Raw genomic sequence first — 56,858 nt, 5'->3', positions numbered from 1 at the left:
GTTATGTCGGGGCGACGCTGATTTCGCTGATCATCCTGCGCACGCTATGGGGCCATATATCGGCCCTGATATTCAGGGCATGGCAAGCCGAGTCGGTGATTCTTGCCGGCGTGATGGTGCTTTTGTTCATTCGGTCCTTCGTTGAGATCGACACCTTCAATCCCTACATCACGGGTTCCTTCCTTCTGTATTACAGCTACTTCAAGCTGGTCAGGGTGCATGTCGCCCGTCCCCGATGGACCGCAGCGGACCTCGCGGAACCAGAAACCGCAGGGCGCTAAGCAAGGGCTAAAATATTACCTTGATTTTGGTGGCGCGCACAAAAACGCCGCCTGACAGCGCAAGGCCAAGCAATCATCTCATCTCACAGGCAGCAGGCGAGCCTCGCCCGAGTTGGGTTTGCTGCCTGTTGATCAGGCCCTGAGGGTCAGGAGCGCGTACCATGCGAACCGCTTCACAAAGGGAAGCGTCAAAACCACTGAATCGACAGCTTTGCCAACCGTGTAGACGGTCTCCGAGATGGTTCGCGGCATCAGCGCGCTTCCTACGGAGCACAGGCCGAAATAGTCCACCTGGACATCGCTGAAATAGCGGCGGGCCAAAGCGAAGTCCGAAATCAGCAAGGGATGTTCATCAGCGGTGCGGATGAGGGGTGTCCGCTTTCTGTAGGCATTCAGGAGCGGATTGTGTCCCATCGGCTCGTAGAAGGACGCCACGCCGTTCGGCTTCAGGACACGGACCACATCGGAAAAACACCGGTCCAGGTCCAGGTGATGGATGATCCCGCGTCCATACACCAGGTCGAACTTGTTGTCCTCGAACGACATGGCTTCCGCATTCATCGCCAGGAATGTAGCGTTCGTGCTTCCAAGCGCGCTCGCCCGTTCGTTCGCCTTGTTTACCGCTACATCCGAAATATCGATCCCCGTCAGAGATCGGCAATGATCGGGCAGGTGCAGGGAATGCAGGGACCACCCGCCATTGGAGCAACCGTACTCGAGCACGTCTGCATTTTTCGAAAGCCGTTTTATCTGCTCGTCTTGACGTTCAGCGCCATGTCGAATCGTTCGATACCACTTGTCCAGGCTTCCTCTTGGATCCTCCTCCTGACTAAACCTTAGATTGTGAAATTCTCTTTCTCGACTGACGATCTCGTCCCTTGCACTGTGCATGACGAAGTCCTCCTCGGATTTGAGTTGCAACTAAAGCACAACATCTCCTTGCGCTGTAATTACTCACGTCCCGAATTGGCGGCAGGCTGGCTTGTCGGGCAGCGAGCACAGTGTCGACGAGTTCAAGGTCGAACTCGTCGGGGTCGAACTCTTTGCCGATCGAATCTGTTCGGCTTGATCGGATCGGCCGATCGCTTGAAGGCTTACTGGCTTGCCATTGGCACCAGCTTCACCTTGATCACGTCCCCAGGCAGCACGGGTGTATCTTCGCTGGCGGCGATTTCGCTGGTCTTGCCGTCGACCATCCGGACCAGGCCAAACGACATCGTTGGCTCTTCGCCGTCGCGATAGCCTTGTAGCGCCGGGTTCCCCGACATGGCTTCGGCCATCAGGCCGGTGTGCATGTTCATCTTGAGCATTGTTTCGGCGAGATCGGCTTCTGCCTGTTGCCGGCCAGTGGCGAGGTCGGCATTCTGGGTGTTCTCCAGGTCGATGGCGTCCTGGTTGGCCTTGCTGATCGACTGCCTGGCGGTGAGGATAGCCGTTTCGTAATCCAGGATCTGTCCTTCCAGGTCGGCGATCGTTTGCTGCGAACCCAGAACCCGAGTGTTGACCACAAGGCCCTTTTGCGCCAGCGAACCGATGCCGCTGAGCTGTTCCTTTGCCAGGTCGACCTGCCGCTGCTGGTTGACGATCTTTTTCTGCAGCGAATCGATCTCGCTCTGCAGCAGCTTCTTCAAATCGTCGAGCGCCTGAAGGCGCAGTTTGAGATTCTTTTGATCGGCCGTCAGGATCGCCATCTCGTCGGCAACGATGCTTGCCAGCTTCGGATCCTCGGCCAGCTCTTTCGGCACGTCGAATGTCGGCTTGTCGGCGATCTGTGCTTCGATGCGCGCGCGCCGAACGATCAGTCGGACCCGTTGGTCCTGGAGAACGTCAAACTCGCCCTTGGCGTTGATCATGTCGCGGTCGTACCGCTGTCCTTCGGGGGCCCGCCGGACACCGCCGGCGATGCTCATCGCCCTCAGGACGGTCAGGTCGGGCACGTAGGGATACTGGCCCGGCGTCTGCACCTCCCCGGAAATGTAGAACGGCCTGTACTGCGCCATTTCGACGGAGGCTTCCGGCCGGTCCGCCAGAGCGAGCTTGCGCTGGAGCGCCTGGCTGATCGCCGCCGCGATCTCGGATGTGGTCTTGCCGGATGCCGGCATTTCGCCGACGAACGGCACCGACAATGTTCCAGACGGGCCGATCGTGTATTCTCCGTTGACGGCTGTCCAGTCGCGGAACGTGCCTTCAACGGTCTGCCATTCGGCCACGCGGATGGTCAGCTTGTCCTGGGATCCAAGCCGGTACTCGTCGGCCGCGGCGAGTTGCGGAACGGCGAGCGCCAGCGCGAGGCAGGTGGTCATAAGCCGCATCGGTCGCATGCGATTGCTAACCGTGCCGGCCCAGGAGATTTCGAAGATGTCTGTTTTCAACTGTATGTTTTCCGATTCGCTTTGGGCCGGTCCGATGAAGCTTGCTGCAGAATGCCTGGCGTCTGGACAGTCACTCCGCGCACCGGCTGCCGGCCGGTCAATAGCAGCCCCGCGACATCCAGACGGCAGGCACGGTCTTGATGATGATGCGAATGTCCTCGAACAGCGACCAGTTTTCGACATAGTGGCGATCGAACGCGACACGGCTGTCATAGGAAACGTCATTGCGGCCGCTGACCTGCCAGAGCCCGGTCAGGCCAGGGCGCGATTTCAGGTAATAGACGGCCGAACTGCCGTAGATTTCGAGCTCGTCACGCACCACCGGGCGAGGACCGACAAGGCTCATGTCACCCTGAAGGATGTTGATGATCTGCGGCAGTTCATCGAGGCTGAGCTTCCTCAGCACGGCCCCGACACGCGTGACGCGCGGATCGTTCTTGAGCTTGCGGGTAGCTATCCATTCGGCCTTGGCGTCCGGGTTGGCGGCAAGGTATGCCGCCAGCACCTGTTCGCCATTCTGCACCATAGTGCGAAACTTGAGGCACGGGAAAATCCGTCCGCCCCGCCCGATCCGCCTGTGACCGTAGAAAATCGGCCCGCCGTCGGAAAACTTGACAAGCAGCGCGACCATCACAAACAGCGGACTGAGAGCAACCAGCCCAATCAGTGAACCGGCGATATCGAAGCTGCGTTTGAGCAGGCCGCCGATTGGTGGAAAGTCGATACCGGCCTGTGGAAAATCCGCGTCGGCCGGCTTGGCTACGTCCCTCATGCATAAACTCCATACGTTGAACGGATGGTTTGCCGCACGATATCAAAAAAATGCTGCATCGCAACACACAATTCCTTGAGCGCCTGAAATAATCGCGTCATGCATTGATTAAATAATAAACCGATCCTGCGCAAATTTTGGCCTTTTATGGCGCGTTCGTGACAAATTATGGGCAACCTTGAAAAAGTTAGTGCCTTTTTGAGGCTGATTTTGGGCGTATCGCTCTTTGTGCCGCGTGGTTGAGAATTATCGTGCTGTAGCTTTTTAAAATATAAAGCGCTCCTAAAGTAAAATACTGATTAATATTGCGGCTCTTACTGACGTGAGTCGATACCGGGTGATTGGTTGTGATGCCGGGGTGTGCGTCGCAACATGGCAGAGTCGATCCCCCGAACTTATGCAAAATAATTTGCGGCTGGCCTTGCCCGCTATTGCACACCTTAATAGAGTTGCAAATTGTTTCTGTCAGAGTATGGACAGCGTGGGAAGGCCGGAAGCAACCGGCCAAAAAGCGGGTGGCCTCAACAAGCTCGCATGGCGAAGGGAGGCTCGGGGTGGTCAATCATCGATTTTTGCCCGAGCAGGTTGACGGGCTGTCGGGTATGTCGCTACCAAAATTCATTATCGGCATGATTTTCGCGCTGGCGATCGTGGTCGCCTGGTCTTATCTCAACGGCGCTTCGCTAGGCACAACGCTTCTTCGCGCCATAGCCTGCGCCATTGTCATTCAACTGGGCTACTTTCTGCTCGTTTTCGCCATGGTTGCCAGAAATACCCCGACGTCGGCTGACAAGATTCGCGACGTCGAACGAAAGCTGAGTTCGACCGAAGCGGCCGATGGCGAGAAGTTCAGTGCCAGGAGAAGCCTCCACTGACCTAACGGCAGGTAGCGTCGGCCAGGTCCCTGGCGCACTGCTCGCCCGACAGCATCCTGGGCAACCGACTTGTGATTTCCCTTCAGCCTCGGATTCCCTGGCCACCACTGCCTAAATCCTGTCGATCGACCTGGTGATCAGCGATTCGAGTGCGCTGATCACCCATCCAGAATGGGCAGGGACGGTGTGCGAAGCGGCCCGTCTATCCGCTGGCATTTCACCGCCCGTCGATTTGCGCCATGACGACCCCGAAAGGAAAGACTGGACGGAGCGAGTGATTTTAACGATGCTTCGCACTCGCAGCATAAGCGCCGGCTGACGTTTCGTACAGCCGGGCAGTCAGTGAGAACGAGAGCTGCATTGGGGAGAAAATTCGGAGCTACCTGTGCAGTCGAGAGGCGAATTGATGACAGAACCGGAAGTCTGCGTGATCATTGCCGCTCGCAACGCGGCGCGGACAATTGCGGTTGCCATCGCATCGGCCTTGCGCGAGCCGGAGGTGGCCGAAGTCGTCGTCGTCGATGACGCCTCCACTGACGATACCGCGAAAATCGTTCGAGCGGCCGACGATGGCAGCGGCAGGCTTTCCGTCATCCGGCTCGACGTCAACGGCGGTCCTTCCTTGGCCCGCAACGCCGCGATCGCCAGTTCCAAATCGCCGTTCATCAGCATTCTGGACGCCGACGATTTTTTTCTCGAGGGCAGATTTCGCGAGTTGTTCGCCAGCGCCGATTGGGATTTCGCTGCCGACAACATCATGATGATCAGGGACGATGCGGCGACCGACGTTTCGAAAATCACCGCTCCGCGGTTTTCGGCCGATCCGGAATTTCTCGATTTCGAGCGCTTCATCGAAGGCAACATCTCCAGTCGTCGTGTGCAGAGAGGTGAGTTGGGTTTTCTCAAACCGGTGATCAGCCGCGCTTTTCTGGACCGGCATGGGCTGCGCTATGACGAAAACCTGCGGCTGGGCGAAGACTATGAACTCTACGCGCGCGCAGTTGCTTGCGGGGCGCGCTTCAAGGTCATCAGGTCCTGCGGCTACGGCGCGATCGTTCGCGCGGATTCGCTGAGCGGCCAGCACAAGACGCAGGATCTCAAGCGTCTGGCCGACGCGGATCTGGCGCTGCTGGCGATCGACAGTTTGCCGGAAGGCTCCAAGGCCGTGCTCAGAAAGCACGAACGGCAGGTGCGCGACAAATATCGGTTGCGAAACTTCCTCGACGTGAAGAACGAGAGAGGGCTGACAGCGGCTGCGGCCTACGCCCTGGCCAGCCAATCCAATCTCATCCCCATCGTTCGCGGCGTGGCCGCCGACAAGCTGGATGCGCTGTTTCGCCGCGCCGGCTTTGGCTCGAAACAGCCTGTGCCGTCGCGGCGCTTTCTCATGGCCGCAACCAGCCCGGTCGGCGAGGCTTGATCTGGTCCGCCGGCGCCCCACACCGATCATGTCAACAGGTCCTTACCCTGCCTCAAAGCGATGCGAATTTCCGATTCGCCGCACTAGGTGGTTGCCTACTCGCTTTGGGAATGGCATGTATGTTGCGGTGCAGCAATTCTGATTGGCTGTTTGAATCGGCCGAAAATGTCCGCCTGTCAGAGGAGCTGGACGATGCGACAAGAACTTTTTTGGCCCGGCCGGGCACAAGGGACAGCTTAGGCCGGCTATGACAGGAAACTGAGCGCATGGCCTCGATATTTGGCTTCAGATCAAGGGATCCGGCTCGAGACAGGCAGACCGATATCTCGCGCCTTGACCGCCTGGCAAAGCTGCTTGACCAGATCGCAGCCGAGATCGAGGCGGAGAAAAACGGGCTTGAGAATCGCTACCGGACCAAGGCCACCAACGCCGCCTTCCTGGTCGAGGCGATGGAAAATGGCGCGGCCTCCTCCAGCAGATCCTCCGAGGTCAGCGAACTGACGAAGTCGATCCTGAATTACGAGCGGCGCATCGCGGCGCTCGCCCGCCAGAACGAATTGATGAAGGGTCTCCGGCATTCGCTGGATGCTATCTTCGATGAAAGCGCCCAACCTGGCTCGGCCACCAAGGCCGATTTCGCCAACCCTGCCGCCGGCGCGGGGTGAAATTTCAAAGAGCCTGGCTGGCACTGGGCAAGAAGCAGGCAACCGGGGACGCTACCGGCAGAAGGTCAAGATCAGCTCGTTTCGTCATGGTTTTGAACATCGACTTGGGTTGGGGGGGCGCACAGCACAAGGTGAGTTTGGTATGAACGCGGATTCGAAAAGCACGTCCACCCCAGCAACCGGCGACCGGCCGCTCACGCGCATGATGAGGCAAGGGAAACTGAGGCAGCTATGTTCGGGCGGAGCGTTTCTGCTGGTCGCACTCGGCAGCCTGGTTGCGGGCCCGACCCCTTCCCGTTCGCAGGACATCCCGACTGCGCCATCGTTCGTCGATGATTTCACCAGCTTCGACCGGGCGCGTTGGTACATTGCCGACGGCTGGGCGAACGGCAAGTATCAGAACTGCATCTGGTCCAAAAGACAGGTCAAGCTTTCCAATGGCATGCTGACGCTCGGTTTCGAAAAGCAGAAGGTGAAGGATCGCGACTTTGCCTGCGGCGAGGTCCAATCCAAGCAGCGCTTCGGCTATGGCACCTATGAGGCGCGGATGAAAACCGATTCGGGCTCTGGCATCAACGCCTCCTTCTTCACCTACATCGGCCCAACCGACAAGCAGCCGTGGGATGAAATCGACTTCGAGGTGCTGACCAAGGACACCTCCAAAGTGCAGGTCAACGCCTACATCGCTGGCAAGGGCAATAACGAGAAAGTGGTCGATGTAGCTGGCGGCACCGACAAGGCTTTTAACGATTACGCCTTCGTCTGGGAGAAGGACCGGCTGCGCTGGTACGTCAATGGCGAGCTGGTGAACACGATCACCGATCCGGCAAAGCTGCCCAGCCATGCGCAAAAGATATTTTTTAGCCTCTGGGGCAGCAACACGATGAAGGAATGGCTCGGGCCGTTTTCGGATCCGGGTCGCAAGCTTACCTTGCAAGTGGATCGCATCGCATTCACGGCGCTCGGCCAGCCATGCCAGTTTCCGGAATCGCTGGCATGCAGCATTAAGTAGAGACCAATCTGAACCGGCCGGGCCGAAAGCGCTCCGAAGTCTTGAACAGGAATGAAATCAAATGAATTTGACGGTCTTTGGAATCGGCTATGTCGGTCTGGTGCAGGCGGCGGTGCTTGCCGAAGTCGGCCATCAGGTATTATGCGTCGACATCGACGTGAAAAAGGTGGAGCGGCTCAATCAGGGCCTCATTCCGATTTTCGAGCCCGGGCTCGAAAACCTCGTCAAGGAGAACCATGCGGCCGGCCGCATCAAGTTCACCACCGACGCCGCGGCCGCCGTCAAGCATGGCCAGATCCAGATGATCGCTGTCGGCACGCCTCCGGGCGAGGATGGTTCGGCCGACCTCAAATATGTGCTGGCCGTTGCCGAGGCCATCGGCCGGGAGATGGATGCGCCCAAGATCGTCGTCGGCAAGTCGACCGTGCCGGTCGGCACCTGCGAAAAGATTAAGGCCAGGATCGCCGTGACGCTGAAGGCGCGGGGCCGCGAGGATCTTACTTTCGACGTCGCCTCCAATCCGGAATTCCTCAAGGAAGGCTCCGCGGTGGCCGACTGCATGAAGCCCGACCGCATTATCGTCGGCACCGGCAGCGAGGACACCGAGGCGGTGATGCGTGAGCTTTACGCCCCATTCAACCGCAACCACGAGAAGATGATCGTGATGGATGTGCGCAGCGCCGAGTTCACCAAATACGCGGCCAATTGCATGCTGGCGACCAAGATCAGCTTCATGAACGAAATGGCCAATCTGGCCGAGGAACTCGGCGCCGACATCGAGGAGGTCCGCAAGGGCATCGGCAGCGATCCGCGCATTGGCTACCACTTCATCTATCCGGGCCTCGGTTATGGCGGCTCGTGCTTCCCCAAGGATGTGCGCGCCCTGATCAAGACCGCCGAAGGCGTCAAATTCGATGCCAAGCTGCTGCGCGCCGTCGAGGAACGCAACAACGAACAGAAATCGGTCCTGTTCGATAAGGTGAACCGCTGTTTCAACGGCAATCTGAAGGGCAAGACTTTTGCGCTGTGGGGCCTGGCGTTCAAGCCCAATACCGACGACATGCGTGAGGCGCCGGCTCGGGTCTTGATGGAAGCGCTCTGGAAGGCCGGTGCCAAAGTGCAGGCTTACGATCCCGAGGCGATGCAGGAATGCCAGGCCGTCTACGGACTGCGCGAGGATCTGCTCTTGTGCGGGACCAAGGAGGCAGCGCTGCGTGGCGCCGATGCGCTCATGATCGCCACCGAGTGGAAGAATTTTAAGGCACCGTCGTTCGACGCGATCAAGGATGCGCTGTCCACGCCGATCATCTTCGACGGTCGAAACCTCTACGACCCCAAGGTCATCGCTCGCTACGGCATCGAATATCACTCGATCGGCAGGATGGCGGCGTGAGATCAGGCGGGACAGGCCGGTGGCTAGGACATCAAGGACGATCGCGAAGGCTTCGATGAACGCGCTCGTGTCAACAAGGGGTCTTCTCTGATGGTGCTGGGCATCAGGCCGGAACAGATCGCCAACGAGCATTTCGATCTTGTCGCAGTCGGTTCCGGTTTCGGTTCGGCCTTCTTCCTGCATGCGTTCGCCAAGCAGCGAAAGGCACGCATTCTGGTTCTGGAATGGGGCGGGCACAACACGCATGAATGGCAGCTCGAGCAGAACGTCAACACCGACATCGAGGACAAGACCACCTACAAGACCAACTCTGACAAGCCGTGGAATTACACCATCGGATTGGGTGGCGGAACGAATTGCTGGTTCGCCCAGACGCCGCGCTTTCACCCGAACGACTTCAGGCTGAAAAGCCTCTACGGCGTCGGTAACGACTGGCCGATCAGCTATGACGAGCTCGAGCCGTTTTACTGCGATGCAGAGGACGTCATGTCGATTTCAGGCGACCCCGACATGGCGGCGATGATGCCGCGTTCCAGGCCATTTCCCCAGCCACCGCATCACATGTCGACGCCGGACCGGATGATGAAAGCGGCGCAGCCGGACCAGCATTTTGTCATGCCGACAGCCCGCGCGCGCGTGCCGACCGCGCAACGGTCTTCTTGCTGCGCCAACTTGCGGTGCGGATTATGCCCGGTCGATGCCAAATTCACCGCCAACAATGGCCTGATGCACGTCTTCGAGCATCCCGACGTTTCGGTCTGCCTTGGCGCTGAAGTGCGCCGGCTCGACCATATCGGCGGTTCAGTCCGTTCGGTCGCATTCGTGCATGAGGGCAAGGAATATTCGGTCAGCGGCGATCTTTTCATACTGGGCGCCAATGCCATCCAGAGCCCGGCGATCATGTTGCGGTCCGGCCTGTCGGGCGAATTCGTCGGGCGCGGCCTGCACGAATCCTACGGATGGAATTTCGAAGCCTATCTCGACGGTGTCGATAATTTCGACGGAAGCACCATCACCACCGGCTTGAATTTCGGCCTTTATGACGGCGCTCACAGATCGGACCATGCTGCGGCGCTGGTCTATTTCGAAAACCGCTGGCAGCACGGGATGCGCCCTGAAAAGGGACGTGTCCGTCAGACGCTTCCCATCATCATTGTTACCGAAGACCTGCTCGACCCGGAAAATCTCGTGATTCTCGACGAGGATGAAAACGCCTTCGTCAGTTTCGCGGGAGCATCCGACTATGCGGTCAAGGGCATGGCGCGGGCAAAGCAGAAATTGGCGGCGCTTCTGGCCCCGCTGCCGGTCGAAGAGATCTTCGATCGCGGCATCCGGCGCACCGAGTCGCATGTCCAGGGCACGTTGCGGATGGGCTCGAGCCCGGCGGATTCGGTGGTCGATCGGGACATGATCCACCATCAGCTCAGGAACCTGGTTGTCGTCGGCTCGAGCACATATCCAAGCTGTTCCTGCGCCAACCCGAGCCTGACGGCGGCAGCCCTCTCCCTGCGGGCGGCGAGCCGGATAGCAGGAAAGGAAATGGCCGGATGACCAAGGTTTCGCGACGCGCGGCACTGGCCATCATGGCTGGCGGAGTTGCTTCGACCGGCATCGCCTACGCCACCGTTTCCTCGCTTTCGGACGAAGACCTGGTGCGCGTCACGCTCGAAAGATATTTCGGCAGGCTGAACATGCGCATCGAACATTTGCAGCAGTTCGTCCTGGAATTCCAGAAGCGGAACCCCTGGATATTTCCAAACACAAAGCTGGGCGATGCTGTCACTGTGCTTGAGGCGCTGAAATTGGGCGCCGCACGCCGGTTTCTGCCCGAACAGAAAAAACAGGACCTGAGGCATTTCGACCGCTGGGTCATTGCCGAGTTCCATATGCTGACCGACTACGCCCGGCGCAGTTCGCCAGCCGACCCGGTCCGGTTCACCGGATGGCAGCCGTGTACCAATCCGTTCGCCAATTTGGAGACGCAGCAGGATGCTTGAAGCGGTTCGCAAGCCAGCATCCGAAAATAAGCCGTGCGTCATTGCCCGTAAACTTGAGAATGCGACAAGGAGCCGAAACCATGAAAGTGCTTTTTGCAGGCGGTAACGGTTACACGCCCCAGTTCAGCGGCGGTGTCCAGTCCAGCACCCATCACCTTGCCGAACAGTTGCGCGAGCACGGGCATGAGGCTTCGGTGCTCGCCGCCCTGTTCGGCCAGGGCGTCTTCGGCTACAAGGCGCGCGCCAAGATGAAACTTTTGAGGCAGCGCGCTGTCATCGACAGCTTTCCGGGCTATCCGGTCGTGCGCGCCTGGTTTCCCTGGGAGGCGGCGGGTTTCGCCGTCGAAAAGCTGAGGCCGGATGTCGCCGTGGTCCAGTGCCACAAGTCGGTTCCGATCGGCAAGGCGCTGCAGGCCGAAGGCGTGCCGCTGGTCGTCTATCTCAGGAATGTCGAGTTCCACGAATTGGGCGGCGATCTGCGCGAGCTGCATTCGGCGCTCTACATAGCCAATTCCGAGTTCACGGCGCGCACCTACAAGGCAAAATTCGATATCGATTCGACGGTTATACCGCCGACCATCAATCCCGCGCTCTACCGCACGCCGACGACGGGCGAGTTTGTCACGCTGATCAACCCCTATGAGGAAAAAGGTTTCGAGCTTGCGGTGCGCATCGCCGCCGCCTGCTCTGAAATCCCGTTCCTGTTCGTCGAAAGCTGGAAGCTTGACGATGATCATCGGGCCCGGATCGAGCAGACGATCGCGCCGCTCGGCAACGTCACCCTGGAGAGCCGGACCAACGACATGAAGACGGTCTACGGCCGCACGAAAATCCTGCTGGCTCCCAGCAAATGGGAAGAGGCCTGGGGTCGGGTGGCGTCGGAAGCCCATTGCAGCGGCATTCCAGTCGTCGGCTCGCGTCGTGGCGGCCTGCCCGAAGCGATCGGCTCCGGTGGCGTGGTGCTGGATTACGATGCCCCACTCGCCGACTGGGTGGCAGCGGTCAGGCGTCTGTGGACCGACAGCCTGGAATATGGGCGGCTTTCAGCGGCGGCGCGTGCATTCTCCGAGCGCCCGGAACTCGATCCGGCGGGTCAATTCGCGACCTTCTTCTCGATGCTGGAGAGGGCGACACAACAGCCTTCGCGGCAAGCCGCCTAACCCATGTCGCGCAAAAGCATTCCCTCGGGCCTGACCCTGGGCGGCCTGACCCGAGGGTGCGTAGCGGTTTTGCGATAACGACTGCATAAAACAAAACAAAAGCGCGCGTCGCGTGACGCGCTTTAAGTCCCGAAACCAGGTTCAAGCCGGTCGTTTGACCCGGCTTTTGAGCGTCTCGTAACCGCGTTCGCCAAGCAGCGTGCGCGCGACGGTCTTGATTGCCGTCTTGCGCCCGTCAGGCGAACTGATCTGCCTTAACCTGCCCGGAAGGTTGCGCGCCGCCTGTCCAAGTGCCGGAAGTGACAGCGTGTCAGGATAAATTACCAGATGCGTTTCAACGCACAGCACCGGCTTGCCGGAAAGCTCGGCGATCTTGAGGGCCTGCTGGTGCTCGCTTTCGATGAACAGGATGGCATCGGATTTGCGGTAGAAATCGGCTTTGAAACTGCCATGCACGCCAAGCCGTTGCCGTTCAGCCTTGCTCGGCAGGTCAAGCATGATCAGCTTGTCGTATTCTATGCCGTGCTTTGCCAGCCATGCTTCGGTAAGCGTGCGGTATTTCTCGAGCCGGCTGGTGACGAGCCAGCCGATCTTGCGGGTCGGGCCAAACAGAGGCAGCGCTTCGCCCAGGAATTTCTCATAGGCGGGGCCGTCGTCATTCTCTGCTTCGGTCGGGTCCAGGCAAAGCACGCCGTCAATGTCGACGCAGCTTTGCGCGAGGAATTTGTGGTGCATGAAGTTCCATTGGAACATCCTTGGATGCGGCACGACCTCGAGGACGATGTCGGTTTCCTCGTGTTGGGGCAGCAGGCCGAACACCGCGGCAAAGGTGAAGTCCGCCTTGATGCCGGCGGCCTCTACCCGGCTGCGCGCCTCTCTCATGGCAGCGCCGCCGCTGACGCTGTCGTCGATCACCAGGACCTTGCGCATATCGGTCGCCTGGCGGTCGAGCGCGGCGCGCCGTTTGGTGACGCCCGAAGTATAGATCTTACCGGCCAGGAAACTATCCAGGTCGGTCATCGGAATGTTTGCCGTCAGGCTGAGCAGGGTGGCGGCGAGAATGCCGCTTCGCGGGACCCCGACCACCAGGTCGATATCGCGCGGCAACCGGTGAAGGTTCCTGACAATCGCGTCATTCATGTCGGAGATCGATCGGTAGTGCATGGGATCAGACCTGGTCCTCGTATGGGTGTCCGTGCAAGTTACTTCGCCTCGCTTGGCGCTGCCTTAGGCGCCCGTGCCGGCAGCAGTTTTAGGGCCTCCCGCAACGCCTCGCGGCCGGAAGCAAACGCCAGCGCGGTCATGACCGTGATCATGTAGGACAGCGCCACCGCGCTCGCCATCGCGACGATGTGCTGTTGCGGCAGCAACGGCTTGGCGAACCAGATCGCGGCAAGCGCCAGATGCGCGCCAAGCACGAAGGGCGTTGCCGCGCGAAGCATATGGCTTGCCCGCAGCGGCCCGGTCTTTCCGATATACAGCCACAGAAAAGGCGTTCTGAGATACTCGCTGACCGCATAGGCGATCGCCACGCCCAGCGCGCCATAGGGCAGGCCGATCAGGAAGGCCAGCACCGACGTCAAGGCTGTTATGATGCCCCAGCGCATGAAATCGCCCGAGCGGCCCTGGCTGATGAAAAGCCATCCCGCCGGGTTGTTGAGCGGCTGCAGCAGACCGGCAAAACCGAGCGCCAGGAAGATGCTGGAACTCTGCCGCCACTGCTCGCCGAGCACGAACGGTATCAGCACGTCGGCCATGGCGATGGCGAAGGCGACACCCGGAAGTGCGACCAGCAATATCAGCGGCATGACGCGAAGATAAGCGCTGCGGTAGCGATCCGGCTCGTCCTTCAGCCTGGAAAGAGCCGGCACCATGACCTTCGACAGCGGATTGGTGATCTGGCTCAACGGAAACAGGAGCAGCTTGTAGGCGCGGTCATAGAGTCCAAGCTGCGCTTCGCCCCAGTATTTTCCGATCAGCACATTGTCGAGATTTCGGGCAAAGAAGTTGGCGAAGTTGAACCCGGTGATGCCGGCGCCGAAATTGATCAGCTCGCTGATGCCGTTGACCTTGCGCGGCAGGCTGGGGCGCCATCGCGAGTTTGCCCAGTAGCAAAGCGTGGGCAGTACGGCTGCTGTCAGGGTGCCGGCAAAAAGCGCCCAGTAGGAACGGTCGATGAAAGTCCAGGCGATCGATACGGCAAGGCCGGCAATGGCGCTTGCGACGTCGATGATGGCCAAGCGGGCGAACTGCATTCGGCGTGTCAACAGCGCCAGATGCTGGGCGCCCAGCCCATAGGCTATGATCTGCAGCCCGAGTGCTGCCACCAGACCAGACACCCGCGGTTCGCCATAGAAGGCGGCGACCAGAGGCGCCGCGCCGGCAAGCACGCAGGCGAGCAATGCGCTAACCGCGACATTGACCCAGAAGAGGTAATTGACCTCTTCATGCTTGATTCCGCTTTTCTGAACCGTCGCCTGGGTCAGGCCGAAATCCTGGAACAGCGCGATGAACGCCAGCACAGGCGCGCACATCGCCACGACGCCGAAGTCCTGCGGCGAGAGCAGGCGCGACAGCACGATGACGGAGACGATCTGCGTCGCAACCCGCACCGATTGCGCCAAAGCCGTGATGATAGCGCCGCGTCCGACCGATCTGCGGAGAGAGCCCTCTGGCGGGTCGAATGCATTGGCTTGCAAATTCAGGGTCCCTGATTTTCGTGCCGGTCCCGGAGTCCCGACCCATGCCCGATGCCACCATCAAACTACGGCAATAATATTGCAGCGCAACAAAAAACATTGATTTTTGCTACGCTGCACCAAAAATGTTGCGATGCAGCACGAGCTGTACTAGGATTCTTTCGGGCGGGCCAACAGCGGTCGAGTTTTTCATGCTGCATGTCTTGTACTTGGTGCACGACGTCTCCGATCCGGCAGTGCGCCGGCGGATCATAATGCTCAAGGCAGGCGGTGCCCAGGTCACACTGGCAGGCTTTCGCCGGTCAGCAAGCCCGATCGCCGAGGTCGAGGGCTTGCATCCGATCGATCTTGGCGCAACGCGCGATGGGCGATTCGCCCAGCGGCTGGCAGCGGTCACCCAGGCGGCGGTTTCGATCAGGTCGAAACTCGGTTCGATGCCAAGACCCGACCTCATCATCGCGCGCAATCTGGAAATGCTGGCGCTTGCCCGGCGTGCCAAATCGGCATTCCAGGCAACCGTGCCGATCGTCTATGAGTGTCTCGACATCCATCGCCTGATGCTTCGCGACGATTTTCTGGGCAAGGCGATGCGCGGCGCGGAGCGCTATCTGGCCAGGGATGTAAAGCTGCTGGTCACCAGTTCGCCGGCCTTCATCGCAAACTATTTCAAGCCGTTCGGGCAGATTGCCGCGCCGGTCGAACTGCTCGAAAACAAATATTTCGAGCCTGCCGCGGTTTCGCTGAATGATCGCACGGCGGCGGAGCCCGTCGCTCCGCCTTGGCGGATCGGCTGGTTCGGCGCGCTCCGATGCCGCCGCTCCCTGGAACTGCTGGCCGAATTTTCCCGGCGACTTGAGGGCCGCTTCGAAATCATCCTCAGGGGCCGTCCGGCGCTTTCCGAATTTCCGGATTTCCACGGTTTCGTCGAATCTGAGCCCTGGCTCTCGTTTGGCGGACCCTATCGGAATCCCGAAGATATGGCGACGATCTACCGTGAGGTTCATTTTTCCTGGGCCATCGATTTTTTCGAGCAGGGGCTGAATTCTGAATGGCTGCTGCCCAACCGCCTCTACGAGGGCTGCCGCTTCGGCGCCGTGCCGATCTCGATGGGCCACACCGAAACCGGCCGGTTCCTCGACCAGCAGGGAATCGGTGTTCTCTTGCCTCAAGCAACTCCCGAGGCACTCGAGACTGCCTTGGGCGAGTTGGAGGACCATCGTTTCGGGAAATTGCGGGCGCGTGTTCTTGCCCGAAATCCGCGAACCTGGAGCCACGATCGCAGCGATTGCCGGGCGCTCGTCGAGAAGCTTCGCGGGTTGACGGTCGCGCCCGGTTCATATGCTGCCGAGGCACTGGCTTAGGATGGCTAGGGAAGGACATGGGCCGATGATGCAGACCGAAATGCCGTCCAACCTGATCGTGATTCCGTGCCTGAACGAAGCGGCTCACATCGGTGCGCTTGTTCATGAACTTCGACCGGCCGCCGAAAGGCTCGGCGCCCGGATCATCGTTGCCGATGGCGGTAGCACGGACGGCACCAGGGCGATCGTCGAGGAGATCGCCAGGAAGGATCCGAGGGTCATCCTTCTTGACAATGAAAAGCGCCTCCAGAGCGCGGCGATCAATCTCGCCATCGCCAGGTACGGCGATGGGGCTGAATATTTCATTCGCATCGACGCGCATGGCGGCTACCCTCCGGATTATTGCGATCGGCTGATCGAAGAGGCGCTGGCCACCGGCGCCGATTCGGTCGTCGTCTCGATGCTGACCAGCGGCAGCGGCACAGTGCAGAACGCGGTTGCGGCTGCACAGAATTCCAAGCTCGGCACGGGCGGCTCCAAGCACCGGCATCTCTCGGCGGGAGAGTGGGTCGACCACGGTCACCATGCGCTGATGCGGATTTCGGCGTTCAAGGCGGTGGGCGGCTATGACGAGACGTTCAGCCACAACGAGGATGCGGAGTTCGACTACCGGCTGCGCAAGGCCGGCTACCGGATCTGGATGAGCGGCAAGACGCAAATGATCTATTACCCGCGCTCGTCGCTCGCCGGCCTCTATTTCCAGTATCTCGGCTATGGCCGCGGCCGGGCAAAGAACGTTCTCAAGCACCGCATGATACCGAAGGTCCGGCAGATGGTGCCGCTCCTGGTGTTCCCTGTCGTCCTTCTCTCTGCCTTTTTCTTCGTGCATTGGCTGGCAGTCATGCCGATTCTGGTGTGGGCGTCGGTTTGTCTCGGCTATGGCGTGTGGATTGCGATCAGCCAGCGCAATCCGGACAGCGCCCTTGCCGGGATTTCGGCGATGGTCATGCATTTCGGCTGGTCCGTCGGTTTCTGGCTGCAACTGCTTGGACCGCGATTGCAACGTAGAAGGGTGGCGTGATGGGTGTGGCCGAAAAAAACCGCAGCGTCGACGTCTGCGTCTGCACGTTTAGGCGGCCGGAGCTTGCCGACACGCTTCGCTCGGTCGCCGCCCTGGACTTGCCTTCGGGATTCGACATCCGCGTCATCGTCGCCGACAATGATGACGGGCCAACGGCCGAACTGCTGGTGGCGACGCTGGCGCAGACGCTGAAGCTGCCGATCAGCTATCGTCATTGCCCGGCACGCAACATCTCAATCGCCCGCAATGCTTGCCTCGACGCCAGCACGGCGGATTTCGTCGCCTTCCTCGACGACGACGAAACGGCATCCTCGAGATGGCTTGTCGAACTGGTTGCGACGGCGGACTTGAGTGGCGCTGCCGCCGTGCTCGGGCCAGTGCGGGCGCGCTATCGGCCGGATGCGCCCAACTGGATGCGCCGCGGCGATTTTCACTCCACCTTGCCCGTCTGGGTGGGCGGCGAGATCCGCACCGGCTACACCTGCAACGTCCTGCTCAGGATGGGCGCCGACAGCCTCCGCGGCCGGCGATTCAGCCTGGCGCGTGGTCAGACCGGTGGCGAGGACACCGAATTCTTCGACCATATGGTCAAGGCCGGCGGTCGCATCGCCTTTTCGCCGCAGGCCTGGGTCGATGAAGTGGTGCCGCGCGCCAGGGCGGCTTTCGACTGGCTCCGTCGCCGCCGGTTCCGCGTCGGGCAGACGCATGGACACCTGCTGGGGCGCGACGCGCATGGCCTCGCGTTGGTCAGGCAAGTCGGCCTCGCCTCGGCAAAGGCGGTCTTTTGTTTCGCGTCGGCAATCCCGGTCGCCATCAGTCCCGTGCGCAGGAACCGCAGCGTGCTTCGCGGCATCATGCATGTCGGCGTCGTGAGCGGTCTTGTCGGCGTGCGTGAAATCCGCCAATACGGCCTGCCCTCGCCGCAGGAAGGGGGCAAGCGTGCAGCCTGACGTCACCTTTGTCATTGCCGCCTACAATTCGGAGCTGACCATCGAGCGGGCGATAGCCAGCGCCATCGCCCAGCGCGATGTGAGCGTGGAGGTGATCGTCGTCGATGACCAGTCGCGCGACCGGACGCTCGATCTGGCGCGATCCTACCCCGAAGACATCGTCCGCGTCGTCGCACTTGAGCAAAACCGCGGTCCAGGCGGCGCCAGGAATGTCGGCCTTGAGCTTGCCCGCGGCAGGTGGGTGGCGGTCCTCGATTCCGACGACGCGGTCTATCCCGGGCGGATCTGCACCATGATTGACCGCGCCGAGAAAGCGGGCGCCGCGATCGCAGTCGACAATCTCCAGGTGGTTCGCGAGGACGGTGTTGCCGAAGAGACGATGTTCCCGGCCGACTATCTCGAGGGTTTGAGTGAAATCTCGCTGGCGGACTATATTGCCGGCAATGTGGTCTTCGAATCCAGGTTCAATCTCGGTTATCTCAAACCGATCTTCCAGCGCCGGTTTCTGAACGAAAACGGGCTTCGCTATGACGAAAGCCTGATCATCGGCGAGGACTACATCCTGCTGGCCAGTGCTCTGGCCAAGGGCGGCAAGTGCGTGGTCGAGCCGACGACCGGCTATGTCTACCATATCCGGACCGGCTCCATTTCCCGCGTGCTCGAACTTCATCACGTCGAGTCGATGCGTAAGGCCGACCTCGTTTTCGCCAGAGCCCATTCGATGGACGCAAAGGCCGCAGCCGCTTTCGCAAGGCGCACGCGCAGCCTGCGCAAGGCGGCGTCGTTCCTTTCTCTGGTCCAGCACATCAAGGCGCGATCCCCACTCAAGGCGGTGTGGACGGCGCTCAGCGATCCGGCGGCGGTTTGGCATATGGGCATGCCGATCGCCGTTCGGCTGCGAAGGTTGGCGGCGCAATTTGCCGTGGGTGCGGGGGAGGTGAAGGGTGCAGGCAGCTGAAAAATAGTTTTCGCGGCCTGCGACAGGTTGAAGTCGATCTCCTCAGAAGGAATATGCAATGAAGAAAGTCAGGAAGGCAGTCATACCGGTAGCGGGGCTTGGAACGCGATTCCTGCCGGCGACCAAGTCGATGCCGAAGGAAATGCTGCCGGTCGTCGACAGGCCTGTCGTGCAATATGCGGTGGACGAGGCGTTCGAAGCCGGCATCGAGCACATTGTCTTCGTGACGGGCCGAAACAAGGCGGTCATCGAGGATTATTTCGACCTGCATCCAGAATTGATCGGAACTTTGGAGCAGACCGGCAAGACGGCGCAGCTTCAGGCGCTGGAAAGCCTGCTTCCCGTGGCTGGTGCGACGAGCTTCATCCGGCAGCAGTCACCACAAGGTCTCGGCCATGCGGTATGGTGCGCCCGGGAAGTCATCGGCGATGAACCCTTCGCATTGCTGTTACCGGACATGGTGTCCTTCGGCGGTCGCGGATGTCTCGCTGAAATTGCGGACCTCTATGCGCAGACCGGCGGAAACGTCATCGCCGTCGAGCGCTGCGACCCGACCGAGACCAGCAAATACGGCATCGTCGGCTGCGGCGCCGATGTCGGCTCGGGCTTCGAGGTCACCGCCATGGTCGAAAAGCCGGCTCCGGCGAATGCGCCGTCGAACTACTACATCAACGGCCGCTATATCCTGCAGCCTGAAATATTCGGGCTGCTCGGCAATCAGCAGCGCGGCGCCGGCAATGAGATCCAACTGACCGACGCCATGGTCCGCCTTGCGCAAAGCCAGGCTTTCTTCGCGCAGCCCTTCAACGGCCGGATGTTCGATTGTGGCTCGAAGGAAGGGTTCATCCAGGCCAATGTCGCCTTCGCGCTGGCGCGCGACGACATGAAGGGACCGATCTTCGAGATGCTTCAGGAGTTCGTCCGGTTGCATGAGCGCCGGGTAGAAGCCGCATAAAGCCCATTTTCTGGGAGCAAGCATATGAATGGTGACGCAAGACATGCCGATATGTTTGACTGCCCAGGTCTCGCGGTGGCTGGCATGAAGCTTGCGTAGGGCATATGCTGATGCTCCCGCTCTAGCGCCTGAAAACGAGAGCAGCGGACCCGAGTGGAGACAGGGTTTGGGATCCGAGGCTCAAACAAAAATAGAGCGGCGGCGCGTTCGACTTGAGAGACCGCCGCTCTAGATGCAAACTTGAATTGGACCGAAGATGAATTATGCCAATTTTCCTCTCGACAAGAGGAAACCATTGCCGAGTTCGGACCCAGTCAGCGCCGACGATTTCATCGATGTCGAGCGCCTGCTCGGCATGGCAGCAAGGCAGGCAAAGGTGGTTGCGGCATGCGCTGCCATCGGACTTTTTCTGGGCGTGCTCTATTTGCAGACCACGCCTCCCACCTACATGGCGACGAGCCGTGTGCTGATCGACGAAGGATTGAACAAGGTCGTTGACGAGGTCTCGGCGGCGTCGGTCAGCATGCAGACCGACTCCGCCATTCTGAGCCAGATCGAAATACTCCACTCGGCGAGACTGGCGGCGGTGGTCGTCGACAAGCAGAAGCTCGATCAGAACGACGCTTTCATGAACCCTCCGACGTCGGCCGTGTCGAAGGCTGCCGGTTTTGTGCGCGGCGTGGTCCGGTATTTCCGTCCCAATCCCGCCGTGGGTACGGCCGACGTTACTCAGCTTGACCCGGCGACGCGTGACGCGATGATTGCCTCGTCGCGGCGCGATTACGCAATCCTCAAACTGCAGGACGAGGTGCAAGCCGAGCGCATCGGTCGCGCCTATGTGATCTCCATCGCCTACCAGGCCACGGACCCCGCACTTGCGACCGCGGTTACCAAAGCCTATGCCGACGCCTATCTCGCCGATCAGCTCGATGCGAGCTTCGATGCGACCGAGCGGGCGGCGGTCTGGCTGCAAGGTCGGCTGACGGAGCTTCGCGAAAGCTCCCAGGCAGCGGCGCTCGCCGTCGAGAAGTTCAGGGCCGAACATGGGCTGGCCGTCGATGACGGCCAGTTGATCAGTGACAAGCAACTGTCGGACCTCAATGGCCAGCTCATTGAGGCGCAGGCCGACACCGCCCGCGCCAGCGCCCGCTACCAGCAATACAAGTCGATCGTCGAAAGCGGTTCGGACAACGCATTCAGGGACGCCGCGATATCCGCCGACCAGCCGAGCAACTCGATCATTTCAACGCTCAAGACCCGCTATCTCACTGTCGCCAAGCGGCAGCAGGATATCGAAGCCAATTTCGGGGCTGAGCATCCCCAGGCGGTCGCACTTGCCAAGGAAAGGGCCGACATATCGGCGCAGATATTCGGCGAGCTGAAGCAATTGACCGAAAGCTACCGCAACGAATACGAAGTCGCTCTCGCGCGCGAGACGGCGCTCCGTGCAAATGTCGCGTTAGCGGCTGGCAAGAGTTCCATCGACAACCAGTCGCAGGTCAAGCTGCGCGAACTGGAGCAGAAGGCAACGGCGCTCTCGACGCTCTATCAAACGTTCCTTGGCCGCTACGAGGAAGCCTCCCAGCAGCAATCCTTCCCGGTCGGCAAGATCCGCGTCATCTCGGACGCGACGCTGCCGAAGTCCGCGGCAACCCCGCGCACGTCCATAGTGCTGGGACTTTCGCTCGTGCTTGGCGTGATGTTGGGAGCCGGGGTTGGTGGCCTGAATGAGTTCAGGGAGCGGTTCTTCAGAACCGGCGAAGACGTTCGCGATCGCGTCGGCCTCAAATTCCTCGGCTACCTGCCGATCATTGGCAGCAAGGTCGCCAAGGACGACAAGCGCGATGACGGTCAGGCGGATATCAAAACCGCCCCATCACCATCGGCGGCTGAAAGACGCGCGCGCATGCGGGTGAGCATCGACGCCCCGGCATCGATGTTTTCCGAGACGCTGCGCAGCGCCAAGATTGCCTTCGACGTGGTGATGGAAGGGCAAGGCAGCCGGGTCATTGGCGTGATCTCGGTCCTTCCCGGCGAGGGCAAGTCAACCGTGGCGGCGAATCTGGCCGGATTGCTTGCCGCCAACGGGTCGAAAACGCTGCTGGTGGACGGCGACCTGCGTAACCCCGGCCTCAGCCGCAGCCTTGGCATGGAGGCCGAGCAAGGCCTGATGGAAGCGGTGGTGAGTGGGCAGACCTGGCAGTCCGTCGGCAAGATCGACCGGCAGACCAAGCTGGCGATCGTCCCCGCCGTGCCGCGCGGTCATTTCTCGCACACAAGCGAGCTTCTGTCGTCGGCCGGGATGCGGCGTTTCATCGACAATGCCAAGGAGACCTTCCAGTACATCGTCGTCGATCTGCCGCCGCTCGGCCCCGTGGTCGATGCCAAGGCCTTTGCGCCGCTTGCCGACGGCTTCGTGCTCGTGACCGAGTGGGGGCGCACGCCGCGTGCGATGGTGCAATCCATATTGAGTTCGGAATCCTATATCGCCAACAAGATCGTCGGCGTCGTCCTCAACAAGGTCGATTTGAAGAAGCTGGCGAAGTATGGATCGATCGGCGGCTCGGAAAAATTCTTCGACAGATATTCGTCATACTATCTGGAGAAGTCGGAAGCGCGGACGAAGGTGAACAGCTGAGGCCGGTCTGTAGGACCGGCAGATCGTCGTCTTCCGCCGTCGGGCCGATACCGGGCCGAGGCCGTCGTGAGCGAAGACGAATGCCCCTCGAACAGACCACGACCGGCAGCCTGTGCACGAGCCGGTAGGGTCGGTAGCGAATGACGTTCCTTAGGGTGCCGGTCGATTTCCTCGCTTGATCAGGTCGCCGAGCCGCGACGGGTCGCGCAAAAGCGTCCGCACCCTGCTTTGTGCCGGACATTCCACCGTAGGACGTTTGCAGCCAGGAACCGGCGTGACAACGCTGGCGCGTTACGCCGCCTTGAGACGGTAGCGGAAGATGGTGTGGTCGAGCAGAAGCCGGATGCGCGGTTCGGCCTCGATCGCAATCAGCCAGCTCGCGGCGATCATTGTCGCCCCGACGATGACCACCGAAAGCAGGTATGGCACTCCCGCACGCATCAAGGCGCCGAGAATGGCTGCGCCGACGACATTATGGATCAGATAGAGAGGGTAGGTCATCAGGCCGATCCGGCGCCAGCCGCGCCAGGACAGGTCGAGCCGTAACGACCACGCCATCAGCGCCATGGCAGCGAGGAACAGGACGATCGGTGGCCCGTAGGGCATCGCGGCTTCGACCTTGATGCTGCGGACGTCGACAGCACTTATGATCTGCAGCACGCCGCCGGCCAGGAACAAGGCGCAGAAGACAAGGCGGGCGGGCGTCACTGCCTTGAAACGCATCAGCCAGAACAGCACACCTGTCGCGAAAAAACATCCGTGATGCACCAGGAGCAGGTCGAGCCAGCGCGCCTCGGCAAGGTCCGTCCAGTCGAATGGATAGTACAGGCACCAGAAAAGCGTGCTGATCGCGCCGAGCGCAACTGCCACCGCTTCCATCAGGTCGAAGCGGCCGAGCCGCAGCAGGATCCAGACGATGGCATAAAAGGCGATCTCGATGCCGAGCGTCCAGTAGACGCTGTCGACCCAGGGGTTGAACGGAACGAACAGGGCGGTGCGTATGAGCGTGGTGACAGCGTCCGTCGGCCAACTGAGATCGACGAGAAGCAGCACCATCGCGGTGACTGGTGCGCAGATCCAGACGGCCGGCGCCAATCGTTTCACCCTTGCCTCGAAAAACCGCAGCGGTGTCGAATGCTCGGCGCTGAAGGCGATGACGAAGCCGCTGATGACGAAGAATATCTGGACGCCGACCCATCCGAATTGGACCAGTCCGCCTATTTCCGGATGCGGCGGGATGCCGCCCGTCGCACGCGCCGAAACGCCCTCGGGGAACGCCCACACCCAGAAGCCGTAGTGGTAGACCATCACGAGGACAGCGGCGACAAAACGCAGGATGTCGACGCCGCCGAATGTTGTTTTTTGCTGAGCCATGCCGTGCCTTCGGAATGGCCCCCCACGCAAAGGTTTAAGGGCTATTGCTGCATTGCACAACAGACGATTGCAGTGCAGGATGAATTCGTGAATTCGTCCGAAGCCGCGATCCGCCTGCCGCGCTCCGAAAGCAGCTAAAGCCCGATTCCGCGTCCCTTCAGCGCCGCGGTGATTTCGTCGAGAATGACCGGATCGTCGATGGTCGCCGGCATTGTCCAGTCTTCCTTGTCGGCAATCTTCTGCATGGTGCCGCGCAGGATTTTGCCGGAGCGTGTCTTGGGCAGGCGCTTGATCGTGACCACCGTCTTGAAGGCGGCGACCGGGCCGATCCGCTCGCGCACCAGCGTGACCACCTCGGTCTCAATGGTGGCGCTGTCACGCGTGACACCGGCATTCAGCACGACGAAGCCGAGCGGGACCTGGCCCTTCATTGCATCTGCCACGCCGACGACAGCGCACTCGGCAACGTCCGGATGCGCGGCCAGCACCTCCTCCATGGCGCCGGTCGACAGCCGGTGGCCGGCGACATTGATGATGTCGTCGGTGCGGGCCATCACGAACAAATAGCCGTCCTCGTCCATCATGCCGGCATCCGCCGTCTTGTAGAAGCCGGGGAATTCCTCGAGATAGGCTTGGCGAAACCGGTCATCGGCATTCCATAGCGTCGGCAGGCAGCCGGCCGGCAGCGGCAGCTTGACCACGACATTGCCCAACGTACCGCGCGGCACTTCGTGGCCGGCATCGTCGAGCACACGGATGTCGTAGCCGGGCATCGGCACCCCGGGCGAGCCGTATTTCACCGGCAGTAGCCCTAATCCGGCTGGGTTGATCGTCATCGGCGAGCCCGTCTCGGTCTGCCACCAATGGTCGATTACCGGCACGTTCAATTTCTGCTCCGCCCATTTGATGGTTTCCGGATCGGCGCGCTCGCCGGCGAGGAACAGCGTGCGGAATTTCGACAGGTCATATTTCGGGACGAATTCGCCCTTGGGGTCCTGTCCCTTGATGGCGCGGAATGCGGTCGGCGCGGTGAACAGCGCGACCACGCCATGCTCTGATATCACCCGCCAGTAGGTGCCGGCGTCGGGAGTACCGACCGGCTTGCCCTCGAACAGGACCGTCGTGCAGCCATGCAGCAGCGGGCCGTAGACGATGTAGGAATGGCCGACCACCCAGCCGACGTCGGAAGCCGCCCAGAACACCTCACCCGGCTTGACGCCGAACTCGTTCTCCATCGACCATTTCAGCGCAACCATGTGGCCGCCATTGTCGCGCACGATGCCCTTGGGCTGGCCGGTCGTTCCGGACGTGTAGATGATGTAGAGCGGATCGGTGGCGAGCACCGGAACGCAGTCGACATTGGCGCCCGCGGCCCGCTCGCGGGCGACGGCGTCGGCATAGTCGATGTCGTGGTTCTCCTTTAGCTCGCAGCGCAGCTGATCGCGCTGCAGGATGAGGCAGGCTTCGGGCTTGTGCCGCGACATCTCGATCGCCTTGTCGAGCAGCGGCTTGTAGGCGACGACGCGCCCGGGCTCCAGGCCGCAAGAGGCGGAAATGATCAGCTTCGGCCTGGCGTCGTCGATGCGCGTGGCGAGCTCGTGCGAAGCAAAGCCGCCGAAGACGACCGAATGCACGGCGCCGATACGGGCGCAGGCAAGCATGGCAAACGCAGCTTCCGCCACCATCGGCATGTAGATGATGACCCGATCGCCTTTTTGGACGCCGCGGTTCTTCAGCACCGACGTCAGCGCGACCACCTCGCGTTTCAATTCGGCATAGGTGAATTTCCTGACCGTGCCGGAAATCGCGCTGTCATGGATCAGCGCGATCTGATCGGCGCGGCCACCCGCCACGTGGCGGTCGACGGCGTTGAAGCAGGTGTTGCAGGAGGCGCCGCCAAACCAGCGCCCATAGACGCCGGCATTCGCATCGAAGACCGTTTCGAACGGCGAGAACCAGTCGATTGCTTTGGCCGCATCCGCCCAGAATTTTTCCGGATCGCGTTTCCAGCCGTCATAGACCTCGTGGTAGCGTGACGCCATCCAGCTTTCTCCCAGGAATGTTTCTGTCCTTGGAAATAGCGTATGCTGTTTTTGCAAGCACGTGCAAATTCGTCTTGGCGACCTCGCTTTGGTCGAAATGGACGTGACCGCCGCTTTATCGCCGCAACCGGCCAGGTCGTAGAAAGCGCCTACTTGCTTAATACTGTTGCTATAGCCGTGGCGCGGTGTTGGCCGTGCTACATCCCCCGGCGCAGCGCAGCCGTATGCACCGGTGCGTCCCACAATGCGGTCGTCTCATCGTCGAGCATGGTCAGCGTGATCGAGCAGCCGGCCATGTCGAGCGATGTCACATAGGACCCGACCAGTGAACGGGCGACCGTCACGCCGTTTTTCTCGAAGATTTTCCGGGCGCTGTTGTACATCAGGTAGAGCTCCATCAGCGGCGTGCCGCCGAAGCCGTTGACGAAAAGCAGCGCCGGGCCTTTTGCCCTGTCACCGAGATCGCCAGATATCGCCGCGCAGATCTCCTCGGCGATGGCGTCGGCGCTCTTCAACGCGTCGCGGCGGCGCCCGGGTTCGCCATGGATGCCGACGCCGAATTCCATCTCGCCGTCGCCGATATCGAAGGTCGGCCTGCCGGCGGCCGGTACGGTGCAACTGGTCAGCGCAACGCCCATCGAGCGCGTCGCGCCATTGATGCGTTCGCCAAGCGCCTTCAACGGCTTCAGCGCCATGCCTTGCTCGGCCGCGGCGCCGAGGATCTTCTCGACCACCAGCGTGCCGGCAACGCCGCGTCGGCCAGTGGTGTAGGAGGAGTTCTCGACCGCGACGTCGTCATTGGCCACCACTTGCATCACACCCTCCGACATTTCAGCAGCCATGTCGAAATTCATCACGTCGCCCTCGTAGTTCTTGACGATGAACAGGCAGCCGGCACCGGTGTTGACCGCCTCCGCGGCCGCCATCATCTGGTCCGGCGTCGGCGAGGTGAACACCTGGCCGGGGCAGGCGGCATCCAGCATGCCATGCCCGACCAGCCCGCCATGCAGTGGCTCGTGGCCAGAGCCGCCCCCGGAAATCAGCGCTACCTTGCCGGGCTTGAGTGTCCTGCGGCGCACGAATTTATGCTCGTCGCCAAGCACAAGGATGTCGGCATGGGCGGCAACGAAGCCGTCGAGGCTTTCGGTCAGCACCGTGTCCACAGAATTCAGAAACTTCTTCATGGCCGTCTCTCCCGAAATAGCTGAACGTGGCGCGACTATGTCCCGCCCTTGCCGGCGATGCTGGTGATCTTCTGGATGAAATCGTTGACCGCCCTGTCGAGCGCCGCGTTCTGTTTGTCGTCGCCGAAATCGGGAACGATGAGCGAAACATGCCGCGTCTTGCGCATGCCGGATGCCAGCGACATTTTTCCCGGATGCGCCTGATGGTAGGCGGCAAGAAAATGGTCGCGTTCGGCCGGGCTGAAATGGCAGACGGCGAAAATAGCCGGCAAATGTTTTGACGGGATCGGGATCGAGTAGGCCGGGCTGGAAATCTGGGTGACGAAGCTGCGATGCTTGCCCAACGCGTCGGCGAGGCGCTGGCGCATGCCGGATGGGCGCTGGTCGAGGACCTGCGACAGGATCGTCTTGTAGGCGCGGATCGCCTCTTCGGAGCCGGCTTCAGGCGTCTTCTTGGTTTCGGCCATGCCGGTGCCTAGATCGAGACGTCCGCAATGGCCGCCTTGGCCATTGCGAGCTGGGCGGGAACCACGGAAAGGTCGCGCAGGCCGGCCTCGATCAGCGCCGGGATCGCCGCCGGATCGCCGCCGGCGTCGCCGCACAGGCTGACCGGAATCTTTTGCGCGCGGCCGAACGCTGCGACCGAGGCGATCAGCCGAAGCACGGCCGGATGCCTGATCGAATTGAGATGCGCGACCGACGCGTTGTCGCGCGCCGCCGCCATCACATACTGGGTCAGGTCGTTCGAGCCGATCGAGAAGAAGGCGACCTCGGCAAACGCCTCAGGAGCGATCGCCACCGACGGCACCTCGACCATGATGCCGAGCGGCGGCATTTTTTGCGCGACGCCGCGCGCGGCAAGCTCGGCCTGCTCTTCGGCGAAGAGCGCAGCTGCTCGCTGATACTCGTCCCACACTGCGATCATCGGGAACATCACCTTGAGATTGCCATGCAAGGCGGCGCGCAGCAGCGCCCTGATCTGCACCCGAAAAACCTCCGGTCTCGCCAGCGATAGCCTGATGCCGCGCAGGCCGAGAAACGGATTGCCCTCTTCGACGGTGAAGCCCGGCACCGGCTTGTCGCCGCCGGCGTCGACGGTGCGAATAGTCACCGGTTTGTCTTCAGCCCATTCGAGCACCTTGCGGTAGGCGCGATACTGCGTTTCCTCGTCCGGCAGCGTCTTGCCGAACAGGAACTCGGTCCGCATCAGCCCGACGCCATCGCAGGTCGAGACATCGATACCGTCGACATCGGACGGATCGGCGATGTTGACCTGCACCCGTACCGCAGTGCCGGCTTTCGTCACCGCCGGCCGAGTCAAAAAAGTTTCCGCCCTGTCGCGACGTGCCGCGAAAGACGACGACGATTGCCGGAACGCCTCGACCTCTGCCCTTGTTGGCCTCAACACGATGCCGCCGTGCTCGGCATCGAGCAGGGCGACGCCGGCAAGATCAGCCGGCGAAGCACCGAGCCCCACGATCATAGGCACGCCGCGCGAGCGCGCCAGCATGGCGACGTGGCTGGCGGTACTGCCCGCCTTCAGCGCAATGCCGCCGCCGGCGCTCCAGTCGGTTTCGAGAAAGCGCGTCGGCGCGATGTCCTCGCCGTAGAAGATGGCGCCTGTCGGCGCGGCAGCCGCGCTGTCCGCGGTCAGCGCGCGAAGCACCTGGTCTCTGATGTCGCGCATGTCGGCGGCGCGTGCCCGGAAATAATCCTGATCCGACGTTTCGTAGCCGACAATTTCGGCGTCAAGCGCCTGCCGCCATGCCGCATCGGCCGGCTGGCCGGCGGCAATCGCGGCAAAGGCCGGGCCGGTCAGCGCATCGTCCTCCAGCATGGCGAGCTGGAATTCGAGAATGTCGGCGGCATCGCCCTCGGTTGCCTGGATCAGCTTGGCAAGCCGGCCTGTCGCTGTGCCGATTGCCGTTTCGAGCGCGAGCCTCTCGTCAGCTGCGGTCGCTTTACTTCTATAGCGCGCGACGACCGGGTCGAGGTTGAACAGCGGCCCTTCGGCATAGCCGGCCGAAGCCGGGATTCCCTTCAGCTTAAGCGGTTCGGGCATGGTCCACGCCCTCGTCGAAGTCGCGCCGCACCAGCTCGACGAGCGCGCCGACCGCCTCGCCGGCACCGTCGCCCTTGGCTCTGATATGCAGCACCGTGCCTTTCGGCGCCTTGGCCGCCATCACCTTGACGATGCTCTTGGCGTCGAACCAAGGACCGTTGGCGGCGAGCGCCACTTCGACTTCGGCCGAAAACGTCTTGGCGAGCTTGGTGAATTTCACCGAAGGGCGCGCATGCAGGCCGACCTCATGGGTGATCAGAACGGTGGCTTCAGCCGATGCGGACATTGAGTCAAAATTCCTGTTCATTCACGATGGCGACAATTCGTGTGCCGTCGCCACCACTTCCCTGAGCGAGGCGCCGCCGGACGCCTCCGTCGCCGCCATCACCGCGCCCTCGACGATCGGCGCGTTGCAGACGATGATCTTGTGCGCGCGCGGCTCGCCGATCATCTCGACCGCCATCTCGCTGTTGGTTTCGGCGCCGCCAAGATCGACAAGTATAGCGACACCTGCCTCCGACCAGGCCTTGTCGATCGCGCCCATGATCGCCTCGACATTGGTTCCCAGCCCGCCATGGCCGTTTCCGCCGCACCATGCAAGCGGCACTTCGTCGCCGACCATCTGGCGCACCATGTCGGCCGTGCCCTCGGCGACCAGCGGTGAATGCGATACGATGACGATGCCGACATTGCTCATGCTTGCCCCTCGATGGTCTCGGTGACAGCCCGCACCAGAAGCGCGGTCGAGCGTGCCCCGGCATCCATATGGCCGATGGAGCGGTCGCCGAGAAACGAGGCGCGCCCGCGCAAGGCCTTCATCGGCACGGTGGCATCGGCAGCACTGTCCGCGACATCGGCGATTTCCGATCCGGTCTTTCCCTGCAGCAGGGCGTCATGCACCGGTTGCAGCACGTCGAGCATGGTCTTCTGCCCGACCTGCGACTTGCCCCTGGCTGCCACCGCCTCGATCGCCTTGCCGAACGCCGACATCAGATTGGCGCGATCCGGCTCTACGGAAATTTCTTTGCCGAGCGCCATGAACAGCGTCCCGAACAAGGGGCCCGAAGCCCCGCCGACGGTCATTACCAGCTTGGTGCCGATCGCCTTCAGAGCGTCCGGCAGCGGCTTTGTCGCGAACGTGTCGGCCTCGGCGCGCACCGCCTCGAAGCCGCGCTTCATGTTCAGCCCATGGTCGCCGTCGCCAATTGCCTGGTCGAGCCTGGTCAGCTCTTCGGCGTGAGCGGCAATCGTGTCGGCGGTGACTGATATCAGCGTCTTCAGGTCAAGCTTGTCCATCGTCCCGGTCTTGTCCAGTGTCGCAGTCTTGTCCAGTGTCCCGTTCTTTTCCAATGTCCCGGGGCTCATCGGTTTGCAATCCTGTTTCCGGCCTGGTCGAAGAACAGCGGCGCCCGGTAGCGGATAATCACCCGGTCGCCCTTTTCCAATTGGATGTCGGGATCGGTCAGCGTCACCAGCTTTCTGCTTCCCACCGTCACATGCAGGTGGTTCTGGTCGCCCAGATGCTCGACCCAGTTAACAACGCCGTCGGCGGGGCCATTCGATGCCTTGCCGATCGACAGATGTTCTGTACGCGCGCCGATCGTTTTGGTTCCCGCCGGCATGTCGCCATCCGGCAGCAGGCCGGTCGGCAACAGATTGATTGCCGGCTGGCCGAGCCTTGCGGCGACATGAAGGTTTGCCGGCTCCGAGTAGATGGTGCGCGGCGTGCCGATCTGCGCCAGCACGCCGTCGGCAAGAATGCCGATGCGATCGGCCATCGTCATCGCTTCGATCTGGTCGTGCGTGACATAAAGCATGGTGGCGCCGACCTCGGCCTGGATGCGCTTCAGTTCGAGCCGGAGGTCGGCGCGCAGCTTGGCATCGAGCGACGACAGCGGCTCGTCCATCAGATAGATCGAGGGCTTGCGCACCAAAGCGCGCCCGATGGCGACGCGCTGCATCTCGCCGCCGGAAAGCTTGGTGGAGCGGCTGGAGAGCTTGTGATGGATGCGCACCATCCTGGCCACATCCTCGACGCGGCGGCGCACCGCGTCCTCGCTCAGCCGCCGCGCCGGCGAGCGCAGCGGAAAGGCCAGATTTTCGAAGACCGACAGATGCGGATAGAGCGAATATTGCTGGAAGACGAAGGCGGTGTCGCGCTCGGCCGGCGACAGCATTGTCGCATCGCGGCCGCCGATATGGATCGAGCCTGTTTCCGGCCGTTCCAATCCGGCGATAAGTCTGAGCGTCGTCGTCTTGCCGGCCCCAGTCGGGCCGAGCAGCACGACGAATTCGCCGTCGGCGACGTGCAGATCGAGAGTGTCCACGGCGACATGTTCGCCGAAGCTCTTGGTCACACCATTGATCTGCACGTCAGCCATGATGCGCTCTTCCCTGGGAAGCCCCGTCATGGATTGCGGTTCGCACCGCGCGGCCGGAGCCCTTCTCGAACAGCGACAGCCGTGCGCTGCTCAGCGCCAGGCCGACATGGTCGCCCGCATTGAGCCGGATTTCGGCCGGCACCCGCGCCTTGATGATGCCGCCGGATGTCTCCACCGCAACGATCTGCGTGCTGCCGAGATACTCGGTGCCATAGATGGCGCCGCGCAGCTTCGAAGCGTCGTCGAAGCGGATGTGTTCCGGTCGGATGCCGAGCGCCATTTCGGCCGGCGCGATGTCCTCCCGCACCTCCGGCACTGCCACTTTGGCGCCTTGCACCACAATCTCCCTGGCGCCCTTTGAAAGCCCGCCGCCAAAGCCGAGAAAATTCATCGGCGGCGAGCCGATGAAATCGGCGACGAACATGGTCGCCGGCCGGTCATAGATTTCGCGCGGCGTGCCGAACTGTTCGATGACGCCGTGGTTCATAACCGCGATCTTGTCGGCCATCGACATCGCTTCCATCTGGTCATGCGTGACATAGACCGTGGTGGCGTGGATGCGGTTGTGCAGTTCGCGCAGCTCATGCACCATGAGATCGCGGAATTCGGTGTCGAGCGTGCCGAGCGGCTCGTCCATCAGGAAGCATTTTGGCCGTCGCACGATGGCGCGGCCGAGCGCCACGCGCTGGCGGTCGCCGCCGGCAAGACCGGAAACCGACTTGTTGAGCAGATGGTCGATGCGCAACAGCTTCGCCGTCTCTTCGACGCGCCGGCGGATTTCGATGCCTGGCGTGCCTTGCGCCAGCAGCGGGAAGCCGATGTTCTTGCGCACATTCATATGCGGATAGAGCGCGAACAGCTGGAAGACAAAGGCGATGTCGCGCTCGCGGGCACGCCGCATGGTAACGTCCTCGCCACCGAGCAGGATCTTGCCGCCGGTCGGCAACTCCAGGCCGGCGATCATGCGCAGCGTCGTCGTCTTGCCGCAACCCGACGGCCCCAGCATGACGAAGAACTCTCCATCTCTAACGACGAAGTTGGAATCCTGCACGGCGACGAAATCGCCGAATGCCTTCCTCAGATGCTCGACCCTGATCTCCGCCATCGTCTACTCCGGAAACTTCGAGACGATGATGAACATCGCCGTGCCGGCCAGCATGGTGATGAAGGAATAGGTGTAGAGCGGCAGCGCGAACGGCTGGAACAGCATCAGGAAGCCAATGGCAATGATCGCTGTGGCGACGTTCTCCATCAGGCCGCGCCGGAACGCACGCGGCCAGCGCGACTTGCGTTTTGCGGGTTGGGTCAGGCTCATTTGCGCACCGCGCCGAAGGTGATGCCGCGCAGCAACTGCTTGCGGAGCAGGATGGTGAACACCAGGATCGGCACCAGGAAGATCGTCGTGCCTGCGGCGACCGCCGGCCAGTCCTGGCCGCCTTCGCCGATGATGGTCGGGATGAAGGGCGGTGCTGTCTGCGCCGTGCCCGAGGTCAGCAGTGCGGCGAAGGCATATTCGTTCCAGGCGAAGATCAGGCAGAAGATGGCGGTCGCGGCAATGCCGGTGGTCGCCTGCGGCAGCACGGTGCGCCAGAAGGCCTGCAGCCGCGTATATCCGTCGATCATCGCCGCTTCTTCGTACTCGCGCGGGATCTCGTCGATGAAGCCCTTCAGCAGCCACACGGCGAGCGACACATTGACCGCCGTATAGAGCAGGATCATGCCGAGCGCGGTGTCCGACAGGCCAATCTCGCGATACATCAGGTAGATGGGAATAGCGACCGCGATCGGCGGCATCATGCGCGTCGACAGGATGAAGAACAGCAGGTCGTCGGCCAGCGGCACCTTGAAGCGCGAGAAGCCATAGGCCGACAATGTGCCGAGGAACACCGCGCAAAAGGTCGAGCCGAAGGCGATGATCAGCGAATTGACGAAGCGCGGCATGAAATTGGACGGGCCGGCGATCACCATGTTGCGCTTGCGCACTGTCTCATCGCAGATGCCCGTCGCCGGTCCCAGCGCGTTGATGTATTCCGGTGTCTGCCGGGTGCGGGTCGAGAACAGATTGCAGTAGCCCTCGAGGCTCGGCTGGAACAGGATTTTTGGCGGATAGGCGATCGAGTCCGGCGGCGTCTTGAAGCTGGTGGCGAAGATCCACAACAGCGGCACGATCGAGATCAGCGCGTAAAGCACGATAATTGTGCCGGCGACGCGCTTCGAAATCGCGGAGGGTGCGACAACAGAATGGGCTGACGTCAGGCTCATCTCTGCTTCACCTTGTTGAGCGCCTTGACATAGATGTTGGCCAGCCCGAACACCGCAACGAACAGGATTATGGCGAAGGCCGAGGAATAGCCGGTCCGCCAGCTTTCGAAGGCCTGCCGCTTCAGCGTGATCGAGGCGACCTCGGTGGTCGATCCCGGTCCGCCGCCGGTCAGGAGGTTGACCATATCGAACATCTTGAAGTTCTCGATGCCGCGGAACAGTACCGCCAGCATGATGAAGGGCAGCGCCATCGGCAGCGTGATCGACCAGAACTGCCGCCAGTTGGAGGCGCGGTCGACCTCGGCAGCCTCATAGATGTATTCGGGGATCGAGCGCAGGCCGGCGAGACAGATCAGCATCACGTAAGGCGTCCACATCCAGCTGTCGACGATGACGATCGACCACGGCGCCAGCGACACGTTGGAGAGCATGCCGATCTGCGTTGCCGGAATGCCGGTGACGAACGAGATGGCATAGGCGAACAGGCCGATCTGCGGCTCGTAGAGGAAGCGCCAGAAATTGCCGACCACTGCCGGCGACAGCATCATCGGCACCAGAATGATGGTCGTCCAGAAGGCGTGGCCGCGAAACTTCCGATCGATCAGCCAGGCCAGGGTAAAACCGATCAGCGTTTGCAGCAGGATGGTCCAGAACACGAAATGCGCCGTCGTCTGCATGGCGATCCAGATGTCCTGGTCGCCGAGGATGCGCTTGTAGTTGGCAAGGCCGACGTTTCTGACCACCTCGTTGGGACGGTTGGCGCGGTAATTGGTGAAGGACAGATAGATCGCCCAGAACAGCGGGAAGATGTTGACGGCGAGCAGCAACAGGATCGTCGGCGAGATGAACAGCCAGGCGAGGCCCTTGTCGCTGATGCCTCGGACCTTGCGGGCCAACGGCTCAGGCGTAGCCCGGGCGACGCTGTCCGCAGTCCGATTGAGCATGGTCAGTCCCGCTTCGGTCACTTGGGTCGTCTCGACAGTGGAATTTATCTGAGCTGTGTCCCGTGCCAAGGGTGGCACGGGACACGCGGTCGTGGCTCGGGAGGAGCCGATTGGATACTGCCCCAACTACATCTTGCCGTCGTCCTGGAAGACCTCGGTCCAGTCCTTGACCAGGCCATCAAGTGCATCCTTGGCCGAACCCTGGCCTGCGACGACGTAATCATGGAAGCGCTTCTGCGACGCCTGCAGCAGTGGCGCATAGCTGGGCTCTGCCCAAAAATCCTTCACGATGGCCATGGAGTCGAGGAAGGTCTGCGCGTAAGGCTGGCTGGCTGGGAAGCCTGGATCCTTGACGACCGCGTTGAGGCAGGAAAAGCCGCCGAGCGACCACCATTTGGCCTGAACATCCTTGTTGGCGAACCACTTGATGTATTTGAGCGCAGCCTCCTGCTTGTCGGAGTAAGAGACCACCGAGATGCCCTGGCCGCCAAGCTGGGCGAATTGATCGCCGTCGGGCCCCTTGGGATTGGCGAAATAACCAATCTTGTCGCCGCCGACATTTTCGTCCTTCTGCAGGCCTGGCCAGGTAAAGGCGAAGTTCATGTGCATTGCCACCTGGCCGGATTTGAAGGCGTCGACGCCTTCGCCCATGTAGCTGTTGGAAGCCCCGGGAGGCGTGCAGCAGTCATAGAGCGCCTTGTAGAACTCAAGACCCTTCACCGATTTCTCGGAGTTGACGAAACCGTCCATCTCGTATGGCTTGTCGGGATTCTCATATTTGAAACCGAAGCTGTAGAGCCCGTCCATGGCGCCCATCGTGATGCCTTCGGAGCCGCGCTCGGTATAGATCGATGCGCCATAGACCGTCTTGCCGTCGATCTCGCGCTTCTGGAAAAACTCGGCGATCTGCTTCAGCTGGTCGAAGGTCGTCGGCGCTGCGAGATCCCAGCCGTACTTTTCCTTGAATTCCTTCTGCAGTTCCGGCTTGGAGAACCAGTCCTTGCGATAGGTCCAGCCGACGACGTCGCCCATGGCCGGCAGCGCCCAGTAATTCGGCGAGTTCTTGGGCCATTCGGAGTAGCCGACGACGGTCGCCGGCACGAAGTCGTCCATGCTGATCTTCTCCTTGTCGAAGAAGTCGTTCAGCTTGACGTAGTGGCCGTTCTCGGCCGAGCCGCCGATCCATTGGCTGTCGCCGATGATCAGGTCGCACAGCTTGCCCTTGGAATTCAGTTCGTTGAGGAAGCGATCGGCATAGTTGGTCCACGGCACGAATTCGAATTTCATGCCGATGCCGGTTTCCTTGGTGAAATCCTTGGACAATTCGACAAGCGCGTTGGCCGGGTCCCAGGCTGCCCAGCAAAGCGTCAGATCTTCAGCCTGCGCGACATTCGAAACGGCGGTCGACGCAAACATCGCCGATGTCAGTCCCAACGTCAGTTTCAAGGTCGATTTCATGCCTTCCTCCCATTTGCGAAACGCGCCCGGATGACGGTTTCAAAAACCTCAACCCCCTCCTCAGGGGTCTAAACATGACGACGCAGTTTAGCGGCGGATGTTTAGTAATTTGTTTAGTGATGCAATTTTTACTAAACAACGCAAGCGAATTCGTCGCTGCGCTGCAGCATAATTTGCTTGTATCTGGGCGGTGATCCTGGCCGCGCCGTTCTATTAGGAAATATCCGACTTCCTGTCGCTCCTCGGCCGCGTCATCGTCGGTGGCTTCCGCCTTTGACTATGGCGAGGGGTGGACCCGCTTTGAGTTGGTCCGTTGCCCGGTTGCGCGGCGACCGCCACCGCTGATATGCGGGGCGCGACCGACCTGCCGCGAGATTGGATGGATGCATCCCTGAAACAATGACCAGAAAACCCTTGCCAGAGCTTCCGGTCTCCGCCGTCCTGCCGGCGCTCGGTGAAGCGCTCGGCCATGGCAACAGTGCCGTGCTGGTGGCGCCGCCCGGCGCCGGCAAGACGACGCTGGTGCCGCTGGCGCTGCTCGATGCAGCTTGGCTCGGCACGGGGAAGATCATTCTGCTCGAGCCGCGCCGGCTCGCTGCCCGCGCAGCCGCCCGTCGCATGGCCGAACTGCTCGGCGAGGAGCCCGGCGAAACGGTCGGCTATGCCATGCGGATGGAGAACCGCACTTCTGCGAGGACCAGAATCCTTGTCGTCACCGAAGGCGTGCTGTCGCGGATGATCCTCGACGATCCGGAGTTGCCCGGTGTCTCGGCGGTATTCTTCGACGAGTTCCACGAGCGCTCGCTCGACGGCGATTTTGGTCTGGCGCTGGCGCTAGATGTGCAAGGTGCGCTGCGGACCGATTTGCGATTGCTGGTCATGTCGGCGACGCTCGACGGCGCGCGCGTCGCTCGGCTGCTTTCCGGCGCCCCGGTGATCGAGAGCGAAGGCCGCGCCTTTCCCGTCGACATCCGCTACGACGAGCGGCCGGCCGGCATCGCCATCGAGGACGCGATGGCCAAGGCAATCCGCGCGGCCCTTGCCGAGGAGAGCGGCAGCGTGCTCGCCTTTCTGCCCGGCCAGCGCGAGATCGAGCGCACCGCCGAGCGGCTGCAAGGCCGCGTCAGTGCCGACACCGACATCGTGCCGCTCTACGGCATGCTCGACAACAAGTCGCAGGACGCCGCGATCAAGCCGGCGCCGTCCGGCCGCCGCAAGGTGGTGCTGGCGACCTCGATAGCCGAGACCTCGATTACCATCGACGGCGTGCGCGTCGTCATCGATTCCGGCTTGTCGCGCCTGCCGCGCTACGAGCCGGCCAGCGGCCTGACGCGGCTGGAGACGGTGCGGGTCAGCAAAGCCTCCGCCGACCAGCGCACCGGCCGCGCCGGCCGCACGCAGCCCGGCGTCGCCGTCCGGTTGTGGCGGGCCGAGCAGACCGCGGCACTTCCCGCCTTCACGCCGCCGGAAATCCTCGAGGCGGACCTTTCCGGACTTCTGCTCGATTGCGCCGCCTTCGGTGTCGCCGACCCGTCGAGCCTCTGCTTCCTCGATCCGCCGCCGGCCCCGGCACTCAACGAGGCAAGGGCGCTGCTTCGCGCGCTCGACGCCATTGACGAGGCAGGGCGACTGACGCAATCGGGTGCTGCGATGCGCAGGCTGGCACTGCCTGTGCGGCTGGCTCACATGGTCGCCGAGGTGGCAAACACCGGCCGGGCGTTCGAAGCGGCCATGCTCGCCGTGCTGCTCACCGAGCGTGGCCTGGGCGGCGACGGCGCCGCCCTCGAACGGCGGCTGCTTCGGTTCCGATCCGAAAGATCGCCGCGCGCCACCGCCGCCCGGCAACTCGCCGAGCGGCTGGCGAAACAGGCTTCACCCTCCCCTTCGAGGGGGACCGAAGGACGGGCGAGACCCGTGGTTCGCCCCGGTATGTCGATCCGCGAAGCGGATCGGGGTGGGATTGGGTCGGGCACGCCATCGCCGACCCCACCCCGTCTCCCTCGCCTTGCTGGGCAAGGCTCACTCGCCGACCCTCCCCTCGGGGGGGAGGGCAGCGCCGGTGCTCTCCTCATTCATGCCTGGCCGGACCGCGTCGCCAGGGCGCGCGGAGAGCGCGGCCGTTTCGTGCTGGCCAACGGTTCAGGCGCCATGCTCGACGCCGCCGACCCGCTGGCGGGCGAAACCTGGCTTGTCGTCGCCGATCTGCAGGGCAAGGCGCAGAACGCCCGCATTACGGCAGCGGCGGCGATAGACGAAGCCGACATTCGCGCTTTGCTCGCCGATAAGATCGAGACAAACCGCGAAACCAGTTTCGACCGCGACAGGCGTGCGGTGCGTGTGCGTGAAACCGTTCGCCTCGGCGCCATCACCCTGTCCGAACGCATGCTGCCGGCGCCGGCCGGCATCGCCGCCGATCGCGCCATCCTTGACGCCCTGCGCCAACACGGGCTGTCGCTTTTGCCGTGGGGCAAGGAGGCCGAAACGCTGCGCCAACGGCTCGGCTGGCTGCATCGCGGGCTTGGCGCGCCCTGGCCAGATGTTTCCGATGCGGCGCTCATCGACCGCCTCGACGACTGGCTGCTGCCCTTCCTTTCCGGCGCGGCGTCCTTTGCCGCGATCGATCCGGGCGTGCTTTCGGCCGGCCTCATGGCATTGGTGCCGCACGATCTGCAGCGCCGGATCGAGGCGCTGGCGCCGACCCATTTCGACCCTCCATCCGGCAGCCGCGTGCCGATCCGCTATGACGGTGAATGGCCGGTGCTGGCGATCCGCGTCCAGGAGCTGTTCGGTCTCGACCTGCATCCCTCAATCGCCAACGGCGCGGTGCCGCTGACGCTCGAGCTATTGTCACCGGCGCACCGACCGATCCAGACGACGCGTGACTTACCCGGTTTCTGGCGTGGCTCCTGGGCCGATGTGCGAGCCGAGATGCGTGGCCGCTATCCCCGGCATGTCTGGCCGGAGAACCCGCTTCTCGCCACCGCCACCAGCCGCGCCAAACCGCGGGGGACCTAGCCTTTCTCCTTTTCCGGCTATAATCCTTGGCCATGATAAACATCCTGCGGGCGCCCGACTTCCAGCAAAGCCAGCGGCTGCGTCTCAACACGCTGATCAGGCTGCGCTGGCTTGCCATTGTTGGCCAGAGTCTGACCGTCCTTGTCGTTGCCTACGGGCTGAAATTCCCGCTGCCGGTCAGTCTCTGCTTCGCGCTGATCGCCTGTTCGGCCTGGATGAACCTGCTGCTGACCTTCCGTTATCCGGCGGCGCATCGGCTGACCCCGCTGCAGGCTTTCGCCATCCTGACCATCGACAGCCTGCAGCTTGCCGGTCTGCTCTACCTGACCGGCGGCCTCACCAACCCGTTTTCAGTGCTGGTCACCGTGCCCGTGGTCATCTCGGCGACGTCGCTGCCGCTGCGCCTGACCGCCATCCTCGGCGCGCTGGTGATGGTGACGGCGAGCCTGCTGGTGTTCTTCCATCTGCCGCTGCCCTGGTACGAGGGCGCGCCGCTGGAGATGCCGTTCATTTACGTCGCCGGCATGTGGATGGCGGTGTTTTCCTCGATCGCCTTCACCGCGATCTACGCCTTCCGCGTGGCCGAGGAAGCCCGGCTGCTCGCCAACGCGCTTGCCGCCACCGAGCTGGTGCTGCAGCGCGAACAGCATTTGTCGGCGCTGGACGGCCTTGCCGCTGCCGCCGCGCATGAGCTCGGCACGCCGCTCGCCACCATCACGCTTGTTGCCAAGGAGATGGAGAAGGCGCTCCGCAATGACCCGAAATACGGCGAGGACGTGACGCTGCTGCGCTCGCAGAGCGAGCGTTGCCGCGAGATCCTCAAACGCCTGACCAGCCTGTCCTCCGAGGGCGAGGCGCATCTCTCCCGCCTGCCGCTGACCTCGCTGGTCGAGGAGATGACCGCCCCGCACCGCGATTTCGGCATCTCGATCAAGCTTCTCCCCGGCGAGCGCATCGGCCCCGAACCGGTGGGACGGCGCAATCCCGGCGTCATCTACGGCCTCGGCAATCTGGTCGAGAACGCCGTCGATTTTGCCCGCAAGAGCGTCACCGTGCGCTGGAGCTGGAACGAGGCAACGGTCACCTTCTCGATCACCGACGACGGGCCGGGCTTTCCTCCCGAAATCATCGATCGCATCGGCGAGCCCTATATGTCGACACGCCAGGGCACCGAGGCCGGCGGCGGCCTCGGACTGGGGCTGTTCATCGCCAAGACCCTGCTTGAACGCTCGGGCGCCACGCTCGATTTCCGCAATTCAAACGAGCCGGGCGAGGGCGCCGTCGTGCGGATATCGTGGCCGCGCAGCGTCTTTCTCAATCCTGAATCGGCTTCGGCCACCATGTTTGACACGGCTTGAATTGGACAATAGCGCTCCAAAACTATATCTGCGTAAAATTCGGGCAGCAGGAATGTCAAGACGATGAATGGCGACGAAACGATTGGCGCAATGGTTGAGGGCGAGGACACCTCGCTGCTGATCGTCGACGACGACAGGCCATTCCTCACGCGCCTTGCCCGCGCCATGGAGACCAGGGGTTTCGTGGTCGAGACGGCCGAGAGCGTCGAGGAGGCTGTGGCCAAGGCGCGCGCCAATCCGCCAGCCTACGCGGTGGTCGACATGCGGCTCGCCGACGGCAACGGCCTCGATGTCGTCGCCGCCATCCGCGAGAAGCGCGACGACGCCCGCGCCGTCATCCTCACCGGATACGGCAACATCGCCACCGCCGTTACGGCGGTGAAGCTGGGGGCCATCGACTATCTGTCGAAACCGGCAGATGCCGACGAGGTTTTCGCGGCTCTTACCCGCACTGCGGGCGAACGCGCCGCACCGCCTGAAAACCCGATGTCGGCCGATCGCGTGCGCTGGGAGCACATCCAGCGCGTCTACGAAATGTGCGACCGCAACGTCTCCGAGACGGCCCGCCGTCTCAACATGCATCGCCGCACGCTGCAGCGGATACTCGCCAAACGAGCGCCGCGCTAACGCCTGACCTCTTTGCGCGCGCCAAGGTCGCGTGGCACTGTAACATCGGCGGTTGCGCATCATCGCACAGGGTGATGTTGTCCCTGCCGGCTGGTAGGCGACACGACGGAGACGACATGCAGGACCAGAAGCCGCGGCCGACCTCCATCTTTCGCGAATTCCTGGCCAGCGAGGCGGCAGGCGGCATCGTCCTGATGGCAGCCGCGGCATTGGCGCTGGTCGTCGCCAATTCGCCGCTGGCCGAAACCTATTTCGATGCCCTTCACGCCTATCTGGGACCGCTCAGCGTATCGCACTGGATCAATGACGGCCTGATGGCGGTGTTTTTCCTGCTGGTCGGCCTGGAGATCAAGCGCGAGATGCTGGACGGCCAGCTCTCGACCTGGCCGCGCCGCGCTCTGCCCGGCATCGCCGCTGCCGGCGGCATGCTGGTGCCGGCACTTGTCTATGTCGCCATCAACCGCGACAATCCAGCCGCCCTGTCCGGCTGGGCGATCCCGACCGCCACCGACATCGCCTTTGCGCTTGGCGTGCTGTCGCTGCTCGGCAGCCGCGTGCCGGGGTCGCTGAAGGTCTTCCTCACCGCGCTCGCCATCATCGACGACCTTGGCGCCGTCATCATCATCGCGATGTTCTACACGAGCGGCCTGTCGCTCGCCTATCTCGGCGCCGCCTTCGCCGTCATCGCTCTGCTCGTCGTGCTCAACCGCATGAAGGTGCTGACACTGCGGCCCTATCTCCTGCTTGGTGTCGTCCTGTGGGTGCTGGTGCTGAAATCAGGCGTCCACGCCACGCTCGCCGGCGTGGCGCTGGCCCTGACCATACCTTTGAAGATCACCCCCGGCTTCAGTCAGGATTCAGACCATTCCCCGCTGCACCGGCTCGAGCACGGCCTGCACAGGATAGTGCCGTTTGTCGTCATCCCGATCTTCGGCTTTGCCAATGCCGGTGTTTCGCTTGCTGGCCTCAGCGCAGCCGCCCTGGTCGAGCCGCTGACGCTGGGCGTCGCCGCCGGCCTCGTCGCCGGCAAGCTGGTCGGCGTGTTCGGTTCTTGTGCGCTTGCCATCCGGCTCGGCCTCGCCGATCTGCCAGTCAATGCCGGCTGGCTGCACATGGTCGGCATTTCGCTGCTCTGCGGCATCGGCTTCACCATGAGCCTGTTCATCGGCCTGCTCGCCTTCGCCAGCGATGTCGAGCTCAAGGACGCGGTGAAAGTCGGCATCCTCGCCGGCTCCTTCATCGCCGCCATCCTCGGCGCCGCCGTGCTGCTGTTGGCGCCGGCGGCGAATGGGATGGATGAGGACGAAGAGTAGCCGACGAACGTCGCGCCGCCCCTCATTGCCCTGCCGGGCATTTCTTCCCGTATAGAGACGGGGAGAAAGACGCCTTCGCAAAGGATTTCGCCAATTTCCAGCGTTGCAAGAAAGGACGCCAAGGTCGCGGCCAGATCCCTTCTCCCCGTCACTGTACCGGGAGAAGGTGCCGGCAGGCGGATGTGGGGCAGCTCGAAGGGTCAAGGAAGAGCACAAACGTTCCAGCTACTCGCTCTCGCCCTCCAGCGCCGGCACCGCCACGCCGGCAAGTTCCGCCGCCAGCAGCCGCGCTGCTCCGGCCCGCGCGATCCTCAGCATCAGCGCCTTGCGCGTTGCCGCCGCCATGCGGTGCTCGGGCGCATCGCGCAGGATTTCGGCGCCGTAGCCGTCGGAAAGGATAAAACCGCATTCCTGCGGAAAGATCTCCAAGGGCACGCCGGGATGGGTGGCGAAGAAGAACCGATCGGAGTGCAGCCGGTAATCCGGCCATTTGCGGTCGACCCTAAAATCCTCGATCGAGGATTTGATCTCGATGATCCAGATGTCGCCCTGGCGGGTCAGCGCGACGAGGTCGGCGCGGCGCCCGGTCGCCAGCGACAGTTCCGGCAGCACATGCGCGCCCATCTCCCTGAGCAGCCGCTGCACGCCGCGCCGAACCAGCATCGCGCGTTCCGACTGGCGGCCATCGATCAGGGGATTGAGAGGAATCGGCGAGATAATTGGCATGGCGGCATCATGCCAGACTTTGTTCACGGTTTGAACCCGTTTTCTGGGAGGCACTCAAAGGCGCGCTTGAAATGTGGTTTTCGCGTGAAATCCTGGTTCCCAAACGGACACCGCAAGTTCCAAACATTAGCTATATGAGATACTGTGCAAATGCGGGTAGCTCTAGGGAGTGTGGATGATGAACGCGGACGAGATGCAGGCGGTAGCCGACACCCTGATGCGGGTCGTGACGCCTGACATGGCACCCAAGCAATTGATCAAAGCGGCCAGGAAGGAACACCCGAACGCGTCAAAGACGGACATCGCCCGTGCGGCCTTCTTCTCGATCATCGCCAACGCCGAAGAAGACCACGGCAAGGCAAGGAACCTGCAGGCATTCGCCATAGCCGAGCGTGTCGATGGTACTTCTTGATCGGCACTGTAGCTGGATCAATCATCGACCCTCCGCCGATAACGATGCATGGCCAAACCCAACCTGCAAAACGGCTGGCATTCCGGGTCTCGCCACGGCATAGCGGTTCAATGATTGAGCGACGTGGCTTGGTGCCTTTGCAGTTGGAACTGGCGTTGGTTCGCTTGGCGGCTTGATCGGGCTTGGCGGTGCAGAATTTCGCCGTTCCTGATCGGTCTGTTTCGGTTTGCCGCCCTTGAAGCCGTGATCTTGAACAAGGCCGCCAGCCTGGCTGTCGTCGCCGCATTGATCGTTGCCGGGATCATTGCTGGGTTTGCCGTCGGCGTCGTGGCATCCCTGCTCGGCGTGGCAGGCGGTGAACTGCTCGTCCCGACGCTTGTGCTTCTGTTCGGTGCCGACATCAAGCTGGCGGGCTCTCTATCGCTGGCAGTAAGCCTGGCGACGATGCTCGTCGGCTTCACCCGCTACAGCCGCGACCAGAGCTTTTCGGTCATCGGCAGGAACAAGGCGTTCTTGCTGGCCATGGCTGGCGGTTCGATTGTCGGGACATATATCGGCGGGCAGTTGCTTGGCGTGGTCCCCGAGCAAATCCTGCTCCCACTGCTGGCGGCAATTCTGGTGATCTCAGCCTACAAGATCTGGCGGCACGAATAGCACCACCTAGCCTAGCCGCGCAACCTTCACACCTGTGCGGGAACGACTTTGTCAGATGGCAAAACCGCCCCCGCAATATCGTCCAGGATCGGGCAGTCCGGCCGGTCATCGCCGTGGCAGGCATGGATCAGCTTCTGCAGGGTCGAGCGCATCGACTGCAATTCGCGCACCTTCTCCTCGATTGCCGTCACATGCGCGGCGGCGATCTCGCGCACGTCATGGCTGGCGCGGCTGCGGTCCTGGTAGAGCGCCATCAGCTGGCGGCAGTCGTCGATGGAAAAGCCGAGATTGCGCGCGCGGCGCAGAAACGTCAGCCGGTGGATGTCGTCGCCCGAATAGTCGCGGTAGCCGTTGCCGGCCCGCGCCGGACGGATCAGGCCGATCTCCTCATAGTAGCGAATGGTCTTGGCCGGCAGGCCGGAACGCTGGGCGGCATCTCCGACATTCATGATTGGTTCCCTAACTTCCGGCGGCCTGGCGGACCGCCCCATTGAATTTCCTACATAATCTTATGAGTGCCGTTGCCGAAAAGCCACAGCTGCGGACTTACCGGCATGTAAGCCCCTGCATATAGGCATCGCCCGCTTGGCAAGCAAAGCAAATGCCAGCATGAATGATGGCGACAAGGCGGCCGTCTCGTGCCGCTATCTTTCGGGCGGGGCATCGGACCTTTTCATGCGCATGAAGTCATTCGCAATCGTCGCCGCACTTGCGCTGTCGACGGCTATTGCTGGTTGCAGCACCATCGGCTCGCAGATATTCACCAACAACTATGGCCCGATGACCGATGCGGGCTATCAACTGCCGCGCATTCCGATCGAAAAGGTGCCGTTCAAGTACCGCCGGCAGATCGTGAGCTACGACACCGGTGAAAAGCCGGGCACCATCGTCGTCGATACGCAGAACAAGTTCCTCTATTATGTCATGGGCGGCGGCGAGGCGATGCGTTACGGCATCGGCGTCGGCCGCGAGGGTTTTGAATGGCGCGGCACCGCCCGCATCGCGGCGAAGCGCGAATGGCCGACCTGGACGCCGCCATCGGCGATGATCAAGCGCCAGCCGGAACTCGCCAAATTTGCCGGCGGCATGGATCCCGGATTGACCAACCCGCTCGGCGCGCGCGCCCTGTATCTATTCAACAAGGGCGGCGATTCAGGCTACCGCCTGCATGGCAGCCCGGAGTGGAACTCGATCGGCAAGGCGATGTCGTCGGGCTGCATCCGGCTGATGAACCAGGACATCATCGACCTTTACGACCGCACCTCCGTCGGCGCCAAGGTCATCGTTCTCTAGAACTCATACGCGGACCGTCTAGGCAACAACTGACGTCCCAAAGCAAAAAACCGGGCAATTTGGCCCGGTTTTTTGTGTCGCGCGAAGGGCGAATTGACGTCCTTTGATCTTAAGAGACCTGTTCGACCTGCTGCACCTCGGGCACAAAATGCCGGAGCAGGTTCTGGATGCCGTGCTTCAGCGTCGCCGTCGACGACGGGCAGCCGGCGCAGGCGCCCTTCATGTGCAGGAACACGGTGCCGTTCTCGAAGCCGCGGAAGGTGATGTCGCCACCGTCCTGGGCGACGGCCGGACGCACCCGCGTGTCGAGCAGTTCCTTGATGGTGATGACCAGTTCCTCGTCGGCCTTGTCGTAGAATTCGCCGGTCTGGCTGGTCTCGGCGGCGGGGCCGGCCCTGGCCATGACCGGCGCGCCGGACATGAAGTGCTCCATGATGGCGCCGAGGATCGCCGGCTTCAGATGCTGCCAGTCGGGGCCGTCCTTGGTCACGGTGACGAAATCATAGCCGAAGAAGACGCCGGTCACGCCGGGGATCTCGAACAGCCGGCCGGCCAGCGGCGAAGCCGCGGCAGCGCTGTCGGCATCGCGGAAATCGGCGGTGCCTTCGACAAGCACTTCCTTGCCGGGCAGGAACTTCAATGTCGCCGGATTTGGCGTCGATTCGGTCTGGATGAACATGGACGTCTCCGAGCCCGTTCGGGCATATAGTTTGGAATAATTCTAAATAGGCCTTATCGGCAGGACATTCAAGCGAAAGCCATCGCCGGAACGGCCGCCCGAGAGAATGAATTTTCGTCTACAGCGCCGCGCGTCCTTATTGGACGTGCAAGGGCTGTAGCACTTCGATTTTTGCGCTGGCCAGGGATTTTGCGCCAAGGTGTGTTGAGATTCAGGTCAGGCCGGGCCGAAAATGACGGTTTCCGAGAACCGGAGCGGAGCGTACTTTTGGGTACGCGCATGACTCCGAAATCGAATTTGATTTCGGAAGGTCATGCGCAAAATCAGAGTTCTAGAGCGTCCTTTGCGCGCCCAACAAGGCGCGCGGCGCTGTAGTAAGCACAGGAAGCCGCCGTTTGCAGGCCGGCCTCACCTGAATATCAGCACACCTTAGGCCAGGCTGTCGATTTCTTCGTCTGACAGGTTCTGCGGCACCACTGTCACCGGGATCGGGAAGGCGGCGCCCTTGCCGGCGACCGCGCCGACCAGCGGGCCCGGCCCTTCCTTGCCGGCGCCGGCGGCCAGCACGAGGATGGCGATATCCTGGTCCTCCTCGATCAATTTGTGGATCTCTTCCGTCGGCTTGCCTTCGCGCACCACCAGTTCCGGCTCGATGCCGAGCTTCTGGCGCACCTTGTTGGCATAGCTGTCAAGTGCGGCGCGCGCGGTGGCGGTGGCCTCCTCGCGCATGATCTTCTCGACACCCAGCCAATGCTGGAAATCGTCCGGCTCGATCACATAGAGCAGCACCAGCACGCCGCTGGTGCTCTGCGCGCGCTTCGAGGCGTAGACGACGGCCCGTTCGCATTCGGGCGTGTCGTCGATGATCGCCAAAAACTTGCGGCGATGGCCGGCTTCGCGGCTGAGGCGTTTGGAGACCATATTCTACCTCAAATAGTTTCGGTCGCAATCTGCCACCGCCACGGCCCGGCCGCAAGCGACCGGCGGATGTAGCGATATTGGCTGCAGATTAACCCTGCAGCAGGCCGATGATGTCGCGCACGGTCTTCATCGTCGCCTCGGCCAGCAGGCCGGCCCGCTCGCCGCCATCCCTGAGCACCGCGTCGACATAGGCGCGGTCGTCGGAAATGCGGCGCATTTCGCCGGCGACCGGCGCCAGCTTTTCCACGGCAAGGTCGGCCAGCGCCGGCTTGAACACCGAAAACTGCTGGCCGCCGAACTCTTTCAGCACTGCCTCCTTCGATATCTCGGCGAGACCCGCATAGATGCCGACCAGGTTTTCGGCTTCCGGCCGGCCGGCCAGGCCGTCCAATTCGCCAGGCAACGCCTCCGGGTCGGTCTTGGCCTTGCGGATCTTCTTCGAGATGCTGTCGGCATCGTCGGTCAGATTGATGCGCGACAGGTCCGACGGATCCGACTTCGACATTTTCTTCGAGCCGTCGCGTAGCGACATGATACGCGCCGCCGGTCCGCCGATGATCGGTTCGGTCAGCGGGAAATAACCGTTCACGGTCTCCTCGCCGACCTTCATCTCGACGCCGACGCCAAGGCCGGCGATGCGGTCCGAAAAGTCGTTGTTGAATTTTTGCGCAATGTCGCGTGTCAGCTCCAGATGCTGCTTCTGGTCATCGCCGACCGGCACATGGGTGGCGCGGTAGACAAGGATGTCGGCCGCCATCAGGCTCGGATAAGCGAGCAGCCCAAGCGAGGCGTTCTCGCGATCCTTGCCGGCCTTGTCCTTGAACTGCGTCATCCGGTTCATCCAGCCGATGCGGGCCACGCAGTTGAAGATCCAGGCAAGCTCGGCGTGCTGCATGACCCGCGACTGGTTGAAGACGATGTGCTTTTTCGGGTCGATGCCGGAGGCGAGAAACGCCGCGGTGATCGCGCGCGTCTGGTCCTTGAGATCCTCATGGACAAGCTGCGCGGTCAGCGAATGCAGGTCGACGACGCAATAGATGCAATCGGAGGTGTCCTGCAGGGCAACGAATTTCTTGATGGCGCCGAGATAGTTGCCGAGGTGCAGATTGCCGGTCGGCTGGACGCCGGAAAAAACGAGGGGCTTGAAGGCGGTCATATGTCCTCATGGCTTGTGGAGGGCCGTTTCGCGCGCGGCGAAAGTCTTTCGACGGCGCGCTTATGGACGAGAGCGGGGAGCGGATCAAGGGGCTGTAGGCGATCGCAGCAGAGCGATTGCTTCAGGTCGGATTGCTTGTTCGATGTTGTTGGCGCCTATAGCGCCTGTCTCGGCTTGACAGGTCGGCGCTGCCCCTCATTGCCCTGCCGGGCATTTCTCCCCGTATAGTGACGGGGAGAAAGACCCGTCGTCGACGGTTTCGCCAACGACAGGCGTTGCAGGACGAGCGCCGAGGGGCAGCCAGCTTCTTTCTCCCCGTAAACGGGGAGAAATGCCCGGCAGGGCAATGAGGGGCGGTATGATAGGAGCATATTCTGCAAACGATCTGACGAGAAATGGATGACCATCTCAAACGAGAAAGCTTTGGAGCGCCGGCATGGCCGCGAGACGCCGCTGGAGACAGCGGCGCGGCTTCGGGCCGAATTCGGGATCGAACTTAGCAAGCAGGCACGTAAGCCGCTGCCGCGCCCGGTCTATGACGAATTGTCCGGCGAAGACTGATGCTTGTCGACGGGGTCGCTGCGGTTAGGTTTACGGATCTGGAGACTATTCCCTGGTGGAAGGGGAGCCCTTCCGCCTGATACTGCGCCGGATCATGCCGAAATCCGCCCCCCCGATGGCGAAGGCGGTGACGAAATAAAGAAGCGCCCCGCCGGCGACGAGCCCAAGCAGCGTTGCAGTCTTGACCACCAGCGGCGAGCCGGAAGCGAGGCTGGCGGCAAACCAGTGTTCGGCAAAATACAACGCCGCCGCCATCACCGCCGCCGACACCATCAGCCGTGGGATGCGTCTCATGAGCGGCACGTCGCGGCCCCAATGGCCGCGCCGGATCAGCACGCCGAGCAGCATCAACGCATTGACCCAGCCGGCGACGGCCGAAGCGACGGCGATGCCCGGCGCGCCCATCTGCGGAAACAGCGTCAGCGCGGTGGTGATGTTCACCGCCACCGAGATCGCGGCGAAGATCATCGGCGTGCGCGTGTCCTCGCGAGCGAAATAGCCGGGGGTGAACGCCTTGATCAGCACGAAGGCCGGCAGCCCTAAGCCGAAGATCGCCAGGATCGCCGCCACGATCGGCGTCGAGTTGTTTGCGGCAAACGCGCCGCGTTCGTAGACCAGCCCGACGATCGGCTCCGCCATGACCAGCAGTGCCGCCGCCGCCGGCAAGGTCAGGAACAGCGTGAACTCCACCGACCGGTTCTGCAGATTGGCCGCCTCGATCAGATTGCCCGACTTCAGCGCCCGCGACAGTTCGGGCAGAAGCACTATGGCGACGGCGATGCCGACGACGCCGAGCGGCAGCTGATAGATGCGATCGGCATAGGCGAGCGACGACACCGCGCTGTCCTGCGCCGAGGCGATTGCGGTGCCGACCAGCTGGTTGATCTGGGTGATGCCGCCGGTGATCGCCGCCGGCAGCGCCAGGATCAGCAGCCGCTTGACATTGGGCGTCATCCTTGGCCGGCGAAAGCCGATCGAGATGCCGGCATGGCGCACCGCCACCCAGACGATCGCCAGTTGCACCAGCCCCGCCGCCAGCACGCCCCAGGCCAGTGCGAAGCCAACGGTGCGCGCGTCCGATCCCTTGTGCCAGGCATAGGCGAGCACGCCGATGAGGATGACGTTCAGGAACACCGGCGCCACCGCGGCGGCGAAATAGCGGCGCAGCGAATTCAGCATGCCGGCCATCATGGCGCCGAGCGACATGCAGATCAGATAGGGAAACATGATGGTCGCGAGCCGGACCGTCATCTCGAACTTTCCCGGCGAGTCGGCAAAGCCCGGCGCCACCAGGTAGCGCACGATCAGCGGCATCGCCAGTTCCATGGCGATGGTCAGCGCCAGCAGCGCCGTGAACAGCACACCGAACACCTCTTCGGAAAAGCGCTTGGCGCCATCGGTGCCGTGGGTTTCGATCTCCTTGGCGAACAGCGGCACGAAGGCGGCGTTGAAGGCGCCTTCGGCAAACAGCCGGCGGAAGGTGTTGGGAAACTGGAAGGCGGCGTTGAAGGCGTCGGCGATCGGCCCGGTGCCGAGCGCGGCCGCCATCAGCATCTCGCGGCCGAAGCCGAGGGCGCGGCTCATCAGCGTGCCGGAAGCGACCGTTGCGAACTTTTTGACAAGGCTCATGCGTCTGGAGACTGCCTGCAGGATTGGGACAAATGAGTGGTGGCGGTCACTCGGCCGCAGCCTTGGCCTTGCCGCCGCGCTCGGGCACGGTGCCTTCGAGGACGGCGATCAGCCTGTTTTTGATGGCGGCCATGCGGGTCGGGCTGTCGATCTTCTGGCCGGTGAGATCGGTGACATAGAAGGTGTCGATGACCTTTTCGCCGAAGGTGGTGATGTGTGCCGAGGCGATGTCGAGCGACAAGTCGGACAACGCCCCGGTGATCTCGGACAGCAGGCCCGGCCGATCCAGCCCCTCGACCTCGATCACCGAGAACCGGTTCGACAGCGTGTTGCGGATTTCGGCGCGCGGCTGGATGCGGAAGACCTTGGCGCCGCGCCGCGGCTTGGTGCGCTTCTCGATCATCTCCGGCAGCCAGCTCTTGCCCGACAGCACGTCCTCGATCAGCCGGCCGACGCGTTCGGCACGGCGGCGTTCGTCCTCGTCGCGGTCGAATTCCCTCGAGATCAGGATGGTGTCCAGCGCGCGGCCGTCGGAGGTGGTGAAGATCTGCGCATCGACGATGTTGCCGCCGGCCGCCACACAGGCGCCGGCAATGACCGACAGCAGGCGGGGATGGTCCTGCGCCAGCACGGTGATCTCGGTCACCGCCTCGAACTGGTGGGTCTTGATCATCGTGGCGAGCTTCTTGCCCGCCGCATCCGCCTCGCGGATGAATTCGGCGTGGCGAAGCTGGTCGGCGAGATCGACCGCCAGCAGATAATTCTCATAGTGCTTGGCGACATAGCGCTTGCGCGCCTTTTCCGGCCAATCGGCGAGCGCCTCGGCCAGCTTTTCGCGGGCGGCCGCGGTGCGCATCGCACGCGACACTTCCGAAAACCCGCCGGTCAACAGCAGTTCGGTTTCGTAGTAGAGCGTGCGCAGCAACTGACCCTTCCAGCCGTTCCAGACGCCAGGCCCGACGCCTCTGATATCGCAGACGGTCAGGACGAGCAGCAGCTTCAGCCGTTCAACCGACTGCACGATCGCGGAAAAGTCCTCGATCGTCTTGCGGTCGTTGAGGTCGCGGGTCTGCGCGGTCATCGACATGACGAGATGGTTCTCGACCAGCCAGGCGACCGTTTCGGTGTCGGCCGCCGACAGCCCCATATGCGGGCAGATCCGCCGCGCGATCCGGGCGCCAGCTTCGGAATGGTCCTCCGGCCGGCCCTTGGCGATATCGTGCAGCAGCACCGCGGCATAGAGCGCCTCGCGGCTTTTCTTCAGCCCCGGCATCAGCGAGTGGGCAAGCGGGTGGACCTTTTCACCGTCGCCGCGCTCGATCTCGGCCAGCACGCCGATGCAGCGGATCAGGTGCTCGTCCACCGTATAGTGGTGGTACAGCGAGAACTGCATCATGGCGACGATCTTGCCGAAATCCGGGATCAGCTTTGCCAGCAGTCCCGCCTCGTTCATGCGCCTGAGATTGAGTTCGGCGTTGCGGTCCGACGTCAATATGTCGAGGAACAGCCGGTTGGCTTCCTCGTCGCGCCTGAGCGCCTTGCCGACGAGGCCGAGCGAACGGGTCAGCAGCTTCAGCGCATCGGGGTGAAATTCCAGCCCGTGCTTGTCGGCGAACCAGAACAGCCTCAAGAGATTGACCGGATCGCGCTCGAACACCAGGTCGTCGGCGATGTTGATGCGATGGTTGTCGATAATGAAATCGGACGTGCCGGCAAGCTTGCGCTTGCGGCGCGAGAAGGTGAGGAAGATGCGGTTGAAGCCCGGCACATGCTTGGCCTGCTCTTCCTCTAGCGCCGCGCAGAAGATGCGGGTCAGATCGCCGACGTCCTTGGCGACGAGGAAGTAGTGCTTCATGAAGCGCTCGACCGCCGACAGGCCCGGATGTGTGGTGTAGCCCAGCCGCTCGGCGATCTCGCGCTGGATGTCGAAATGCAGCCGTTCCTCGGCCTTGCCGGTGAGGAAATGCATGTGGCAGCGCACCGCCCACAGGAAGTCCTCGGCCTTCTGGAATTCCCGGTATTCGGTGCCGGTGAAGACGCCCTTGTCGACCAGTTCCTCGCCGGTGCGGACCCGGTAGAAATACTTGCCGATCCAGAACAGCGTCTGCAGGTCGCGCAGGCCGCCCTTGCCGTCCTTGACGTTGGGTTCGACCAGATAGCGGCTTTCGCCGGCCTTGGCATGACGCTCGTCGCGTTCGGCAAGCTTGGCCTGCACATATTCGGGTCCGGTCGTGCGCACCACCTCGCGGTCGAAGCGCTGCAAGAGCTCGTCATAGAGCTTCTGCTCGCCCCACAGGAAACGCGCCTCCAGGATCGAGGTGCGGATGGTGATGTCGGTGCGCGACTGCCGCAGGCATTCGTCGATGTTGCGGGTGGCGTGGCCGACCTTCAGCCCCAGGTCCCACAGCACGTAGAGCATGTATTCGACGATCTGCTCGCCCCATGGCGTCTGCTTGTAGGGCAGCAGGAAGAGCAGATCGATATCGGATCCCGGCGCCAGCGTGCCGCGGCCATAGCCGCCGACCGCGACGACGGCCATGCGTTCGGCCGATGACGGGTTCTTGACGCGATAGACGTGGGTGGTGGCGAACTCGTAGAGCGCGCGGATGATTTCGTCCATGAGATGCGACAGCCGGGCGGCGCAGGCAGTGCCGCTGCCGTCGTCCATCAGCATGCGTTCGGCGATGCTGCGGCCGACGGCCAGCCTGCCTTTGAGAAGCTGGAGAACACCAGTTCGCGCAGCCTTGCCGGAGCCGTCGCCTGCCGTGGCCTCAGTCAGCGCAGTCATCTCGCGGCGCAAGGCTTCGCCGTCGATCAGTTCGTCGAGCTTTAGAGAGATTCTTGCCATAAGTGCCGTTCGGCCTCGCCGTTTTGGCGGCGTCTATAGCGCGTTTTCGCGGCGCTGGGTATGGGGCGGACAGAAAGGCTCTCCACGGGAGTCGAAACCGGATGATCGCCTCCTGCCGCACTTGATAGATGGTCTTGCTGGACGATGTTGCCAAGCCCGGAAGTGGCGGCGGCCATAAGCATGGAAGCGGTTTGGGTCAGGCAGTCCGGCATGCACCACGGCACCAAAGGTCGAAATTGGCCCTTGACCTTCCAGTCACTGGAAGCACTACCTCTGTTGCAAGTTCGAGACAGAGCGGTCTTTCCGCATTGACGCATTCCGACCACGACCAGCGGTTGCTGCTCGCCGAAAGCTGCTCCGTCCGTCGCCGACGCGGTCATTCGCGACCCGGTCTGCGGCATGACCGTCGATCCGGCCGCCGGCAAGCCGACCGCCGAGCATGGCGGCCATCGCTATCATTTCTGCAGCGAGCGCTGCCGTTCGAGGTTCACGGCCGAGCCGGAAAACTACATTGCCGCCACCGATCCGGTCTGCGGCATGCGTGTCGAGCGTGCCGCCGCGAAGCACTTTTCCCGGCATGAAGGCCAGGGCTTCTATTTCTGCTCGGCCGGTTGCAAGGTGAAGTTCGAGGCGGAGCCGGCAAAGTATCTTGGCGACAGGCCGGAGCAGCAGGCGATGCCGAAAGGCACGCAATACACCTGTCCGATGCATCCAGAAATCGTCCGCGACAAGTCAGGCGCTGCCCGATCTGCGGGATGGCGCTGGAACTGATGGGCGTGCCGGCCGGCGACGAGGGCCCGAACCCGGAACTGGTCGATTTCTGGCGCGCATCGTCGCGCTCGTCGCCAAGGCTCAGCGTTCGCGCGCGCCGATCCAGGACTTGGCCGACCGCGTCTCCTTCTATTTCGTCCCGGCCGTCGTCGTGGTTGCGATCGTTGCGTTCATCGCCTGGGCGAACTTCGGGCCGCAACCCAGCCTGATCTTTGCCATCGTCTCGGCGGTCTCGGTGCTGATCATCGCCTGTCCTTGCGCACTGGGGCTTGCCACGCCGATGTCGATCATGACCGCCACAGGGCGCGGCGCGCATGCCGGCGTGCTGATCAAGGACGCCGAGGCGCTCGAGCGCTTTGCCTCGGTCGACACGCTGATCGTCGACAAGACCGGTACATTGACCGAAGGCCGGCCGAGATTGACCGACGTCGTCGCTGCCGAGGGTAGGGCGGACGATGATCTGCTGGCCCTTGCCGCCGGCCTCGAAAAGGGCTCGGAGCATCCGCTGGCCGAGGCGATCGTCGAAGGCGCCCGGGAACGCGGGGTAAAGATTCCCGACGCCGGCGGTTTCAGGCGGTCAGCGGCAAGGGCGTTTCCGGCACGGTGTCGGGACAGAGGGTGGCGCTCGGCAACGCCGCGATAATGGCCGCTCTCGGCATCGAAATCGCATCCGTCTCGACCAGCGCCGAGGCGCTGCAGGCCGAGGGCAAGACCGCGATGTTCGTCGCCGTCGGCAACAAACTGGCCGGCATCGTCGCCGTCGCCGACCCGATCAAGGCGACGACATCAGAGGCGATCAAGGCGCTGCACGAGCGCGGCCTGAAGATCATCATGGCGACCGGCGACAACGAACGCACGGCGAAGGCCATCGCAAGCAAACTCGGCATCGACGAGGTGCGTGCCGGCCTGCTGCCGGAACAGAAGAGCGCGCTGGTCGAGGAGTTGCGCGCCAGCGGCGGCGGCGTCGCCATGGCCGGCGACGGCGTCAACGACGCGCCGGCGCTGGCCGCCGCCGATGTCGGCATCGCCATGGGCACCCGCGCCGATGTCGCGGTCGAAAGCGCCGGGATCACGCTGGTCAAGGGCGATCTCAACGGCATCGTTCGGGCCCGCACGCTCGCCCAAGCGACGATCCGCAACATCCGCCAGAACCTGTTCTTCGCCTTCCTCTACAACGTGCTGGCGTGCCGATCGCCGCCGGCGTGCTCTATCCGCTCACCGGCACGCTGTTGTCGCCGATGCTGGCGGCAGCGGCTATGAGCCTGTCCTCGGTTTCGGTGATCACCAACGCGTTGCGGCTCAGGGCGTTGAAACTCTGAGCCAAGTTCCCAGATAGGAACTCGTTCAAAAAGGAGATCATGAATGACGTTGGCCAAGAAGATCGTGCTGTTGCTGATGGCGGCCGGAATGCTGCTTGCCGTTTTCCTGGAAAGCATTCCGTCGCAAGCCCAGGAGACGAAACACGACATGGGGGCGCACGACATGGCAGCGATGGGCGCGCAGGGCGCCTCGACCGACAGCTACAAGGCGGCGATGGACAAGATGCACACCGCGATGATGGCGATCGAATATTCCGGCAATGCCGATGTCGATTTCGCCCGCGGCATGATCCCGCATCACCAGGCGGCTATCGACATGGCCAAGGTCGAGCTTGCCAATGGCAAGGATCCGGAAATGCGCAAGCTGGCCGAAGCGGTGATCGCGGCGCAGGAAGCCGAGATCAAGCAGATGCAGGATTGGCTGGCCGCCCATCCGGTGAAGTAGCATCAGCCATCGGGCCTCGACTGGAGCACGCCATGCCGTCAACGATAAGAACCACGACATTGCCCTCGGGCGAAGCCGTTCCGGTGCTGGGTCAAGGCACCTGGAAAATGGGCGAGGACGCCCGCCGCCATGCCGATGAGGTCAATGCCCTGAAGCTTGGGCTGGATCTCGGCATGACGCTGATCGACACCGCCGAAATGTATGCCAGCGGCGGCGCCGAGAAAGTGGTGGCGGATGCTATTGCCGGGCGCCGCGACGAGGTGTTCCTGGTCTCCAAGGTGCTGCCGTCCAACGCCTCGCGCACCGGCGTGCCGGCTGCCTGCGAGGCAAGCCTCAGGCATCTGCGCACCGACCGCATCGATCTCTATCTGCTGCACTGGCCCGGCAGCGTGCCGCTGGCGGAAACGGTCGAGGCCTTCGAAGCGTTGAAAAAAGCCGGCAAGATCCGCCATTGGGGCGTCAGCAATTTTGACACTCATGAGATGGAGGAACTGGTCAGCCTGCCGGCCGGCGACGGCGTCCAGACCAACCAGATCCTCTACAATCTGTCCCAGCGCGGCCCCGAATTCGACCTTGCGCCCTGGAGCCGGCAGCGCGGCATTCCGCTGATGGCCTATTCGCCGGTCGACCAGGGCGTATTGGCGCGCAACGCCAGCCTCGAAGCCATCGCCGCCCGCCACGATGCGACGCCGGCTCAGCTGGCGCTGGCCTGGGTGATGGCACAGGACGGCCTCATCGCCATTCCAAAGGCCAGCAAGCAGGAGCATATCCGCCAGAATGTCGCGGCGCTCGACATCGAGCTTACGCGTGAGGATTTCACCGAAATCGACCGCGCCTTCCCGCCGCCGAGGCGCAAGCAGGGCCTGCAGATGATTTGAGGGATGGGAGCGGGGAA

The 56,858-nt window shown here is 62.4% G+C and carries 50 protein-coding genes and 2 pseudogenes (1 of these 52 running past the window's edge); 26 read left to right on the top strand and 26 right to left on the bottom strand.

The features are described from left to right. Positions 1–281, top strand: partial view of an O-antigen ligase family protein gene (locus tag AC0L2A_RS13965; RefSeq protein WP_473609277.1) — the final stretch only. 982 nt of this gene lie to the left of the window's left edge; 281 of the gene's 1,263 nt are visible here — the last part of the coding sequence; its start codon lies beyond the left edge, outside the window; the stop codon is at positions 279–281. 132 nt (positions 282–413) lie between these two features. Here the strand turns inward: AC0L2A_RS13965 and AC0L2A_RS13960 are convergent, their stop codons facing one another. The 3 genes from AC0L2A_RS13960 to AC0L2A_RS13950 form a co-directional block, all read right to left on the bottom strand. Then, a complete protein-coding gene (locus AC0L2A_RS13960; protein WP_473609276.1) occupies positions 414–1,202 on the bottom strand; it encodes a class I SAM-dependent methyltransferase in 789 nt (262 codons plus the stop codon). Between the two features lie 173 nt (positions 1,203–1,375). After that, a complete protein-coding gene (locus AC0L2A_RS13955; RefSeq protein ID WP_473609292.1) occupies positions 1,376–2,584 on the bottom strand; it encodes a polysaccharide biosynthesis/export family protein in 1,209 nt (402 codons plus the stop codon). Positions 2,585–2,750: 166 nt separating this feature from the next. After that, positions 2,751–3,425, bottom strand: a complete 675-nt coding sequence (locus AC0L2A_RS13950; RefSeq protein WP_091592795.1) for a sugar transferase — start codon at positions 3,423–3,425, stop codon at positions 2,751–2,753. A gap of 554 nt (positions 3,426–3,979) precedes the next feature. Between AC0L2A_RS13950 and AC0L2A_RS13945 the strand changes: the two genes are divergently transcribed. The 8 genes from AC0L2A_RS13945 to AC0L2A_RS13910 all read left to right on the top strand — a co-directional run bounded on the left by AC0L2A_RS13945 (position 3,980) and on the right by AC0L2A_RS13910 (position 11,947). Further along, on the top strand, positions 3,980–4,300 hold the full coding sequence (locus AC0L2A_RS13945; RefSeq protein WP_473515122.1) for an exopolysaccharide production repressor exox: 321 nt from the start codon (positions 3,980–3,982) through the stop codon (positions 4,298–4,300). A 406-nt stretch (positions 4,301–4,706) separates the two neighbouring features. Beyond that, positions 4,707–5,720 (top strand): glycosyltransferase family 2 protein, encoded by a 1,014-nt coding sequence (locus AC0L2A_RS13940; RefSeq protein ID WP_473609275.1) that lies wholly within the window; start codon positions 4,707–4,709, stop codon positions 5,718–5,720. A gap of 266 nt (positions 5,721–5,986) precedes the next feature. Next, the gene (locus AC0L2A_RS13935; protein WP_091592800.1) at positions 5,987–6,385 is read left to right on the top strand and encodes a hypothetical protein; all 399 of its coding nucleotides are present in this window, start codon (positions 5,987–5,989) and stop codon (positions 6,383–6,385) included. Positions 6,386–6,527: 142 nt separating this feature from the next. After that, positions 6,528–7,397 (top strand): endo-1,3-1,4-beta-glycanase ExoK, encoded by an 870-nt coding sequence (gene exoK / locus AC0L2A_RS13930; protein ID WP_473515201.1) that lies wholly within the window; start codon positions 6,528–6,530, stop codon positions 7,395–7,397. 61 nt (positions 7,398–7,458) lie between these two features. After that, a complete protein-coding gene (locus AC0L2A_RS13925; RefSeq protein WP_023796744.1) occupies positions 7,459–8,790 on the top strand; it encodes a UDP-glucose dehydrogenase family protein in 1,332 nt (443 codons plus the stop codon). A 90-nt stretch (positions 8,791–8,880) separates the two neighbouring features. After that, entirely contained in the window at positions 8,881–10,341 is a 1,461-nt protein-coding gene (locus AC0L2A_RS13920; protein ID WP_473609273.1) for a GMC oxidoreductase, read from the top strand. Further along, positions 10,338–10,787: a hypothetical protein gene (locus tag AC0L2A_RS13915; RefSeq protein ID WP_023796742.1), complete on the top strand. Its 450-nt coding sequence runs from the start codon at positions 10,338–10,340 to the stop codon at positions 10,785–10,787. Before AC0L2A_RS13920 ends, AC0L2A_RS13915 begins: the two co-directional genes overlap by 4 nt. An 80-nt stretch (positions 10,788–10,867) precedes the next feature. Beyond that, positions 10,868–11,947, top strand: coding sequence for a glycosyltransferase (locus AC0L2A_RS13910; RefSeq protein ID WP_473515119.1), 1,080 nt, complete (start codon positions 10,868–10,870; stop codon positions 11,945–11,947). Positions 11,948–12,088: 141 nt separating this feature from the next. Here the strand turns inward: AC0L2A_RS13910 and AC0L2A_RS13905 are convergent, their stop codons facing one another. Together AC0L2A_RS13905 and AC0L2A_RS13900 are read right to left on the bottom strand one after the other, a co-directional pair. Continuing rightward, positions 12,089–13,111: a phosphoribosyltransferase gene (locus AC0L2A_RS13905; protein ID WP_473609272.1), complete on the bottom strand. Its 1,023-nt coding sequence runs from the start codon at positions 13,109–13,111 to the stop codon at positions 12,089–12,091. Between the two features lie 38 nt (positions 13,112–13,149). After that, the gene (locus tag AC0L2A_RS13900) at positions 13,150–14,646 is read right to left on the bottom strand and encodes a lipopolysaccharide biosynthesis protein (RefSeq protein WP_287354971.1); all 1,497 of its coding nucleotides are present in this window, start codon (positions 14,644–14,646) and stop codon (positions 13,150–13,152) included. 191 nt (positions 14,647–14,837) lie between these two features. On the opposite strand from AC0L2A_RS13900, the gene AC0L2A_RS13895 reads away from it, so the two are divergent. The 6 genes from AC0L2A_RS13895 (at position 14,838) to AC0L2A_RS13870 (ending at position 22,529) form a co-directional block, all read left to right on the top strand. Beyond that, entirely contained in the window at positions 14,838–16,007 is a 1,170-nt protein-coding gene (locus tag AC0L2A_RS13895; RefSeq protein ID WP_473609271.1) for a glycosyltransferase family protein, read from the top strand. Between the two features lie 28 nt (positions 16,008–16,035). Beyond that, positions 16,036–17,028 (top strand): glycosyltransferase family 2 protein, encoded by a 993-nt coding sequence (locus AC0L2A_RS13890; protein ID WP_473609290.1) that lies wholly within the window; start codon positions 16,036–16,038, stop codon positions 17,026–17,028. Beyond that, positions 17,028–17,978, top strand: coding sequence for a glycosyltransferase family 2 protein (locus AC0L2A_RS13885; RefSeq protein WP_473609270.1), 951 nt, complete (start codon positions 17,028–17,030; stop codon positions 17,976–17,978). Before AC0L2A_RS13890 ends, AC0L2A_RS13885 begins: the two co-directional genes overlap by 1 nt. Continuing rightward, a complete protein-coding gene (locus AC0L2A_RS13880) occupies positions 17,968–18,936 on the top strand; it encodes a glycosyltransferase family 2 protein (protein WP_091592817.1) in 969 nt (322 codons plus the stop codon). The genes AC0L2A_RS13885 and AC0L2A_RS13880 overlap by 11 nt, the downstream gene beginning before the upstream one ends. A gap of 58 nt (positions 18,937–18,994) precedes the next feature. Further along, positions 18,995–19,891, top strand: a complete 897-nt coding sequence (locus tag AC0L2A_RS13875) for a UTP--glucose-1-phosphate uridylyltransferase (RefSeq protein ID WP_023796734.1) — start codon at positions 18,995–18,997, stop codon at positions 19,889–19,891. A gap of 256 nt (positions 19,892–20,147) precedes the next feature. Beyond that, on the top strand, positions 20,148–22,529 hold the full coding sequence (locus AC0L2A_RS13870) for a polysaccharide biosynthesis tyrosine autokinase (protein WP_473609269.1): 2,382 nt from the start codon (positions 20,148–20,150) through the stop codon (positions 22,527–22,529). A 291-nt stretch (positions 22,530–22,820) separates the two neighbouring features. On the opposite strand, the gene AC0L2A_RS13865 is transcribed toward AC0L2A_RS13870, so the two are convergent. The 14 genes from AC0L2A_RS13865 to AC0L2A_RS13800 form a co-directional block, all read right to left on the bottom strand. Then, the gene (locus AC0L2A_RS13865) at positions 22,821–23,903 is read right to left on the bottom strand and encodes an acyltransferase family protein (protein ID WP_027151563.1); all 1,083 of its coding nucleotides are present in this window, start codon (positions 23,901–23,903) and stop codon (positions 22,821–22,823) included. A 134-nt stretch (positions 23,904–24,037) separates the two neighbouring features. Beyond that, positions 24,038–25,945, bottom strand: coding sequence for a propionyl-CoA synthetase (locus AC0L2A_RS13860; protein ID WP_473609268.1), 1,908 nt, complete (start codon positions 25,943–25,945; stop codon positions 24,038–24,040). Between the two features lie 197 nt (positions 25,946–26,142). Continuing rightward, positions 26,143–27,129 (bottom strand): dihydroxyacetone kinase subunit DhaK, encoded by a 987-nt coding sequence (gene dhaK / locus AC0L2A_RS13855; protein WP_473609267.1) that lies wholly within the window; start codon positions 27,127–27,129, stop codon positions 26,143–26,145. Between the two features lie 35 nt (positions 27,130–27,164). Then, positions 27,165–27,596: a hypothetical protein gene (locus tag AC0L2A_RS13850; protein WP_023796729.1), complete on the bottom strand. Its 432-nt coding sequence runs from the start codon at positions 27,594–27,596 to the stop codon at positions 27,165–27,167. Between the two features lie 8 nt (positions 27,597–27,604). Next, entirely contained in the window at positions 27,605–29,191 is a 1,587-nt protein-coding gene (gene ptsP, locus AC0L2A_RS13845; RefSeq protein ID WP_473609266.1) for a phosphoenolpyruvate--protein phosphotransferase, read from the bottom strand. Next, on the bottom strand, positions 29,175–29,477 hold the full coding sequence (locus AC0L2A_RS13840; protein ID WP_023796727.1) for an HPr family phosphocarrier protein: 303 nt from the start codon (positions 29,475–29,477) through the stop codon (positions 29,175–29,177). Before AC0L2A_RS13840 ends, ptsP begins: the two co-directional genes overlap by 17 nt. 21 nt (positions 29,478–29,498) lie before the next feature. After that, entirely contained in the window at positions 29,499–29,888 is a 390-nt protein-coding gene (gene dhaM, locus AC0L2A_RS13835; RefSeq protein WP_027151568.1) for a dihydroxyacetone kinase phosphoryl donor subunit DhaM, read from the bottom strand. Beyond that, positions 29,885–30,487: a dihydroxyacetone kinase subunit DhaL gene (dhaL, locus tag AC0L2A_RS13830; RefSeq protein WP_287207782.1), complete on the bottom strand. Its 603-nt coding sequence runs from the start codon at positions 30,485–30,487 to the stop codon at positions 29,885–29,887. Before dhaL ends, dhaM begins: the two co-directional genes overlap by 4 nt. A gap of 65 nt (positions 30,488–30,552) precedes the next feature. Then, positions 30,553–31,572, bottom strand: coding sequence for an ABC transporter ATP-binding protein (locus AC0L2A_RS13825; protein ID WP_473609264.1), 1,020 nt, complete (start codon positions 31,570–31,572; stop codon positions 30,553–30,555). Then, positions 31,565–32,677, bottom strand: a complete 1,113-nt coding sequence (locus AC0L2A_RS13820) for an ABC transporter ATP-binding protein (RefSeq protein ID WP_473609263.1) — start codon at positions 32,675–32,677, stop codon at positions 31,565–31,567. Before AC0L2A_RS13820 ends, AC0L2A_RS13825 begins: the two co-directional genes overlap by 8 nt. 3 nt (positions 32,678–32,680) lie before the next feature. Continuing rightward, complete coding sequence (locus AC0L2A_RS13815; protein ID WP_091592832.1) at positions 32,681–32,887, bottom strand: hypothetical protein; 207 nt, start codon at positions 32,885–32,887, stop codon at positions 32,681–32,683. Then, complete coding sequence (locus tag AC0L2A_RS13810) at positions 32,884–33,834, bottom strand: carbohydrate ABC transporter permease (RefSeq protein ID WP_128183364.1); 951 nt, start codon at positions 33,832–33,834, stop codon at positions 32,884–32,886. Before AC0L2A_RS13810 ends, AC0L2A_RS13815 begins: the two co-directional genes overlap by 4 nt. Next, positions 33,831–34,778 carry a carbohydrate ABC transporter permease gene (locus AC0L2A_RS13805; protein WP_473609289.1) on the bottom strand — a complete coding sequence of 316 codons (948 nt, stop codon included), beginning with the start codon at positions 34,776–34,778 and terminating at the stop codon, positions 33,831–33,833. The genes AC0L2A_RS13810 and AC0L2A_RS13805 overlap by 4 nt, the downstream gene beginning before the upstream one ends. A gap of 126 nt (positions 34,779–34,904) precedes the next feature. Further along, on the bottom strand, positions 34,905–36,236 hold the full coding sequence (locus AC0L2A_RS13800; RefSeq protein WP_023796720.1) for an ABC transporter substrate-binding protein: 1,332 nt from the start codon (positions 36,234–36,236) through the stop codon (positions 34,905–34,907). Positions 36,237–36,635: 399 nt separating this feature from the next. Between AC0L2A_RS13800 and hrpB the strand changes: the two genes are divergently transcribed. The 4 genes from hrpB (at position 36,636) to nhaA (ending at position 42,549) form a co-directional block, all read left to right on the top strand. Further along, a complete protein-coding gene (gene hrpB, locus AC0L2A_RS13795) occupies positions 36,636–39,251 on the top strand; it encodes an ATP-dependent helicase HrpB (RefSeq protein ID WP_473609262.1) in 2,616 nt (871 codons plus the stop codon). A 32-nt stretch (positions 39,252–39,283) separates the two neighbouring features. Then, positions 39,284–40,609 carry an ActS/PrrB/RegB family redox-sensitive histidine kinase gene (locus AC0L2A_RS13790; protein ID WP_023796718.1) on the top strand — a complete coding sequence of 442 codons (1,326 nt, stop codon included), beginning with the start codon at positions 39,284–39,286 and terminating at the stop codon, positions 40,607–40,609. Between the two features lie 63 nt (positions 40,610–40,672). Continuing rightward, on the top strand, positions 40,673–41,236 hold the full coding sequence (locus AC0L2A_RS13785) for an ActR/PrrA/RegA family redox response regulator transcription factor (RefSeq protein WP_023796717.1): 564 nt from the start codon (positions 40,673–40,675) through the stop codon (positions 41,234–41,236). Between the two features lie 116 nt (positions 41,237–41,352). After that, the gene (gene nhaA, locus AC0L2A_RS13780; RefSeq protein WP_473609260.1) at positions 41,353–42,549 is read left to right on the top strand and encodes a Na+/H+ antiporter NhaA; all 1,197 of its coding nucleotides are present in this window, start codon (positions 41,353–41,355) and stop codon (positions 42,547–42,549) included. Between the two features lie 225 nt (positions 42,550–42,774). On the opposite strand, the gene AC0L2A_RS13775 is transcribed toward nhaA, so the two are convergent. After that, positions 42,775–43,275, bottom strand: a complete 501-nt coding sequence (locus tag AC0L2A_RS13775) for an MmcB family DNA repair protein (RefSeq protein ID WP_287214037.1) — start codon at positions 43,273–43,275, stop codon at positions 42,775–42,777. A gap of 178 nt (positions 43,276–43,453) precedes the next feature. Here AC0L2A_RS13775 and AC0L2A_RS13770 point away from each other — a divergent pair, with 178 nt between their 5' ends. Both AC0L2A_RS13770 and AC0L2A_RS13765 read left to right on the top strand, forming a co-directional pair. Then, on the top strand, positions 43,454–43,687 hold the full coding sequence (locus AC0L2A_RS13770; RefSeq protein WP_473609288.1) for a hypothetical protein: 234 nt from the start codon (positions 43,454–43,456) through the stop codon (positions 43,685–43,687). Between the two features lie 172 nt (positions 43,688–43,859). Next, a pseudogene (locus AC0L2A_RS13765) lies at positions 43,860–44,341 on the top strand (TSUP family transporter). A 26-nt stretch (positions 44,342–44,367) separates the two neighbouring features. On the opposite strand, the gene cueR reads toward AC0L2A_RS13765, so the two are convergent. Next, entirely contained in the window at positions 44,368–44,790 is a 423-nt protein-coding gene (cueR, locus tag AC0L2A_RS13760; RefSeq protein ID WP_287361657.1) for a Cu(I)-responsive transcriptional regulator, read from the bottom strand. A 226-nt stretch (positions 44,791–45,016) separates the two neighbouring features. On the opposite strand from cueR, the gene AC0L2A_RS13755 reads away from it, so the two are divergent. Then, the gene (locus AC0L2A_RS13755; RefSeq protein ID WP_027151583.1) at positions 45,017–45,634 is read left to right on the top strand and encodes a L,D-transpeptidase; all 618 of its coding nucleotides are present in this window, start codon (positions 45,017–45,019) and stop codon (positions 45,632–45,634) included. 109 nt (positions 45,635–45,743) lie between these two features. Here AC0L2A_RS13755 and AC0L2A_RS13750 read toward each other — a convergent pair whose 3' ends face one another. The 3 genes from AC0L2A_RS13750 to trpS all read right to left on the bottom strand — a co-directional run bounded on the left by AC0L2A_RS13750 (position 45,744) and on the right by trpS (position 48,390). Then, complete coding sequence (locus tag AC0L2A_RS13750; protein WP_023796710.1) at positions 45,744–46,313, bottom strand: NifU family protein; 570 nt, start codon at positions 46,311–46,313, stop codon at positions 45,744–45,746. A 429-nt stretch (positions 46,314–46,742) separates the two neighbouring features. Continuing rightward, positions 46,743–47,234: a universal stress protein gene (locus AC0L2A_RS13745; protein ID WP_023796709.1), complete on the bottom strand. Its 492-nt coding sequence runs from the start codon at positions 47,232–47,234 to the stop codon at positions 46,743–46,745. Positions 47,235–47,322: 88 nt separating this feature from the next. Beyond that, positions 47,323–48,390: a tryptophan--tRNA ligase gene (gene trpS / locus AC0L2A_RS13740; protein WP_128183356.1), complete on the bottom strand. Its 1,068-nt coding sequence runs from the start codon at positions 48,388–48,390 to the stop codon at positions 47,323–47,325. Positions 48,391–48,789: 399 nt separating this feature from the next. On the opposite strand from trpS, the gene AC0L2A_RS13735 reads away from it, so the two are divergent. Beyond that, on the top strand, positions 48,790–48,951 hold the full coding sequence (locus tag AC0L2A_RS13735) for a hypothetical protein (RefSeq protein ID WP_236392065.1): 162 nt from the start codon (positions 48,790–48,792) through the stop codon (positions 48,949–48,951). A 45-nt stretch (positions 48,952–48,996) separates the two neighbouring features. On the opposite strand, the gene murJ is transcribed toward AC0L2A_RS13735, so the two are convergent. Together murJ and AC0L2A_RS13725 are read right to left on the bottom strand one after the other, a co-directional pair. Next, positions 48,997–50,580: a murein biosynthesis integral membrane protein MurJ gene (murJ, locus tag AC0L2A_RS13730; RefSeq protein WP_473609258.1), complete on the bottom strand. Its 1,584-nt coding sequence runs from the start codon at positions 50,578–50,580 to the stop codon at positions 48,997–48,999. Positions 50,581–50,626: 46 nt separating this feature from the next. Next, on the bottom strand, positions 50,627–53,428 hold the full coding sequence (locus tag AC0L2A_RS13725; protein WP_473609257.1) for a [protein-PII] uridylyltransferase: 2,802 nt from the start codon (positions 53,426–53,428) through the stop codon (positions 50,627–50,629). Positions 53,429–53,743: 315 nt separating this feature from the next. On the opposite strand from AC0L2A_RS13725, the pseudogene AC0L2A_RS13720 reads away from it, so the two are divergent. From AC0L2A_RS13720 to AC0L2A_RS13710, 3 genes and pseudogenes are all read left to right on the top strand, one after another. Continuing rightward, a pseudogene (locus tag AC0L2A_RS13720) lies at positions 53,744–55,518 on the top strand (heavy metal translocating P-type ATPase). Positions 55,519–55,561: 43 nt separating this feature from the next. Beyond that, positions 55,562–55,963 (top strand): CopM family metallochaperone, encoded by a 402-nt coding sequence (gene copM, locus AC0L2A_RS13715; RefSeq protein WP_473609256.1) that lies wholly within the window; start codon positions 55,562–55,564, stop codon positions 55,961–55,963. Between the two features lie 32 nt (positions 55,964–55,995). Then, the gene (locus AC0L2A_RS13710) at positions 55,996–56,841 is read left to right on the top strand and encodes an aldo/keto reductase (protein ID WP_473609254.1); all 846 of its coding nucleotides are present in this window, start codon (positions 55,996–55,998) and stop codon (positions 56,839–56,841) included. Positions 56,842–56,858 lie beyond the last annotated feature (17 nt).

This window comes from Mesorhizobium sp. WSM4844 (assembly GCF_055811775.1).
Note: the sequence above shows the minus strand (reverse complement) of the source record. Positions and strands in the feature narration are given on the sequence as shown.

Bases quoted from the DNA above. Each gene is read 5' to 3' on its own strand.
- AC0L2A_RS13905 (WP_473609272.1), bottom strand. From the start codon at position 13,111: ATGCACTACCGATCGATCTCCGACATGAATGACGCGATTGTCAGGAAC.
- AC0L2A_RS13710 (WP_473609254.1), top strand. From the start codon at position 55,996: ATGCCGTCAACGATAAGAACCACGACATTGCCCTCGGGCGAAGCCGTT.
- dhaL (WP_287207782.1), bottom strand. From the start codon at position 30,487: ATGGACAAGCTTGACCTGAAGACGCTGATATCAGTCACCGCCGACACG.
- AC0L2A_RS13940 (WP_473609275.1), top strand. From the start codon at position 4,707: ATGACAGAACCGGAAGTCTGCGTGATCATTGCCGCTCGCAACGCGGCG.
- nhaA (WP_473609260.1), top strand. From the start codon at position 41,353: ATGCAGGACCAGAAGCCGCGGCCGACCTCCATCTTTCGCGAATTCCTG.
- trpS (WP_128183356.1), bottom strand. From the start codon at position 48,390: ATGACCGCCTTCAAGCCCCTCGTTTTTTCCGGCGTCCAGCCGACCGGC.
- AC0L2A_RS13750 (WP_023796710.1), bottom strand. From the start codon at position 46,313: ATGTTCATCCAGACCGAATCGACGCCAAATCCGGCGACATTGAAGTTC.
- hrpB (WP_473609262.1), top strand. From the start codon at position 36,636: ATGACCAGAAAACCCTTGCCAGAGCTTCCGGTCTCCGCCGTCCTGCCG.
- AC0L2A_RS13825 (WP_473609264.1), bottom strand. From the start codon at position 31,572: ATGGCTGACGTGCAGATCAATGGTGTGACCAAGAGCTTCGGCGAACAT.
- cueR (WP_287361657.1), bottom strand. From the start codon at position 44,790: ATGAATGTCGGAGATGCCGCCCAGCGTTCCGGCCTGCCGGCCAAGACC.
- exoK (WP_473515201.1), top strand. From the start codon at position 6,528: ATGAACGCGGATTCGAAAAGCACGTCCACCCCAGCAACCGGCGACCGG.
- AC0L2A_RS13800 (WP_023796720.1), bottom strand. From the start codon at position 36,236: ATGAAATCGACCTTGAAACTGACGTTGGGACTGACATCGGCGATGTTT.
- AC0L2A_RS13775 (WP_287214037.1), bottom strand. From the start codon at position 43,275: ATGCCAATTATCTCGCCGATTCCTCTCAATCCCCTGATCGATGGCCGC.
- AC0L2A_RS13955 (WP_473609292.1), bottom strand. From the start codon at position 2,584: ATGACCACCTGCCTCGCGCTGGCGCTCGCCGTTCCGCAACTCGCCGCG.
- AC0L2A_RS13865 (WP_027151563.1), bottom strand. From the start codon at position 23,903: ATGGCTCAGCAAAAAACAACATTCGGCGGCGTCGACATCCTGCGTTTT.
- AC0L2A_RS13895 (WP_473609271.1), top strand. From the start codon at position 14,838: ATGCTGCATGTCTTGTACTTGGTGCACGACGTCTCCGATCCGGCAGTG.
- AC0L2A_RS13890 (WP_473609290.1), top strand. From the start codon at position 16,036: ATGCAGACCGAAATGCCGTCCAACCTGATCGTGATTCCGTGCCTGAAC.
- AC0L2A_RS13785 (WP_023796717.1), top strand. From the start codon at position 40,673: ATGAATGGCGACGAAACGATTGGCGCAATGGTTGAGGGCGAGGACACC.
- dhaM (WP_027151568.1), bottom strand. From the start codon at position 29,888: ATGAGCAATGTCGGCATCGTCATCGTATCGCATTCACCGCTGGTCGCC.
- ptsP (WP_473609266.1), bottom strand. From the start codon at position 29,191: ATGCCCGAACCGCTTAAGCTGAAGGGAATCCCGGCTTCGGCCGGCTAT.
- AC0L2A_RS13875 (WP_023796734.1), top strand. From the start codon at position 18,995: ATGAAGAAAGTCAGGAAGGCAGTCATACCGGTAGCGGGGCTTGGAACG.
- AC0L2A_RS13915 (WP_023796742.1), top strand. From the start codon at position 10,338: ATGACCAAGGTTTCGCGACGCGCGGCACTGGCCATCATGGCTGGCGGA.
- AC0L2A_RS13860 (WP_473609268.1), bottom strand. From the start codon at position 25,945: ATGGCGTCACGCTACCACGAGGTCTATGACGGCTGGAAACGCGATCCG.
- AC0L2A_RS13745 (WP_023796709.1), bottom strand. From the start codon at position 47,234: ATGGTCTCCAAACGCCTCAGCCGCGAAGCCGGCCATCGCCGCAAGTTT.
- AC0L2A_RS13910 (WP_473515119.1), top strand. From the start codon at position 10,868: ATGAAAGTGCTTTTTGCAGGCGGTAACGGTTACACGCCCCAGTTCAGC.
- AC0L2A_RS13850 (WP_023796729.1), bottom strand. From the start codon at position 27,596: ATGGCCGAAACCAAGAAGACGCCTGAAGCCGGCTCCGAAGAGGCGATC.
- AC0L2A_RS13725 (WP_473609257.1), bottom strand. From the start codon at position 53,428: ATGGCAAGAATCTCTCTAAAGCTCGACGAACTGATCGACGGCGAAGCC.
- murJ (WP_473609258.1), bottom strand. From the start codon at position 50,580: ATGAGCCTTGTCAAAAAGTTCGCAACGGTCGCTTCCGGCACGCTGATG.
- AC0L2A_RS13925 (WP_023796744.1), top strand. From the start codon at position 7,459: ATGAATTTGACGGTCTTTGGAATCGGCTATGTCGGTCTGGTGCAGGCG.
- AC0L2A_RS13810 (WP_128183364.1), bottom strand. From the start codon at position 33,834: ATGAGCCTGACGTCAGCCCATTCTGTTGTCGCACCCTCCGCGATTTCG.
- AC0L2A_RS13840 (WP_023796727.1), bottom strand. From the start codon at position 29,477: ATGTCCGCATCGGCTGAAGCCACCGTTCTGATCACCCATGAGGTCGGC.
- AC0L2A_RS13815 (WP_091592832.1), bottom strand. From the start codon at position 32,887: ATGAGCCTGACCCAACCCGCAAAACGCAAGTCGCGCTGGCCGCGTGCG.
- AC0L2A_RS13755 (WP_027151583.1), top strand. From the start codon at position 45,017: ATGCGCATGAAGTCATTCGCAATCGTCGCCGCACTTGCGCTGTCGACG.
- AC0L2A_RS13920 (WP_473609273.1), top strand. From the start codon at position 8,881: ATGGTGCTGGGCATCAGGCCGGAACAGATCGCCAACGAGCATTTCGAT.
- AC0L2A_RS13735 (WP_236392065.1), top strand. From the start codon at position 48,790: ATGACCATCTCAAACGAGAAAGCTTTGGAGCGCCGGCATGGCCGCGAG.
- AC0L2A_RS13885 (WP_473609270.1), top strand. From the start codon at position 17,028: ATGGGTGTGGCCGAAAAAAACCGCAGCGTCGACGTCTGCGTCTGCACG.
- AC0L2A_RS13870 (WP_473609269.1), top strand. From the start codon at position 20,148: ATGAATTATGCCAATTTTCCTCTCGACAAGAGGAAACCATTGCCGAGT.
- copM (WP_473609256.1), top strand. From the start codon at position 55,562: ATGACGTTGGCCAAGAAGATCGTGCTGTTGCTGATGGCGGCCGGAATG.
- AC0L2A_RS13820 (WP_473609263.1), bottom strand. From the start codon at position 32,677: ATGGCGGAGATCAGGGTCGAGCATCTGAGGAAGGCATTCGGCGATTTC.
- AC0L2A_RS13950 (WP_091592795.1), bottom strand. From the start codon at position 3,425: ATGAGGGACGTAGCCAAGCCGGCCGACGCGGATTTTCCACAGGCCGGT.
- AC0L2A_RS13935 (WP_091592800.1), top strand. From the start codon at position 5,987: ATGGCCTCGATATTTGGCTTCAGATCAAGGGATCCGGCTCGAGACAGG.
- AC0L2A_RS13805 (WP_473609289.1), bottom strand. From the start codon at position 34,778: ATGCTCAATCGGACTGCGGACAGCGTCGCCCGGGCTACGCCTGAGCCG.
- AC0L2A_RS13790 (WP_023796718.1), top strand. From the start codon at position 39,284: ATGATAAACATCCTGCGGGCGCCCGACTTCCAGCAAAGCCAGCGGCTG.
- dhaK (WP_473609267.1), bottom strand. From the start codon at position 27,129: ATGAAGAAGTTTCTGAATTCTGTGGACACGGTGCTGACCGAAAGCCTC.
- AC0L2A_RS13770 (WP_473609288.1), top strand. From the start codon at position 43,454: ATGAACGCGGACGAGATGCAGGCGGTAGCCGACACCCTGATGCGGGTC.